Genomic DNA, 57671 nt, shown 5'->3' with positions numbered 1-57671 from the left:
GCCGCTCGATGCCCGAGAACGGCATCTGTGTCACCGCAGAGAAGGACCGCTTCGCCATCCTCCAGGAAGAGGCCGAAGCACGGAACTGCCGCCTCGTCTACGCCGACCCGGAGATGGTCACCGACGAGGAATTGCGCGGCTTCAGCTGGTTCACCTTCAAGGAGAACGTGGCCATCGCGCTCGTCGTCGCCGGACTCCTCGGCGTCGACCGCGAGACCGCGCTGCGGGGCATGTACGACGCCCCGCCGGACCCCGGAGTCCTCTCCGTGGAGCGGTACGTGACCCACGAGGACAAGAAGCTCCGCTTCGCCAACGTCTTCGCGGCCAACGACCCCGAGTCGACGCTGATGAACATCAACCAGCTGCTCGACCTCGGCGCCATCCACCGCCCCCTGAACGTGGTCATCAACTGCCGACCCGACCGCGTCGAACGCAACGGCCAGATGGGCGAGATCATCCCCGACCTCGACCCCGACCAGGTCTTCGTCATCGGCCACCCGGCCAAATCCGCCATCGACGCGATCCCGGCCGCCTACCGCGACCGCGCTGTCGACCTCGGCGGAGACCGGCGCGACCCCGAGGAGTTCATGCGGGAGCTGCTCGGCCGGCTCGGGCCCGACTCCTCGCTCGTCGCCATCGGCAACATCCACGGCCAGGGCGAACTCCTTCTCGAACACCTCGCGCACCTCCCGCCGGACGAATCCGCCGAGCCCGCCGCTCCTGCCACACCCGAGCGCACGAGCCAGGACGCCGAGACGACAGCGCGGTACGCACCCCACCTCGACCCCTACCAGCCCTACCCCCAGGCGTACGAGGACCGCTACGCGCCGCACCACGCGCAGCGCGCGGGGGAGCAGCACCCGCACCCGCACCCCCAGCAGAACCCGGCGCACCCCGCGCACCCGGAACAGGCCCGCACCCGCGGCCTGTTCGAGCCGCGCGTACCTCCCGCCGATGATTCCCCGCAGTGGCACAACCCAGGAGAGCAGCACCGTTGATCCCCTCCGTCCTGACCCCCGAGATCGCCGCCATCGGCATCGCGATCGGGCTGCTCTTCTCCCTGGTCTGCTACCTGACGACCAACCTCTCACCCGGCGGCATGATCACCCCGGGCTGGCTCGCGCTGACCCTCGTCGAGGACCTGCAGCGTGCCGCGATGGTCGCCGGTGTCACCGTCCTCACCTACGCCGGCACGCTGTTGATGCAGAAGTTCGTGATCCTCTACGGCAAGCGGCTCTTCGCCGCCGTCGTCCTGCTCGGCGTCACCCTCCAGGCCACCGTCATGATCGTGCTCTCCCTGGAGTTCCCCCTCATGTACGCCAATCAGACCCTCGGCTTCATCGTGCCCGGCCTGATCGCCTACCAGCTGGTCCGCCAGCCCAAGGGACCCACCCTCCTCGCCACGGGATCGGTGACGCTCATGGCCTATGTCGTCCTCACCGCCGGAATCCTCCTCGGCGTCATGCCGTCCGCCTGACCCGGGATCGGAGCCGAAACAGACATGCCCCCCATGAAGAAGCGCACCACTGTGCACGCCCTGACCGTGCTGGCCCTGCTGGCGTCCAGCGCGTACCTCACCGTGGAACTGCGCAGCGAGGAGCGGGACTCGGCGCCCGGTGTCCAGACCGTCAAGGACCGTCCTGTCGGGGAGGGCGACGCCGGCAAGGACAGCGGCACACAGCGCTGGGAGCGCCTGAACAACCCCGCGCGCACCGTGCTGCGCGGCGACCAGGGCCAGATCCTCGCCACGTTCACCGACAAGGCGCGCACGGCGACCCTCAGGGGCCCCTCGCGCACCTTCGCCGAACCGGCGAACACAGCGGTCCGCGTCGTCTCGGAGGACTGGGTACGCCTGATGCCCCAGGCCTGGCGCCAAGGAGCCGAGAAGGAGGCGTGGTTCAAGACCTGGTTCAAGGAGGCCTCGAGCACCAAGGAGGACGACCTCTTCGCGACCGCCTTCCAGTACGCCACCGGAGCGCCGGTCAAGAAGGACGCCAAGGGCCTCGTGTACGCGGGCGACGCCAAATTCGGCCCGGTCAACCCGGACCTCACCAAGAACCGCGGCACGCCGCTGCTCGAACAGTCCGACTTCTTCCACTACTTGGGCATCCCCTACACCTTCCGCGACGGCACCACCAAGCAGCCGGAACCCGCCCGTGCCGGCGCCATGGACTGCTCGGGGTTCGTGCGCATGGTGTTCGGCTACCGGGCCCGCTATCCGCTGGCGTCCGACGACAACAAGGGCGACGGCCTGCCCCGCACGGCCAACGGCATGGCCCGCTCACGCCTCGGCGCGGACATCATCCCGTTGTCGGGCCCGGCGCCCTGGTACGAACGCCCCAAGAACATCGACGTGCTCCAGCCCGGTGACCTCCTCTTCTTCAAGATGGACCACCACACCGGCGAGCGCCTCGACCACGTAGCGCTCTATTTGGGACCGGACACCGAGGGCCACAAGACGTTCATCTCCAGCCGCAAGGAGGTCAACGGCCCGACGATCGGCGACAAGGGCGGGGTCTCCCGCATCGACGGAGGCGGGTTCTACGCACAGTTGCTGCGCAACGCGAAGCGGCTTTGACCCGGGGCCCCCGGGGCCCCCGGGTCCCCCTCCCGTCCGACGCGGCTTCGGCCGCACCAGGCCCACCCGGCACGGCCCGATCTGATCAGGGTGACGCCGACGCACGATGCAACGTGCCGGGAGTGGCGCCCTTGGCGACCCGTCCTGCTTGACCAGCAGTCGATCGGGCGCATGCTTGCCAGAATCTGCAGACTGGAAAGCGGTGGCGGAAAGGGCGTCTGTCTCAACACAGTTGGCTACGGTGGTCAGGTGGGCGCCTGGGTGGGGGGGCCGGTTCCTCCACCGTATGGTGGGCGAGCTCAGCGACTTGCACGTGCGTCTTCGTGGGGTCGACCCCGCGGGAGACCATCACGAACGCGTACTGAACTGCTTGATCGGAGCGGAGAGCGAGATGCGGGCCGTGGAGGAAACGTAGCCCTCGGGGCCGTGTTCCCTGTCCGGGCGGGCTCGTTGCCCTCCAGGAGGGGCAGGGCTTCGAAACCGCGAAGGCCGCTGGTTCCGTGCCTCGTCGGTCTCGGCCAACGGTTCCCGGAGCCGAAACGCCGAGACCGAACAGCCTGGGCCCGAAGGGATGTACTGACTTGAACGTCCACCACGATGAAGCCCGACTCACCGCGCACCTGTCGGACCTCGGCGTACAGAAGGGCGGGGTCCTCCTGGTGCACGCGTCCGTACGCGCCATCGGTGCGACAACGGGAGGCCCCGCGACGGTGGTACGGGCCCTGCGCGGCGCGCTCGGACCGGCCGGCACCCTGGCCGTGCCCACCTTCACCCCTGCGAACTCCGACACCTCGCCCCAGTATCTGGAACGAGTACGCGGCCTCGACGAGAAGGAGGTGGCCGAACTCAGAGCGGCCATGGCGCCGTTCGACCCTGAGGTGACCCCTTCCACTACCGGCTTGCTCAGCGAGACCGTGCGCCAGATGCCAGGCGCGATCCGCAGCGAACACCCGCAGACGTCCTTCGCCGCACTTGGAGAAGAAGCGGCGAAGATCATTGAGAATCATCATCTGGACTGCCACCTGGGCGAGGACTCGCCACTGGCTCGCCTGTACGACCTGCACGCCCAAGTGCTGCTCCTGGGAGTCGGCTTCAACGTCTGCACGACCTTCCACCTCGCGGAGTACCGGGTGCCGCACCCGGTCCGGCGCCCCTACAACTGCGTGGTCACGCTCGACGGACAACGGCAGTGGTGGACGTATGAGGATGTCGCCCTGGACGACGGAGACTTCGCCGCCCTGGGAGCGGATTTCGAGCGCGCATCGCCGGTCGGCACCGTACGCACCGGCCGAGTCTGCTCCGCCACCGCCCGCCTATTCAGCCTCCGCAAGGCCGCGAATTTTGCCCAGCACTGGCTCCCCGACCATCGGCCCACCAGCTGACACGCCCTCGACTCGCGACCTGCGCTCCCTCGCTCCGGCGGACTGAGGCGGCTGCTGAATATGGCCCGTTTTCCGTTTCCCGCCTGAGCGCATGCGGACCACCAGGATGCGCCTCCCGTTCCATGGGTTGTTGTCGAGGCACGGGCATCCGGGATGGCCATGGGCGTCCAACCCGCGTTGTGACAGGCCTCGTGTGGCTGCGGCATCTGGGCGAGCAGGGGAGCGGCGCCTGACGATCGCAGCGATGGCCGGAGTCAATCAGAGCGAACCAAGCAATGCCATGTGCATGTGCCTCGCCCCGGGGACGATGCAGCTGAAGGCCCGGCGCGGCTGTCGTACGGGAGGCAGTGTCCTGCACGCGGCCCCTCAGCATCGCCCGGAGCCGACCTCTGGTCATTAGGCTGGGCATGTCGCCTGGCTGGCGGGCGACAGTGGGAAGCAACGGCGCCTCAGGTATGCCGAGACAGTACGGCAACGATCGCCATGTACGTGACGGCGGCGGTGGCGACGAACCAGAAGTACGGATCGCCGCTTCGCCCGGATGCCAGTTCACCGGCGCGCGATGATGCTGCCCTCCAGCATCGTGCGGAAGGTTGCCGGATCCAAGGGGCCGAACGGGACGCCTTCCACAGCCCGTTGGTGGGTGGCCGTACGGAGGTGTGGAAGCGGTGGGTGGTGCATTCATCGACCCTTGACGGCCTCGGTCTCCCAGACCCGGGTGCACAGCAGGCGTCTCGGCTGTCGGCGGGGGCGGCGGGCTGATCCGCTTGTCGGGAATCGGATCGCCATGAACGGGGTTGGTGGGGGATGAGCCGTTACTGGAGGGGTCATGCGAGCAATTCAGGTGTACGAAGTGGGCGGTCCCGAGGTGCTGCAGGAGACCGAGGTGGACCAGCCGCGGCCGGGTCCGGGCGAGGCGATCGTGGAGGTCGCGGCATCCGGGGTCAACTTCGTCGACGTCTACCACCGGGAAGGCCGGTACAGCCTCCCGCTGCCCTTCACTCCGGGCGCTGAGGGCGCCGGCACGGTCGTCGAAGTTGGCCCCGGCGTCGCTGACGTCGCAGTCGGGGACCGGGTCGGTTGGGTGGAGATTCCCGGCACGTACGCCGAGCGAGCCGTCGTGGACTCCGCCCGGCTGGTGCCGCTGCCCGACGACATCGACTTCGAGACAGCCGCCGCCGTGCTCCTCCAAGGCATGACCGCGCACTATCTCATCAAGGACGCCTACCCGGTTCAAGGGGGCGACACGGTGCTCGTGCATGCGGCTGCTGGTGGCATGGGACTGCTGTTGACCCAGCTCATCACCCATCTCGGCGGCAGGGTGATCGGCACGACGTCGACCACGGCGAAGGCCGATCTGACGAGGCGTGCCGGGGCCGCTGAGGTGATCCTTTCCTCCGCAGTCGACGATCTCGCAGCCGAGGTGAGGCGGCTCAACGGCGGTCAAGGACTGCCGGTTGTCTTCGACGGCGTCGGCGCGCACACCTTCGATGCGAGCCTCGCCAGCCTGCGAACCCGCGGCCATCTCGTGCTCTTCGGCGCGGCAAGTGGTGCCGTGCCGCCGTTTGATCCGATGCGGCTCGCCCACGGCGGTTCTCTGACCCTGATCCGGCCCAGCCTCGGAGACTTCATCGCCGTTCGGTCCGAACTGCTCCGGCGGGCCGCCGATGTGTTCGAGTGGGTGCGCTCCAAGGCGCTTGAGGTCACCGTAACTCGCCGCTACGCATTGTCCGAAGCCGCCCAAGCCCACAGCGATCTGGAGGCTCGGCGCACCACCGGCAAGCTGCTCCTCGTACCCGATACGGCCGCTATTGGACGCCGCGAGGAGACGCAGAGCTGATCACGGGTGACGAGGTCGGGGATCTTGGAGGCTGAGGTGTCGCGAGTGTGCATGGAGTTTCGCGGGGCGCCGGGACGACCATCTGTCCGATCCTCGCGACGTGGTCGCTGACGGCGTTGAGCCGGGGTGATGCCCGCTTGAACCCGAGGCACTTCGGCGATGGGGCGGCGTTGATGGTGCTTGGGTCGTGGACGCACGCGCATGCGGATGCGCTTCCCGGCCATGGGTCCGATGTGCGGCCGACGCTTGACTTGGTCCATGAACACACACAACAGGCACAGCGACAGCAGCAGTTGGGTGCTCGGAGCCGCGACGGTGACCACCGGGCTCGCTGCCGGGTCGTTCTTCGTCTTCTCGTGTGCGGTGATGCCGGCGCTGGCTCGCAGCGGAGACCGTACGTACGTCGAGGTAATGCGGAACATCAACGACGTGATCCAGAACCCGGCCTTCTTCGCGATCTTTGTCGGCGCCCTGGTGCTGACCGCCGTCGCGGCCTGGCAGCAGCGCCGGGTGCCAGGGGTGAGGATCTGGGTGTACGCCGCGCTCGGGGCGTACACCCTGGCCTTCCTGCTCACCAGTGGGGTGAACGTGCCGCTCAACAACGGCCTTGCCCAGACCGCCGATCCGGCGAACGCACGAGCGGCGTTCGAGGGTCCATGGGTCGTCTGGAACGACGTGCGTGCCGCACTGTGCACCGTGTCGCTGGCATTTCTGGTGCGCGCCTGCCTCGCACGGCGGGGCTCGGCGAAGCCGTCGGAGTACGTGGCACCGGCGGCCGGGGCCAGCGCGATGCGGTAGGCGGACTTGACCATCCTCTCGGTGCCCCTCGGGGTGCTCCGCCACAGCTGTAGGCGTCGTGGCCATCGCTGTCTCCATGGGCGCGTGCTCAACGGTGCGGCCCGGAGTACACCTCTCGGACGCTCTTGGCAGGTAGAACAGTGTTCTGGGCCCCAATGCTGGGAAAAGGAAGGCGAGTTGTGGCCCTCATCGGAGTACGGGACAGATACCGGTGCTGGCGGGGAGTGTCTGGCGGAAGTCCCTACTTGCGCCGTCACCCCTTTGAGGCTCGTAAACTGCTGCTTTGGCTGGTGAAGAGGAGCAGGGCGTGATCGAGTTTGGCCACCGGGTGAGTGGAATCCGCGATGGCGTCGACAGTCCTGCGCTGCGTCGAAGGCTGGCCGGAGCGGATCTGTACGAGCTGACATTCGAGTTGTTCTGGGGGGGAACTCGTCTTCCGGGCGGGAGGTACCGACTTCAGTCGTTCAGGTCCCGTTCTCGACTTCGCCTACTGCCTCCACGGTGTCGGTTTGGACTTGGAGCGCCAGCCCAAGCGGCAGTATTCCGTGGCTGAGGGCGCCGGTGAGTTCCTGTTCACGCGGAACAGAGATTCTCTCCTCATTCGCGAAGAAAAAGGGCCCACGGGCTCCGTCTCGTACAAGGAGTTCCGGACCGCGACGGAGGCCTTCCTCCGTGCCGTTGTCGCGGACTTGTGCACGCTGTACCCGGATCTCAACAAGAATCGGGAGATCTCGAAACTCAAGCGCGGTTGAAGATTGGGTGAAATCGTTAGGCTGCTCCGGAGCGCTTCGCGGTCACCGCAGGTCACCGCTCAGGGAGGTCGCTAAGGCCGGGGAGGCGTATACGCGCGACCAGCGCCCGACCGGCAGGCCAGTGCACGGTCCGAGCGTCGCAAGCAGAGGCCGGACCAGCCGGCGCCTGTCGTCACCGGGAGCAGTCATGGGCCACACCAGGATCGGTCAGCAGGTACCGCCCCGGCTTCTCACGCACAACGCTCACGCCTATGGTGCGGCTTACCAGCAAGCTTTCGCGGATTTGGCAGCCGCGCACCGAGGCGAGCCGTTGTCACGGATCGTCCCCTTGCTGCGCCGGGCCGCCGACCAGGCGCTGCTCGGGTTCACCGCGGCAGATCTGCGCGAGCAGGCCGAGGCCATCAGTACTGGCCAGCTCTACGAACTGCGCATCACGCTGCGCGGATAGGCCTGCACTCGGCGTCGTGCGATGGCTCATGCCCGCTTTCGGGAGATGAACCACGCGACCGCACCCAGCGCGGCGCCGGAGGCGACGGCCAAGGGCAGTTGGAGGGAGGGGAGCTGCATGGTGTGTTCGTCGGACCTGCTGATGCTCCACATGAGCGCCACGAGGATATAGGTGGTCGCGGTGGCCAGGCCGACCGAGAAGGCCCACAGGGGCCGGGTGGCGATGACAGGCAGTCTGGAACTGATGCCTGCGGCCGCGGCACCAGCGGTTTCGATGGCGAAGACCAGCGTGTACTGACCCACTGACGTGCCAGGTGAGCTATAGCGGTCGGCGGTGCCGTCGAGAGTGAAGTGAGTGGCTACTTTGTCGGGGAACGAGTCCCGGAGCAGCAGGAACGCGATGAGGGTGGCCAACGCGCCGCAGGCGAAAGGCGCGGCCAGGGTCGCTATGCGGCGGGCAAGTCGGCGGGAGGCTGGTTGGGGCGCGGGCATGGAGAGGCACTCTTCCTGTGAATGGAACCGCTGGAATCGACGTGCGTAAAAGCATGTGCCGTAGCCACCGAAAACGCGAGCAACAGCGCGCGGTGGGCGGGCAGTCAATGCTTCCTGTGTCACTGTTCGCCGCAGGATTCGCGCCACTCGTCCACCCCATCGCGGACCTCGTCCAGGGCGGGATCGCGAGTTGCGCCCCCGGCGGGCCCGCGCGTCGGTGCCTTGGCTCGAAATCGATGGGGCTTGTTGAAATTCCCGACCCTTCACGGCCCCATTCCCCGCCCAGCGCCTGCACGCTCGCCGGCGGCCACGCACCAAATGGCTCGTGCGCGCCATTGCCCGGATGATGAGGTGGGACGGTGACCAATCATCATGATGCAGTGAAGCTGCGGCCGCTGACACTGTCATGGGTGCGTCGGCACCTGGAGGCCGGCGAGCAGATTGTCGGAGCCGAGGCGTTGCACGGTGGTGCCACCGCCGACATGCGGAGGCTGGCCATCGGCACGCGGGACGGAGGCATCCGGCACCTGGTGCTGCGCTCCTTCGTCGACCCAACCCGGCAGGGGCCGTCCGAGGACCTCCTGCACAGGGAGGCTGATGCGCTGTCCACGCTCACCAGCACCGGTGTGCCGGCTCCCGGGCTCGTCGCCGTCGATCCGACCGCCGCGCAGTGCGAGTACCCCTCGCTCCTGATGACCCACCTGCCGGGGCGGACGGTCCTCGACGAGGAGGGGTTGGAGACGCGCCTGCCCCTGCTGGCCCGTCAACTCGTGGCCGTCCACGCGGTGCGGCCTGCCGTCCGGCCCCGGGAGTACGTGGCGCTGACGACCGCCGACACGGTTGTGACCCCCGACGGCGCCGACGCCGCGGTCTGGGCCGCCGCGATCGACGTGATCCGCGAGCCCGCGCCGCGCTACGAAGGACGGTTCCTGCACCGGGACTTCCAGCCCGGCAACGTGCTGTTCGATGTGCCGCACGAGGATCCGGCTGGTGACGCCGGTGCCCGGATCTCCGGCGTCGTCGACTGGGCTGCGGCCTCCTGGGGCCCGGCGGACCTCGACGTGGCGCACTGCTCGACCAATCTCGCGCTGCTGCACGGCCCGGTGTGGGGCCTGCGCTTCACCGAGGCGTACCAGGAAGCCGGCGGGATGCTGGCCGCGGACGCGGACGAGCGGTTGTACTGGCAGGTGCGCGAGCCACTGGCCTTCTCGGAGGAAGTGCAGTGGGTGGCGAAGCCGTGGCGAGAGGCAGGCCGCAGCGAGCTGACGACACAAGCCATGGAGGAGCGGCTGGATGCCTACGTCACCTGCCTGATGGACCTGCTGGGGTGAGCCGAGCCGGTCCGGGGCGCCGCCCCCCCCACTTCGCCCAGCCCAGGCAGATCTACGCTGACATGGACAAAACCCTGGTCCACTACGGCGCCACCCGCAGCCACATCGTCTCGCAGACCCTGTACGTGGTGAACCTGCGCTGCTCACTCTGGCGCAGGGCCCGGCACCCTGCCGCAGCAGAGGTGGCAGCGCGCTTCACACCAGTTTCACGCGAGGCCCCCATGGTCCTGAGGCCACAGCGCAGGGCCGCAAAGGGGACGGGCGCGCGTCGTCCTTCATCCCGGGCGGCGCACGCGCCCCCAGTGACCCTGCGCGCCTTTGATCGCTGTCACTGTGGGTCGTAGATTCATGACCGAGAGTGCACCTTCCGTCACGTCGGTCCCGAAAGGGAAGCCCATGGACCTCCAGCACAAAGGCCTGCGTCCCACCCGTCGCATCCTCCGCATCGTCATGACCACTGCGGTCCTGGCGGGCACCGCGCTCGCCATTACCGGCGCCGGCGCCGAAACTTCGCCCGCGCATCCGGCGCACGCCGCTCGGCCCACTTTCGACTGCGTGGCGATCGGCAGCACGGCTCAGCACGGCAACACCATCAGCGGCACCGCCGGGATCATTGCCCCGTGCAGTGGCGGGGCGACCGTGGTGATCCAGCGCTCGCGCTGGTACGGCTGGGAAGACATGGCCACCAAGAACATCTCCGGCCAGGGCTGGATCAACATCTCCTACAACTGCGCGGGCACCGGAGTCCACGACTTCCGTACCTACATCAACGCCCAGCGGGCCGACGGCAGTTACGAGTTTCATGAGTCGAACCACATCAACGCCAACTGCGGCGGCTGACACGGCGGGCGGCGGGCGCTGGACCTCATGCTCCGCCCTGTCTCGTGGCGCGCCGATCCGGCTCCGCCGTGACCCGCGAGCGCAGCCGCATGACGACGGACGGGTCATGGAGGGGAGGATCCGGCGGGAGATCATCCGGCTGCCCGAAGCGGTGTCGGGCCCGCGGGCTCCGCGCTCTCGCCCGCGGGAAGCGTCCGGATCCTGGGCGGGCCGCCCTGAACCCTGCTTGGTGCAGTTGGGGACTTCATCCCGGCCTCAACACCGCACCGGTATCGCCAGTAGGCAGATCGGTGCCGCGCTCGACACCGTGCCGACGAGCGGTCGCGGAAAGAGCGCGCTGCAATCGAACAAGGCCGTCACAGGCTGCGGGGGCTGTTCATTAGAGTGGCCCGCATGGACATGCGGAGGATCGTCGCTGTGCTGGCCGAGGAAGCGGAACAGCTGATCCGGGAACAGGTGTGGAAAGTGGCGCCGGGGGAGTGCGTACTCGCTCGGACAGCCGAGTCCGGCCTGCGGGACGCGGTCGGGCCACCGGACGTCCAGGGGGCGTTGGCACAGATCGAACGGCTTGAGCACCTGAGGGAAACGCTCGCCGTCCTGGCGATCTCTCTCGCGCGTACGCACGGTCGCCTGGCCTGGTTTCTCTCCGGCGCCCTGAATGCGCTGGAGCCGGTCCTGCGTTGGCGGGCTCTGCCCGCGGACAGTGGCGGCACTTTCGGCACCGTCGTGGCAAGTCCTGAGGAATACACGGAGGCGGAGGACGCCGTCCGGCGGCTCCAGGATGTTCTCGCGCAGATCAGCGGGGCCAGTCAGAAGAGCGACCCTCAGAGCTGATCCGCTCCGGGGCCGAGCGGCGTCCTCGGCCAGGCGCGTCCGAGCCATGACGGCGGTTGAAACGGCCTCGTTTGCACGGTCGAAATCAACTTGCCGCCCGCTCTGAAGGGCGGGCAAGGTCTGGATCATGCTTGAACTACGCACTGTGGAAGCAGACGACTGGCGCCTTTGGCGGGAGTTGCGACTGGCCGCGCTCTCTGAGGCGCCCTATGCGTTCGGATCGACCCTGGCCCAGTGGCAGGGTTCCGGTGACCGAGAGGAACGCTGGCGTGCCCGTCTGTCGATTCCTGGCGCGCACGATCTCGTCGTGCTCCTTGACGGCCGCCCCGTCGGCATGGCCAGCGGAGTGCCGGACGAGGAAGCAGCGACAGCGGAGTTGATCTCGATGTGGGTCAGCCCCACGGCGCGGGGCAAGGGCGTCGGCGACTACCTGATCCAGGCGGTCGAGCGGTGGGCGGTGGACCGCGGTGCCACGACGCTGCGGTTGTCCGTCATGCCGGACAACCACAAGGCGACCGCGCTCTACGAGCGGCACGGTTTCACGGACACGGGTGAGCCCGGCGATCTTCTGGTCGATGGCATGGGCAGGGAGCGGGTCATGGCGAAGAGCCTGGCCGCTGTCTGATCTCCACATCCGGGCCCGCCGGGGCCCCACCCCGGCGGACTGATGCGGCGAGGCGGCGTTCGGCCCGGCGAACGCCCTCGAAGGTGCTCTCCGCAGGGTGTCCAGTCCATTCGTCACATGACGATCGTGGACGTGTCGCGCGTGTCCTCCCCAGGCGATGAGTAGTGCTAACCCCCTTCACGGTGGGCGGGCTTGCTGGATGGGCCGCCGCTGCCGTGTGCAGCACGATCGAGGAGGAGTGACCGGCCGGGGCTTCCGGACGGGCTCCTTCATGATCAGGGGGCGGTATGCGGGCCTGGTGGGCTATGTGCCTGATCGCGGCGCTGGCAGCTGTAGCGACGGTATGCGGGTCGGCAATGGCGCGCCCTGCCCGGGCGGGGCAGGACATCGAACAGAGTGAGGTGGAGTTCCGCAGCGGGGACGTCACCCTGCACGGCACGGTCACAGCACCCGCCGGGACGGCGCGGCAGCGGCGGCCCGGGATCGTGCTGGTGCATGGTTCGGGTCCGGAGACCAGGGCGAAGTACCGGGCCGAGGCGGAGGCCATGACGCGGGCCGGGTTCGTGGTCCTCAGCTACGACAAGCGGACCGCGGGATACTCACTGACACAGCGGTCCTATGCCCAACTCGCTGACGATGCCCTGGCGGGGGTCCGGGTGTTGCACACGCGCGCCGATGTGGATCCCGGCAAGGTCGGGCTCTGGGGGTTCAGCGAGGGCGGCTGGGTCGCTCCGCTCGCGGCCTCGCGCTCGGCACAGGTCTCGTACGTGGTCCTGGTCGGCGCGTCCGGGGTGTCTCCGGCCCGGCAATCGGCATGGTCCGCCGAGAACAGACTTCGGCACGAAGGTGTCTCAGGATCGCTGCTGCGAACGGTGTCCGCCACCGGCACGCGGTTCCTCTCAGACGCCGGCCTGCTCGCCGAAGCGGACTACGACCCGTTGCCGGCACTGCGCCGCCTTCGCCAGCCGGTTCTCGCCCTGTGGGGTGATGACCAGCAGTCGCCCCCGGCGGAGAGTGCTGTGATGATCGAGAACGCGCTGAGGAGCGGCGGCGACACCGATGTGACCGTCCGCTTCTTCCCGCACGCCGACCACAAACTGCACGCCTCGACCGACGGGTTCCAGCGCGGTGAGCAACTGGTGCCCGGCTACGTCGACACCATGGCGTCCTGGGTCGCGGGACACGGACACGGGACCGACGATGCCTTGCCGCACCAGGCAAGGCAGAGCCATGCGCCGGCCTCTCTGCCTGCGTACGGGACATGCGCGGTGCAGAGCGCGGCATTCGTCCTCATGGTCGTCTCGTTCGCCGCGTATCTGGTGGGGGACCTGGTACGCCGCCTGCGCGGCCGCCCTGGTGCCCTCGGGGCCGGCCGGGCACCACGCTGGCTGGCCGCGACGGGACTTGCCACCCTGCTCGGTTTCCTGGGCTACTTCGGCTTCGTGGCGATGACGCTGAACGCCGGCCCGATGCTCGGCAACCGTCCGGTGTTCTGGCTCGGCCTGCACCTTCTGACAGCCGGGACAGCACTGATGGCCGTGGCCACAGCGGTGGGCTGGTGGCGAGCCAGGGCTTCCGTGTCACGCCGGACCATCGTCCGACTCGGGCTCCTCGGCCTGACCAGCGCGCTGTTCATTCCTTGGGCCATGTTCTGGGGCCTGGCGACGCTGTAGTGGAAGTACGTGCATGATGCGTGTGCGCTGTCCAAATTGAACAGTGATCGCATCGGGGCCGCCTTGGCCCGGAAAAACCGGAGGCCGCCCCCTCGTCCTCGAGGAAACTGCCTCCGGTTTGCGTAAAGCACTGGTCGGGACGACAGGATTTGAACCTGCGACCCCTTGACCCCCAGTCAAGTGCGCTACCAAGCTGCGCCACGTCCCGATGCCCGCTTGACCCGGTGCTCCCACCGGCCATTCGTGCGTGAGAACCATATCAGGGGGACCACGTACTCAGCCGATCGAAGCGGATGGCCGCAATCCAGCCGACGTGGGCGGGCCCTGCACGTCAAGGGGCACCTCGCGGGGCGTCACGTCTGGCTGGTGCATGGTCAGAACAGTGCGAGGCCCTCGCCGTTGGTGTCCGCGATGACGGGCCTCGGCTGCTCGGGGAGGCCGTCCACGCGGTCGGGGCCGGCCGCGGCGGCCACGGCAGGAGCTGTCTCGGCCAGCCAGGTGCGGAACCGTTCGGCGGCTTCGCGGTAGGGGACTTCTGCCAGAACACGATGCTCACCGGAGGGGCAGAAGTCGACGGCGACCGTGAGAAGGCAGGAGTGGGGTGCGTTGTGGCTGCCCGTCCAGTACACGCGGAGCGTGCCGCAGGGCTTGCGCCCGCCAGCGGCGCGGTGGGTCGGGCGCAGTGATCGGCAGGCGGTGTGGGCGGTCCATGCGGCCAGGTGCGGCAACGGGAGGGTGGTGCGGGCACGGCACCCGGGGCAGCGGTGCCAGTGGCGAAGCCAGGCGTCGGTGTCGGCGCCGAAGAGGCGGCTGTAGCGGCCGGCCACGCGGATGTCGTTGCTGTACAGGTGGTCGGGGCGTTCCTGCGTGTTGCAGGACTGGCAGAGAGGGGCGCGGGCGTAGCCGTGCTCGTGGCAGTGGTCGAGGACACTTGCGGCCGCGCTGCCACAGACGGCGCACAACCACGTGGCCACCTGGCGGGAGAAACCCGGTTTCCTGCTGAGCGCCGAGTAGAGCTGGCCTGACAGTTCCCCGTGGTACGGGCGCAGTGCGGTGGCGGGGCGCTCGGGGCTCGTCGCCTGCCTGGGGTGGGGAAACGGCTCGGTGCCGGCCCCGCGGCGGGTCCGTGCGGCGTGCACCCACTGCGTTTCGGCGTGCTCGGCGGCGTCCAACAGCCTGACCACAGCGCGCGGCAGCCACCAGGACCGCTGTGTTCCGCCGCGAGCCTGCTCCACGAGCAGCCGTCGCCAGTCGATCCCCGCCAGATGGCACGGCCCGTCGAACTCGTGGTGTGCTGCCCGCTCGGGGGCGCCGAATTCGTGCATCACCCCCGCGATGCGCCGCCGCCAGCGCAAGGCAGTTTCCTCGTCGCGCTCCTGCCGCGGTACTCCCCGAAACGGGCCGACGCGGACCAGGTCCTGCCGATCCATTGCAACCGCGTTCAGTGCCGCGGCCGCCCGACGCACCTCAGCCTCCGCAACGCTCCACTGACCGTCGCTCGTCCGCGCCGTCGCCACCAGGTGGCCACCGAGCAGTACGTACCCGGCCTCGGCACTGGAAGGAGAGCGGGTGAATGCCCCAGAAGCTGTCGGCACCATGCTGTCGGCCGTCACATCGGCCCACAGAGCATCCGCGACACCCAGGGTGATCAGGCCGTGCGTGCGACCGGGCGTGACGCGCTCAGACATACCGACAGGCTAGCGGCCCGCAGGGCGGCGACGGGTCGGCAGGCACGACCCGGCGGCAGCACGGCTGGCTGTCTCCCCCCGACGCGAACTCCTTCGATTCGAGCGCGATGGGACCGGCACATCCTGCCCCCCCCACGCGTGCCGCCAGCGGAACGGAATACGGGCAGGACCAGCCGCTCCCTCGCCTCCATCTGCGGGTCTGACGGATGTGCGGGGGCATGCTCCGTGAGCCGAGTGGAAGGAAAGAGCTGGCCACAGGCCCTCCCCGTAGGCCCGACCGAGACCGCGACGGCGAAACTTTGGTGCGCGGAACCGACGGAACCGGGTAACGTCTCGGTCATGTTCTTCCAGACGCCGATTTACGAGTGAGCGTGTGACGGGCTCCTGCTGACGTCCTTCGACGTCGCCGCGCCCGTCCCCCACCGCTGAATCCGAAGACCACTTCACCTCATTCCGGGAGAACCCGTGAGCAAGAACATCAACAACCCCGTGGGCATGGGCGGCGGCCAGCGCAAGAAGCTGTCCCGCGCCGAACGGCAGAACAACGGCCCGCACCGCAACCTTGACCGCCAGGGTGCCGCCGACCAGAAGGCGGAGCTGGTGCGCAAGATGCGCGAGAAGACGGGCGCTGCCGAGAGCGCCGAGCAGTCGGGCGACGACACCGCCCAGAGCTGACGCACCGCCGCCACGGGCGGCGCCGCATGGGGCAGGGCCCGGACCGCGACGCGCGGTCCGGGCCCTGCCGCCGTACCGTCGCGCCACCGGTGAACGCGCGGACAGCGCTCGTGAATTGCTCGCATCGTGCAGGCTCACCGATGTGGGCGCTTGCGGCGTCGTGATTCCCTTGCCCGTGTCGATGCCCTGGCTGGCAGCTGGGACGGCGGCGGATGTCATGACGTCCTGGGCGTGCAGTACGCCGCTCGGTTGTGCCGTCTCCCGCTGGCGCCACTGCGCCCCCCGCTCCGATCCGCGCCCAAAGTAGGGTGGGAACCCGTGTCGCGGACTCGTGCCAGGCGCAGGGAGGCGGAATGCTTGCTCACCCGTCGGTGCTGGCTGCCGGCAGGCGTCATTCGGTCGGGCGACGCTGGAATGGAACCGTTCTCGCCGTGGGTAACAGCGCTGCCGCTGAATGTCGTGTCGAGGGATGGGAAGACGTCGTCGCGGTGGCAGCCGGCAATGTCCATACCGCGACAAACACCGGCAGGTCTCATACGGTGGGGCTCCAGCCGGACGGCACGGTGCTGGCAACGGGGTGGAACGGCGACGGGCAATGCGATGTCGCGGGATGGCGAGGAGTCACGGCCGTGGCCGCAGGCTGGCGCCGTACGCTCGGGCTGCTCACGAACGGCCTCGTGCTGGCAGTTGGCCGGAGCTCACAAGGGCAGAGCGACGTGCGGTCCTGGCGCGAGATGGTCGACCTCTCGTGCGGTGACTGGCACTCGGTCGGCGTCCGGTCGGACGGTTCCGCACTGGCCGCAGGGAACAACCGGCGAGGCCAGTGTGCCGTGGAAGGGTGGTTTGACCTGACCGCCATTTCGGCCGGGTATCTCCACACGGTCGGCCTCAGAAGCGACGGGCGCGCAGTGGCGACTGGAGACCGGGTAAGCGGGGCGTGCGAGGTTGATGAGTGGGAAGAGGTTGTGGCGCTCGGCGCGGGCAGCTATCACACCGTCGGGACGACTGCCTCCGGACGGGTCCTTGCGACGGGAGACAACAGCTACGGGCAGTGCGAAGTGGGGGATTGGCGCGACATGGTGGCCGTGGCGGCCGGTTCGACCCACACCCTTGGCCTGCGTGCCGACGGCACAGTCGTGGCCGCAGGGAACAATGCGGACGGGCAGTGCGCCGTCGATGCGTGGTCCGGAGTCCGGCTTCCCTAGCCCCTGGCCCGTGCCAACGTGAGCTGGAATGTCGTCACGTCCGGGCGGCAGAAGCCTCCTGCTCTCGGCCCTCGGGCCAGCAGCGGTCGAGGGCGCTGGATGACCGCCCAGGTCCGGCCGACCGGATCCATGATCGCGGCGGACACGGGCGGTCCTGGCGCGATGAGTGGATCGACCACGCCTGGGCGTTCTGAGCGCGATCGCCAACGGGGCCATCGCGGTATCGCGATGGCCCCGCGGGGCGGGATGGCAGCGGCCGCTACGGGTGGAAGCTGATCTCCGGGTTCTCGGGGGTCGGACCGTTGAGGATCGGCTGGTCGATCCCTTTGAGGTGCAGATCGAAGAAGGCCCTCACGTACGTGTCGGTGAGATGGATCCCGCGCTCGGCGCTGATCGTGGTGCCAGGGGGCTCGGGAAGGCCGAGCTTCTCGAAGAAGAGGGGGTTGTCGGTGAAGGTGCCGTGGTTGGAACCCGCGACGGTCAGCCAGCGCTTCCAGCCGTCGAGGTTGGCCCAGGCCTTCGTCCAGGTGGGATCCTCCTGCTGGTCGCCCAACGGGTGACCGATCATCAGGAACGGCTTGCCTTTGAGTCCGGTGGCGGGCACCGGGAAGTCCATGGTGCCGTCCAGGTTCACGCCGGCCCGAAGGCGCTGGTCGGTGAGGAGTGATGGGACTGTCGCGGCGCCGCCGGCCGAGTGCCCTGCCATGCCGATCCGCTCGCGATCGATCATGCGGGCGTAGCGCCAGGCCGGATGCCGGTGGGTGGTCAACTGGTCGATGACGAAGGAGACGTCCTTCGCGCGGCTCTCGTTGAGCGCCGCCCATTGCTCCTCGGTCGTCAACTTGCCGCAGATCACGCAGGGGAGTGTCCGGCCGTCGGGGAAGGTCGTTCCGGTGTTCTCGTAGGTGTGATCGACGAGTGCGACGACGTACCCGTGGCTGGTCAGATCCTCGGCGAGGCTGGTCAGTTCGGTGCGCGGCATGGTGAAGCCGGGGGAGAGCACGACCAGCGGATACCGGCCGGGTTTCGGGCGGGCGTGGGACTCGGACCAGGTCCGGGTGCCGGTGACGACTTCAGTGGGAATGGTGTTGCCTGGCAACTTCGTGTCCAGCATGAGTCTGGCGGCCTGGGGAGTCATGTACGGAGCGGGGCCGCCCGTCCCCGCCTTGGCGGGGTAGTACATCGACACCATCAGCTGGCGCGGGCCCGCGGACGGGACCCACGGGTCGGGTCGGCTCTGGTCGACGAGGTGCAGGAACTCCCGGCCGGGTGTGTACGGTCCAGTCGGGCGCGGGAGATCGACATGTACGCCCGCGGGCGCGGCGGGCGAGGTGGCTGTGAAGGGAACGGCAGGGGCGGCGAGCGCGGGAGCGGTGGCGGCGACGGACAACGGCACGGCGAGCAGAAGCGCCGCTGTGGTGGCAGTGCGACGAATACCGGTCATAGGGACGACCGTAGGCTGGCCGCACGGTAGTTGACCTCCCCTCAGCGATGTAGGGGATTCACCTGAGGCTCGGCGAGAATCGGGGGAGGCCCCCTTAAGGGGTTGCAAGAATCAACACATTGCTCCTCCGCTCTGTTAGGGGTGCTCGTCCAAGCGGGTGCGGATGGCTTCGGCGTCGCGGTGCTGGAGGTCGTCGAGGATGGCGAGGCTCGCCGTCCACGAGGCGCGGGCCGCGTGGGTGTCGCCGAGTGCGAAGTGGGTGTCTCCGATGTGGGTGTGGATCTCGGCCTGGAGGAAGTAGTCACCGATCGACTGCCGAAGGTCGAGGGACTCCTGGTAGGCGGGGAGTGCCTTCTCGTACTCACCCAGTTGGTGGTGGATGAAGCCGATGCTGTCCAGGGTGGACGACTGGGCGGGCAGGTTTCCGTGGGCGCGGGCGAGTTCCAGGGCCCTGCGGCAGTACGGGAGGGCATCGCCTGGTTCGCCGCGCAGGGCCAGGTACCAGCCGATGCTGTTGAGTGCGGTGGCTTGTCCGGTGGGGTCATCGACGGCCTCGAACAGCTCCAGCGCCGAGCGCGACTCGGCGATGGCCATGGCGTGGTCGTGTTGCTCGCCGTACGCGATGGCGATGTCGATCTGAGTCCTGCCCTGGCGGGTGCGGTCGCCGACCTGGCCGAAGAGGTCGAAGGCGCGGCGGAGTTGGGTGTGGGCCTCGATCTGGCGGCCCTGGGAGCGGTGGACCTGGCCGAGCCATCGGTGGGCGTGGGCCTGCCGGCCGGGATCCCTGGTTTGTTCGGCGGCGGCCAGAGCGATGTCGCCGACCTGCTGCCACTGCTGCCACAGTCCCGACTTGAGCAGGTACGAGACCTGTGACCCCGCGAGTTGCCAGGCGTAATTCGGGAATCCGTCATGCAGGGCGCGGACGGCCATGTGAACGAGTACGGTCCGCTCCTCCTCGTACCACGCCAGCGCCTGTTGACGGCCCGACAGGTCTTCCGGGGTGACACCGGCGACCGGCTCCGTGAGATCGAGCGGGGGCCATGAGGCTTCGTCCGCGTAGGCGAGAGAACCCGCACGGTGCGAGGAGTGGAGGTAGTGGTCGAACATCCGCAGTGTCGCCTCCGCCCGCTCGGTACAGTCATGCCCCTCGACCAGTTCGATCGCGTATGCGCGCAGCAGATCGTGGAAGGTGTACCGCGCGCCTCCCTGCCTGGTGACCAGATGCGCACGGTGGAGTTCGTCCAGCAGGGTCTTGGTCATGGACAGTGGCAGACCGGCGAGGCTTGCCGCCGCGGCGGTGCTGATGTCCGGCCCGGGGTGCAGGCCGAGCAGTCGGAATAGGCGCGCGCTCTGCGGAGGAAGGGCGCGGTAGGACCAGGACAGTACGGCCCGCACATCGGCGTAGCCGTCATCGGCCGCGAGCAGGTCCAGACGCGCGCGGGTGTCGCGCAACTCGTCCACCCACGTGTCCAACGGGACACCGGGGCGGTCGGCCGCGCGTGCGGCAGCGATGTTGAGGGCGAGTGGCAGCCGGGCGCACAACTCGATCAGCTCGTCGGTGGCTTCGGGATGGTTCAGAACGGGCTCTGGGCCGAGTCGGTGAAGGAGGAGTTCGTGCGCCTCCTCGCGGGAGAGCACGTCGAGCGGCAGGGGAACCGCGCCGTCCAGGGCGATCAGGCTGGAGAGCCGGTTCCTACTGGTCACGAGCACCAGGCAGCCGTCCGAACCCGGCAGGAGCGGGCGTACCTGCTCCACCTCGCGGGCATTGTCCAGAACGATCAGAGTGCGGGATCCGGCGAGTCGGCTGCGGTAGACCGCGAGCTGTCCCTCGGGGTCGGCGGGGATGCGGTGGCCCGGTACGCCGAGTGCGTCCAGAAAGCCGCGCGCGACGTCGGCGGCGTCGACGGGGTCGGCCGCGGGGTCGAAGCCGCGCAGGTTGGCGAAGAGCTGGCCATCGGGGAAGCGTTCGGCCACCTGGTGCGCGAAATGCAGGGCCAAGGTGGTCTTGCCCACTCCCGCGGTGCCCGCGATCGCCGAGATGACGACGGCGCCGCAGCTCGTCCGCCGATCGGCCATGAGCTCGTCGAGACGCTTGAGCTCGCGTGCCCGCCCGGTGAAATGGCGTACGGCGTAGGGGAGTTGCCGTGGCGCGACCCTCGTATGGACAGTGGGGGCCGCATCACCCGCCGCTGGCGCCGAGCGCCCCGCGTCGCGGGCCTCGGCGATCCGCTGCCACCGCTCCCGCCACCGCGCCTCTTCCTGCGCCCTGACGCCGCACGCACGAACCAGGGCGAGGCAGACCTCCAGCCGCGGGAGCTCACGGCGCCGGGGGCTGAGCGCGTCCGACAGCGTGCTGCGTGCGATACCGCTGCGGCGTTGCAGCTCCTGCAGGGACGGCTGGCCCGCCCTCGCCTTGAGCGCCCGCAGGTCGCGAATGTAGTCGCCCACGCTCTGCGTCGGCTCGTCCGGTCTCGGGCGCAATGGCTCCATGGTGCGGCTCCCCCTGTGAGACGCGTTGCCCGTCGGGGCAACCGGATCCGTCCGGACCTGACCGAGAACATTGTCACGGGTAGGTCGGCGTCTGCAGACTCAATCTCGGACGAAAGAGGGGGCGGCGCATAGTTTTGCCGGGCCTTGGCTCTGCGCGGCGCATCACCTCGAAAGGTAAAGGAGCAACCGGCAATCCGGACATATTCGGGGCGGGCAAGTATGGCAACAGGGGAGCAAGGGGGATGACGACTCGACCGAAAGGGTCCAGGTCGTTGCCCAAGGGCGGTCCAGTCGAGGGGAATTGACCGTACCGGATGCTGCCGCGCAGTTGAGCAGCCCACTGTGATGTCCGGAACAGACGCCCGGCAGAGCCCTGCGCCGCGAGAAGTATCGGTGACAGGGCTCTCAGCACTCCGGCAGGCGGGTGGTCAGCGCGACGTCAAGAACGTCGTCCGCGAGACCATCTCCTGGGCCTTGACGGGCTGCGTCAAGCTTCAGCCGGGCTATCGGGCGGACGTCGGGGCTGCCGTGCGCGCGGGATTGCTCGGCTCCAGCCCTACGCCAGCCAGATCCTGACCGAATCCCGGCGGAACCGCCTGCCCCGGATCCGGATAGCGCGCGGGCGGACAGCCCTCGATGTCCTCACCGCCGCACCGCCCAGCACCAGATCCTCAACCCCAGACAAGGATGGTCCATGAAACCCATCAGACGAATCGTAGGCACGCTCAGCGCCGGCGCAGCCCTGTTCGCGCTCGCGTTCGCCGCTTCCCCGGCGCAAGCGGTCACCGTAAGTCCGGGGGCCCTGGGCGCGACCCCCTTGAGCGTCGCATCCCCTTCCACAACAACCACGTTGCCCCGGGCCGCGCAGCGCATAACTCCCGCCACCACCTACGGGCCCTACCTCGTCAAGAACGTCGTCACCGGCAAATGCATCGACATTCCCGGCTACGGTGCCGGGACGGTCAACGGGCCCGTCAACGAGTACACGTGCAACGGGACATCCGGCGACAACCAGCTGTTCTACTGGGACTACCTCGGTCAGAGCGCCAACGACTATCCGCTCTACAGTCTCCGCAACGTCAAGGACAACCTGTGCCTCGACGTGCCGAACTACGGCAGTGTGAGCGCCGGTACCAAGGTCAGTGAGTACTACTGCAACGAAACGACCGGCGACAACCAGATCTACGGTCAGGTGGCTCGTTCCGACGGAAGCTTCTGGCTCGTGAACCTCGCCAGCGGTCTGTGCCTCGACGTCGACGGCGTACGCACCGGAGGTGACAACGCCCGACTCACGCTGTATTACTGCAGCGACAACGACGACCACCACTGGACGATCCCGTAAACGGACATATTCGACCGTGGTGCGGCGCCAACTGCCGCACCACGGTCATTCGCGTGCGCCCACCTCGTGGTCTCCGCCGGTGCCGGACCTGAGGCCCCGACGATGGCCGGGGCGCCAGAGGCAGCGGGCCGGCTGTCGCTCATGACGCCTCCCGGCCCGTTTCGTTGCCGCGCAGCGACGCCTTCGCCAGCCGTTCGCGCAGCGCCCCGTACCCGAGGAAGTAGGCCGGCAACCGGCTGAGCCACCGCGAGTCGGTGACGCGCTGTGTGCACTTCTTGGCCCGCTGCGGGTCCTGCACGGCGAGGTTGATTCCGATGCCGAGGACCGGCGACACGGCAGGGGCGGCGTCGCCGATGCACAGCAGCCCCGCTCGGTGCCAGCGGCGCAGCCGGTCCAGCCGTACGTCGAGCAGCTTGACCTCGTCCCAGGACGTGACGGAGTGAGCCCGGTCGGCCAGCCACGGGACCGCGTTCGTGAACCGAGCCATGAACCGGTCCAGTCCTTCGGTGCGGCGTTCGGCATCGGTCCCCTTGGTGATCAGCCCCGCGCACTGCCAGTGGTCGCCGCGATCGATGAGCGCGTTGAAGCAGTTGCAGCGAGGTCACCCGCCGGTGCGGCAACCGGGCGAACCGTTCGGCGAGGCCGATGTCGTCCAGCAGCGACAGGGCGGACGGGTGCACGGTGTCCCCCCGGAAATCACGCCGAGGCGGTCCCGGCCTGCCGGCGGCCGATGCCATGGGCCCGGCCGACGACTCCAGCGCACTCCTGTGGGAAGCGGAAAGTGCCGGGCCGTTTGCCGTGCGGAACATTCCTCGTTCGGTGGCCAATCCGCAGCGTGCCTGGCGCCGAATCACGGACAGATGCGGTGCTGGACGGACGGCACCCGCGACTGGACCGGCTGGAGGAGGACGAGGCCGTGCGGCGACAGATAGCCGTGGTGGGCGGCGGCGTGGCGGGACTGACCGCGGCCTATGTGCTGCAGCGCGCCTGTGACGTGACGTTGTACGAGGCCGAGGATCGGCTGGGCGGACATGCCCACACGCACAGCGTGGCGCCGGCCGCGGGCACGGTGTTGCGGGTCGACAGCGGGTTCATCGTCCACAACGACCGGACCTATCCGCTCCTGCTGCGCCTGTTCCGGGAGCTCGGGGTGTCCACCCAGGACGCGGAGATGAGCATGTCGGTGCGGTGCGACGGCTGTGGACTGCAGTATGCCGGGGCCCGGGGTGCGGTGGGACTGTTCGCCCAGCCCCGCAGCCTGCTGCGGGGCCGCTATCTGCGGATGCTCGGCCAGGTGCCCGCCTTTCACCGTGCCGCGCGCGCCGCCCTCGCATCAGACCGTGCGGCCGCGTTGACGCTGGGTGAGTTCCTGGCCGCCGGGCGTTTCACGCCGTACTTCGTGAACCACTTCATGATTCCGCTGGTGTCCGCGGTGTGGTCGTGCGATCCCGAGACCGCCCTGCAGTACCCCGCCGTCTATCTGTTCCGGTTCCTGGAGCACCACGGGATGCTCTCGGTCCGCGGCGCGCCGCAGTGGAAGACCGTGCGGGGAGGGTCCGTCGAATACGTCACCCGGGTCGCCAAGCAGCTGACCGCCGTCCACACCGCCACACCTGTGCGGACGGTACGGCGCGCATCGGGGCGGGCCGAGGTGATCACCGGCGATGGCGAGGAGCGGACGTACGACGCCGTGGTCATCGCCGTCCACCCTGATCAGGCGCTGCGGCTCCTGGCCGACCCCACCGCGCGCGAATCCCGAGTCCTCGGTGCCTTCCGGTATGCGCGCAACCACACGGTGCTGCACACCGACGCGGCGCTGCTGCCCAGCGCCCGCGGGGCCCGGGCGTCCTGGAACTACCTGCTGCCGTCCTGCCAGTCACCGGCCGATGCGGTCCAGGTCAGCTACGACATGAACCGGCTGCAACGCCTCGAAGCCACTGATCCCTACGTCGTCACGCTCAATGCCGCCAGCCGGATCGACCCGGGCCTGGTGCTGGCCCGCATGACGTATGAACATCCCGTCTACGACCGGGAGTCCGTGGCCGCGCAGCGGCATCTGCCTCAGCTCAACACGGCCGTGACCGTCTATGCGGGGGCCTACCACGGCTGGGGTTTCCACGAGGACGGCTGCCGCTCCGGCGTGCTGGCCGCCGCGGCGCTGGGGGTGGCGTGGTGACCCGGCCCTCCGTCCGACCGGCTCCCGCGCTCTACGAGTGCGTCATCTCCCACGCCCGGACCCGGCCGCTGCGGTACGCCTTTCGCCACCGTACCTACCTGTGGCTGGTCGACCTCGACGATGTGCCCGTCCCGCCGCGCGTGCTGCGCCCGTTGGCCCGTTTCGAGGCCCGTGATCACTTCGGCGGGACGGACACCTCGCTGCGCGCGGGTCTCGAACGCTTCCTCACGGCGCGGGGCGTACGCCTCGAAGGCGGCCGTGTCCTGATGCTCACCCAAGCGCGCGTGCTGGGGTACGTGTTCAACCCGCTCACGCTGTACTGGTGTTACTGCCGGCAGGGCGACCTGAAGGCGGTGGTGGCCGAGGTGCACAACACCTACGGCGAACGCCACTGCTACCTGCTGCGCACCGATTCCCAGGGGCGGGCCGAGACGCCCAAGGAGTTCTATGTCTCGCCGTTCTTCCCCGTGGACGGCTCGTATCGCATGCGTTTGCCCGAACCGTCCGACCGCCTTGAGTTGTGCGTGCAGCTGCGCCGGGGTGGTGAGCGGCCGTTCACCGCGACCGTCCGCGGCGCGCGCAGGCCGGCGACGACCGGCCGGCTGCTGTCGGCGGTGTTGCGGCATCCGTGGCCGACGCTCGCCGTCGCCGCCGGGATCCGCCGACACGGGCTGTGGCTCTACCTGCGTCGTCTGCCCGTCCAACCCCGTCCCCGCCACTGCCTCCAGGAGGGCATGAAGTGAAGGCCGCAGTCTTCTGTCCCGACAACCATCGCGAGCCCGCCGTGCCGCGCGCGCACGTTGACGCGTCCCGGTGGCCAGACGTGGCCACGGTTCCGCACAGTTCCCCCCTCCGCGCCGGGGTGGCCGCATGGGTGGTGAGGCGGGCGCTGGGCCGGTTGCCGCTGCGGGTCCAACTGGGAGGTGCACCGCTGACCGGAGACGAGGGGTTCGTGGTCAGGGTGCGTGACCCGCACGCGTTCTTCCGCCGGCTGGGTGCGGACGGCCTGATCGGTTTCGGCGAGTCCTACATGGCCCGGGAATGGGAGACCGACGATCTGGTCGGCGTCCTGACGGTCCTGGCCGCGCATGTCTCCTCGCTCGTGCCACGTCCGCTCCAGGTGCTGCGCGGGCTGTGGGCGCACCGCCACCCGGCCGGAGAACGGAACAGCCCGAGTGGCGCGCGGGCCAACATCCAGCGCCACTACGACCTGTCGAACGACCTGTTCGGGCTGTTTCTCGACGAGACCATGACGTACTCCGCCGCTGTCTTCCGGGGCTTTCCCGCCTCCTGGCCGGTGCTGGCCGACGCCCAGCGCCGCAAGATCGACCGGCTCCTCGACCTCGCCGAGGTCACCCACGGCACCCGGCTGCTGGAGATCGGCACCGGCTGGGGGGAACTCGCGCTGCGCGCCGCGGACCGTGGCGCGCACGTCACGACGGTGACCCTGTCGCGGGAGCAGCGCGACTTCGCCGCCGCACGCATCGAGGAAGCCGGTCACACGGGTCACGTGTCGGTTGAGCTGTGTGACTACCGCGAGGTCAGGGGCGAGTTCGACGCGATCGTGAGCGTGGAGATGATCGAAGCGGTAGGGGAGGAGTACTGGCCCGTCTACTTCGACACCCTGGCTCGCCTGCTGGCTCCGGGCGGGCGGGTCGCGCTGCAGGCGATCACCATGGCTCACGAGCGCATGCAGGCCACCCGCGACACCTACACCTGGATCCACAAGTACATCTTCCCCGGAGGCCTCATTCCCTCCGCCGAAGCCATGAGCCAGGCTGCCGCGCCGGCCGGGCTCGCGATCGTGCGCGACGACGCGTTCGGTCCGCACTACGCCGAGACCCTGCGGCTGTGGCGCGAGCGCTTCATCGCCCGGGCCGACGACGTCGAACGCCTCGGGTTCGACGCGACGTTCATCAGGATGTGGGAGTTCTACCTGGCCTATTGCGAGGCCGGGTTCAGTGCCCGCTACCTCGACGTGCACCACATGGTGCTGGCCCAGGCAGGTGCCCGGTGAAGGGCGTGGCGCCGCGCCTGGCGGAGGCAGCCCAGACGTATCTCGCGGGCACGCTGCCGGTACGGCTGCGCGCGTGGGACGGGAGCGAGGCCGGGCCGGCCGGCGCCCCGGTCGTGGTGCTGCCCTCGCCGCGCGCCGTACGCCGCCTGCTGTGGCAGCCTGGTGAACTTGGCCTGGCCCAGGCCTACATCAGCAATGACCTCGACGTCGAGGGCGATGTGGCCACCGCGCTGAGTACGGTGTGGCGCTCTGTCAGCGAACGCGGAACACAGCCGCGCCGCCCGGGACCACGCCGGCGCCTGAGCGCCGTCCTGACCGCGCTGCGCTGCGGTGCCCTTGGCCCACGCCCGCCCGCACCCGACGCCTCCCGGGCCCGGCTGCGCGGCCAACTCCACAGCACCGACCGGGACCGGGCCGCGATCAGCCACCACTACGACCTCTCCAACGACTGGTATGCGCTGCTTCTGGACCAGTCCATGGCCTACTCCTGCGGCTACTGGACCCGCCCCGACGATCCGGGCTACGGCCTGGCCGAGGCGCAGCGCGACAAACTCGAACTCGTCTGCCGCAAACTGGCCCTGGCCCCCGGAGACCGCCTGCTGGATGTGGGATGCGGCTGGGGAAGCCTGTCCCTGTACGCGGCACGCCACTTCAAGGCCCGCGTCACCGCCGTCACCCTTTCGCGAAAGCAGTGCGACTTCGTCGCCGCGCGCGTCCAGGAACAAGGCCTGGACGATCTCGTCGAGGTCCAACTGCGGCACTACCGGCACATCACCGGCGCCGACTACGACGCCGTCTGCGCCATCGAAATGGGCGAACACGTCGGCGACGCCCACTACCCCGGCTTCGCCGCCCGCCTGCATCACCTGCTGCGCCCGGGCGGCCGCCTGCTGATCCAGCAGATGTCGCGCACCAAAAGCGCTCCCGGAGGCGGGGCGTTCATCGAGTCCTACATCGCCCCGGACATGCACATGCGGCCCCTGAGTGAAACCGTTGCGCTCCTGGAGAACGCGGGTCTGGAGATCTGGGCCACCGAATCGCTGCGCGAGCAGTACGTCCGCACCATCGCCGCTTGGCACGCCACGCTGGAGGGACGGTGGGCGGACTTCGTGGCCCTGGCCGGGCCCGAGACCGCCCGGGTCTGGCGGCTCTACCTGGCCGGCGGCTGCCTCGCGTTCGCCGAGCGCCGCATGGGAGTCGACCAGATTCTCGCTGTGCGCCCCGGCACGGACCGGGCGGCGACCATGCCCGCCACGCTGTCCGACTGGTACCGGCAGGAGGATTCGTGATGACAGGCTTCCCCTGGCACGGCTTCGCCATCAGCCTCGCTCTCACGGCCGCCGCAGTGCTCGCGGTCCTCCTCATCACCTTCGCCGTCGCAGTGGCCAGCGGCATGCATCGCGTGGTCGACATCGCATGGGGCCTCGGATTCACCGCCGTGGCTTTCGTCGCGTATGCCGTTTCAGCCGGCCGAGGTGATGATGCGCGGCGGTTGCTGGTGACCTTGGCGACGGCAGTCTGGGGGCTGCGCCTGGCCGCCCACATCGCCTGGCGCGGCCGTGGACACGGTGAGGATCCGCGCTACGACCGCATGCTGGCGAAGGCTCCCGGCAGCCGCAACGCCTATGCCCTGCGGATGATCTACTTGCTGCAGGGCGGCCTCATCTGGCTGATCTCGCTGCCCGTCCAGGCAGCCCAGTTCACCTCCGGCCCGCTGAGCGTCACCGACCTGGCCGGCGGTGCGCTGTGGGCGGCGGGCCTGGCCTTCGAAGCGGTGGGTGATTTCCAGCTTGCCCGGTTCAAGGCCGATCCCGCACACCACGGCCAGATCATGGACCGCGGCCTGTGGGGATGGACCCGTCATCCCAACTACTTCGGTGACTTCCTCGTCTGGTGGGGCCTGTTCACCCTGGCCTGTGGCACCTGGCAGTCAGCCGCGCTCTGTCTGCTGTCGCCCCTGCTGATGTCGTTCCTCCTCACACGGGGCAGCGGAAAGCGCCTTCTGGAGCAGCACATGCACCACCGCCCCGGCTATGCCGCCTACGCGTCGCGCACCAGCGGCTTCATCCCCCTGCCGCCTCGCCGTCACCCGTCCTCGCCGGCGGCACGACCATGACGGCCCCGGCGAAACCAGCGACGCTGTTCGCCGGGACCGAGGGTGACTTAGTCCGCCCGGACGGTGGCCTGCTTGGGGAGGCAGAACATCAGAGCCCACATCAGGGCGAGGAGGCCGCCGACCCACCACAGCACGGTGATGAACGCCGCGCGGTTGAGCCCGGCGTCGGGTGAACCACCCGTGGTGGCGAAGAACACCAGGGCGGTCAGCGTGGTGCCCATAGCGATGCCCAGGTGCATGGCGGTGTTGAACAGGCCCGATGCGGACCCGGCGTCCTCGTGCGGCACCCTGGCCAGCGTCATGTCGGCGAGAGGTCCGCTCACCATGCCGAGGCCGAAGCCGATCAAGAGCACCGGCGCGGTCATCGCCACCAGTGCCAGGTCCCCCTGGCCTCGACCGGCCTGGAGCCCATAGACGGCCATCGCGGCCGACGCGATGAGGGCTCCGGCTTGGGGGAGGCGGCGGGCGAAGCGCCCACTGCTCTTCGCCGCGATGGTCGCGCCCGCCAGTTCTCCCAGGGAGAGCAGGACAAAGGCGATGGCCGCGTGGAACGGGCTCATGCCCAGTCCGTGCTGGAGGTAGAGGGTCCAGGTCATGAAGAACAGCCCACACAGCAGGCCATGCACCAGCTGCGCGGAGAGTCCGCCCGAGAACTGCCCGCCCCGGAAGAGGGACAGGGGCACGAGAGGCGCACTGTCCTGCTTGCGCTGCTGATGGCGCAGGAAGAAGCCGAGCAGGAAGAGGCCGGCGGCGAGCAAGGCGAAGCACCACAGGGGCCAGCGGTGGATGTGGCCTTCGGTGAGGGGAAAGACGACCAGGACCATGGCCGAGGCGGACAGCACCATGCCCGTCAGGTCGAGCCGGTCGGCCTTGCCGGCAGTCGACTCGGGGATGAAGCGGCGTCCCAGAAGGATCACTGCGAGGCCGACGGGCACGTTGACCAGGAAGACCGGCCGCCAGGACAGACCGAACAGGTCGGCCTCGGTGAGCAGGCCGCCCATCACCGGACCCAGGACGTTGGCGAGGGAGAGGACGGCCCCGTAGAGCCCGAAGGCCCTGCTGCGGTTCTGCCCTTCGAAGGTGACGTGGAGGGTGGCCAGGACCTGCGGGATCATCAGGGCGACCCCCACGCCCTGGAGTCCCCGGGCACCGATCAGGACACCGGGGCCGTTGGCGAGCCCGCACAGCAGGGAGGCCGTGGTGAACACGACGGTGCCGATGAGGAGGATCCTGCGTCGGCCGTAGAGGTCGCCGAGGCGCCCGCCGGTGATCAACCCGATCGCGACGGGCAGGGAATAGCCGGTGGCCAGCCACTGCACGGTGGTCGGCCCTGCGGACGTCGACTCCTGGATGGCGGGCAGGGCGGTCAGCACGACCGACTGGTCGAGAATGTCCATGAGTTCAGCGACCAGCAGTACCACGAGCGCGATCCGCGCTGCCAACGCCATTTTCGGGTGGGGAGGTGCTGCGCGCTCTGGGAGGTTGGTGGTGTGCTGCTGCTCGTTGTCGAGCGCGGAGAAAGACACGACGGAACTCCTGATCCAAAGGAATCGGGGAGCCGCTGCCGCGAGCCTCACCGGGGCCGCGCAACACGAAACCCGGGGCAGACGGCAGAGCTGCACCCGGGGGAAACAGAGGGGGAGGGTGACGCAACTCAGGCCAGCGCGACGTCCGCCCCCCCGGCACGTGCGACGACTCAGCACGTGGGGAACACGGACGGCTACATGGCCTGGTTAATAGGAAGTCACCTCAAGATCGACGCAGAAGGAACAGGGAAACGGGTCCCTGCGACCGGCATCTCGGCACAGGAACCCTTTCACGGTACGACACCCCAGGGCTTTGACGCACACCAAATACCCGCGAGCTCCCCTGACGGGACCGACCGGCGCTGCGGTTCCTCCGAGGACGGTTGCTTCGCCATGTCCGAGGGCACCACAGACGCGCTCACGAAGGGGCAGCGACTGGACGACTGGCGCACGACAGGGGCGACCGGGGCGGGCTCCGGCGCTGCGAAACAGCCAATTTCCACGGTCGCCCCGCTCCCGGCCCATGCCGCGGACCGGGAGTGGGGCGTGGTTGTGCCGCTCATGGCGCTCGACGCTGGAGGGGCTACGCGGTCCGAATGTCCCACCACTGCTGGGACTGGAAGTTCTTGGCCCACAACTGCGCCCGGGCGCCGTTGCCGGTATTGGTGGCGTCGCGGTCCAATACGGTGTTGTCGTTGTTATTGAAGCGGACGTTGTAGATCGCGAGGTCCCCCGAGGGGTGGTACCACTGCTGCTGGGTCGAGCCATTGCACTGCCACAGCTGAACGCGGGTACCGTTCGCGCCGCCGCCATTGAGGTCGGCGTCCAGGCACATCCCCCGGAACCGCACACTCTCGATACTGCCGTTGGTCCACACGATCCACTCCTGCTGCGTTGAACCGTTGCAGCCCCACGCCTGCACCCGGGTACCGTTGCCGCCGGCTGTGGCGTCAGCGTCCAGGCACTGGTTCGGTGTCGTCCGGAAAAGACTGTAGATCCTGGCGTACACACCGGTGGCAGCCGGCGCACCCGTTATGCCCTGGGCCATGTGTACCGAGTCCGGGGCGGCCACTGTCTGGCCCTTGCTCCAGTTCAGCTGATGAACGGTCGGCTCGGCAGCCTGGACGGTACCGGGTGCCAAAGCACCAACTGCCATGGCAGCAGCGGTGGTCGCGAGTGCGGCAGCCAGTTTCTTGTGAATGAACACGGTTCCTGGGTTCCTTTCACGACGGGTCTGTGCGGGGTTTCCACCGGCCGATGTCCGGCCGATCGGTCTTGCGGCCCCCTCTGTCCGCGACTCAGTCTGGGAGTCCCGCACCGCACTCGACCACCCTCTCGGTCGAGCCCGGACAGATCCGGTTGCCTTCCACGGGCCGGATGTTTCCAGCGCCGGTGTTTCCCGGACCGGGTTACCCGTCTACTGGGCGCCGCCTCTGTCGAGACCGCGCCGTCCGGCTATTCCTGGAACGTCGTCTGCGGCGGGGCTTGCTTCACTTCTCGGGAGGGGCTGGCCGCATCTTCGTCGGCCGTTCCGGGCTGGTCACGCCAACGGGCCCCGCGCATGGCTAGATGATCGGAGGACGGCCCAGATGCGTCATGCGCCATACCGTCGCCCACCGCATCGGCCGACGCGGCCCGCACGGCTCCCGCACGCCCTCGACGAACCCCGCGGCCCAAGCGCGCAGACCGCCCACGGAACGGGTGCGGGCCAGCGTGAGCAACGTCCATGTGCCGAGGTAGACCGGCATCAGCGGGGCGGGCAGGTGGCGGCGGGCCAGCCACACCCGGTTGCGGGCGGTCATCCGGTAGTAGACCGCATGCCGTTCCAGGGCGACATTGCGGCCCCCGGACTCTCCCAGATTCTCCGGCAACTCCACCCCGCTCACCTCATCGGGGAGGTCGGGCAGCGGCGTGCCGTTGCCGACTACGACGATTCGGGCCGCCTTCTCGTCCTGCTTGGCCACTGAGTTCAGCAGGGCCCGCAGCTCGGCGGGGCGATTGCCCATGGTCAGTACGGCGACACCGACGCGTGGTCGCTCCACGCCCAACTCCGCTCCCTTGTAGGCCCTGGCCCTGCGATGCTAGCGGCCCCAGGCGCCTGCCCTTCACCGAGAAGGAACCGCGGCTATGCCCACCATCCATCTGTTCGACAACCTCGGGGCGCCCGCCCAGCACTGAGGTGACCTCGTCCAGCTGGGCACGGGCACCACCACCAGCCCTGGCATCCTCATCGGCAAGCACGGCGAGTTGCACAGCGGCCCGACCGTTCCGCCGTCGCGCGCATCGTCGCAAGCAGGGCAGATCCACGGCGGATCCGAGTACGGCGACGACGCCGCGAGGGAAACGAGCCCGTGGGTGGGGGAGGCGTCGCTGAGAGCCTCGGTATGCCGATCCCACGGGTTCTGGCTGTGCGCACGATGAGGCCAGGCCGTCTCAGTGCGGTCCGTCTGCGCGCCCGGCATGTGATCGAGGCGGAGGCGGGCGCGATGGAGAGGTGGGGACTGCGGACCGGGGGTCAGGTCCAGGTCGTCGCGGACGGCGGCTGACCGCCCGCGTCCCGGGACAGACCACCCAGCACCTGACGGCTGTAGGGCACGTCCTGCCCCGTCCGCTCCAAGAAGGCCCGCGCCGCCTCGACCGCCATCCCACGACGCGCGAACTCGCCCGCCAGCTCCATCGCCCAGGGCGCCAGCGAAGCCGCATCCGGGCCACGGCCCAGCGCCTCGAAGAGGTCACCCACCAGCCAGCTGGCAAGACGAACCCTCCACACCGCCGCGAAGTCCCCCTCACCCCCGTCGAGCCCGAGCAGCCCACACTCACGCTCCGCCTCCGCCATCCGCTCCCGCGTCACCCGCCACGGATCCGGCATCAACTCCCGCACCAACAACCGCACTTCAACCCAGTCCGGACGCCGCTCACCCTCCTCATCGACATCGTCCCACCCCGCCCCCCACTCAGGCGGAGGCTCCGTCACAGCAAGCGGCCCCTCCGGCAACAACGCCTCCAACGCCGCCCTGGCCAACGCGGCATCAACCGGCACACCCACACCACCCCCCACCCCCACCGGCAACGCACACACCGCAGCCGGAAACAGATGCTCCTCACCCACCGGCACCCGCTCACCACGCGCACGATAACCACCCCGCCGCAACGCGAACAGCCGCTCACGAGCCCACAACACATCCCCCTCACCCAGCCCCGGCCCCCGCCCCGCGACCAGGCCAAGCAACGCCCGCTCCCCATGCGGGACCCCCAGGTCATACAGCAGGTTCACCGCCTCATGCGCACCCACCCCAGCCCGCACCAGCCGCACCGCCACCGCAGCCACCTCGCCAGGCGCACCAAACCCACACCCCCTGCCCCGCTCCCGCAAACCCCCCAACAACCCATGAACCCTCCCGGACAACTCCTGACGACGCCACTGCGCCTCGAACCGCGCCGCCAGCCCGGCATCGAGCTCCGGCACCGGCCCCCGCCTCGTCCGGCCCTCCTCGTACACCTCGTACAGATCCCAGAGCTCGTCGCTCCAGCCCCCCTCGGCCGGCGGCAGCTCATCGAGCACCGCCACCAGCGCATCCACATCCGCCCGCTCGGTCACCGCAGCACCCACCCCATTCCTCAGGAGACACCCAGGAACACGAACAGGGCGCCCAGGAGGGTGAATCCGCCGGAGACCAGGATGCCGAAGAGGCTTCCGAACAACGGCGACCAGTGTCCTCCGCGCCCCATGATGGTCGCGGTCCGAGCCGGGTCGTCGGGCCGGTACCGGACGGTCACGGCGTCGCCCTGCGCGAGCAGCATCGCGTCCTCCTCGAACTCGAGGTACTGGCCATCGAGCGTGGTGAAGCCATGGACATGGTGCCAGTGGGTGTCGCCCTCGTTGCCCTCGCTTGAGTACCGGCGTACGCAGCGGCCTTCCACCGCGATGCCGCTCACGACCGTGCGCAGGCGGCCGATCAGCTGCCGCGTCAGGAAGAAGCAGAGGGTGCCAAAGGCTGCCAGGATGCCGAGCCCCACCCAAAATATCGTCATCCCGGCAGGATAGGAGCACACGCGCTGCCTCCCGACGAGTATGTCCGGTCGAGGACTTGGTCTGGTTCTGCCTCAACGCTGGTGCCGCATCCGGACGTTCGTCCTGTCGACGACCTGGCGGAGGTTGGGATCGGTGGCGTGACGGTTCCGGAGATCGAGGAAGCAAGGGCGGAGTCCGGTTCCGGGACCGGAAAGCTCAGGCAAGGGAGAAAACCGGTGCCGGTCGTGCCGAGTCCTGGCAGGATCCCCCCATGGATATCCGCCGCATCACTCGGGTTGAGGCTGTCCAGGACGCCGGGCATCTCTTCGATGTGTCCCCCCTGCCGGAAGCCACTGCGAGGTTTCTGGCCGACGAGCGCCACCATCTCCTGATCGCCTATGTCGATGACGCCCCAGCAGGGATGGTCACCGGCGTCGAGATGACACACCCGGACAAGGGCACCGAGATGTTCCTGTACGAGCTGGGCGTGGACGAGTCGTTCCGCGGGCGCGGCGTCGGCCGGGCGCTGGTGTCGGCGCTTGCGGACCTGGCGCGCCAGCGGAACTGCTACGGCATGTGGACGATCACGGACGAGGACAATGCGGCGGCACGGGCCACTTACGGTCGCGCCGGAGGCGTCGCGGAAGAGGAGCAGGTGGTGCTCGTCTGGACCTTCGGTCAGGCGTAGATCCACAGCGCCGAGTGACCAGGCAGACAAGGCAGTTGTGACGCGCTTCCCCGGTCTCATGCCGGGACCGTGGTCCCGCCAGACCGTCCGGGCGGCTGAACGAGTACGCGTCCGCGGGATCGATGACGATGAAGATGGGAAAGGCGGCTGCTGCGCGGATCAGCCGCCGGGGCACCGGGATCGGTGGTGACCTGGCGGCGGACCCGGATGGTGCTGCTGTCCGCTCGGCGGCTCAGCGTGGCGGAGATCGTCGAGGTGACGTTCACCAGCACCGACCGGGTCCGGGGCCGTGATCCACGACGTCAACGCGGACGGCTCCGACTCGCTCCACCCGGCGTACAAGGGCGGGCCACGGCGGCAACAGGGAGCGGTGGCGAATCGGCGCGTGCCTGACCGTGCGGACGGCAAATGGCCAGACGGATCGTCCCTTTCCCGGGCACGCCACTACGAGGCGACAGCCTTGAGCACCCAGCCCTCTTCCTTCTCCCGAGCGGCTGTGTCGTTGGTCTGTCTTGCCGCGGAGCCTCGCATCCCAGGTCTACGATGCCCCTCGTAGAGCCCAGGCCTTGAATGCCCGCTCATGGGGAGGCTGTTGTGGCAGTACCGCCGCCGCAGGAAGCCGACGCCGAGGAGGGGCACCGCCCGGACCATCCACCGAGGACGCCGACTCCTCCCAAGAAGCCCGCCGAGCAACCACGCCCCGGAGTCGCCACGCCCGGCTCCGTTCTGGTGCGGCCGCGGCTTGCGGCCAGAATCGCGAATCGACGTGCGGCGAGCTGGGGACTGGAGAACGCTCCCTGGTCTCCCGCCAAGGCAGGTCGGCATGTCTTCGGGAAGCTCGCCGAGTGGGGCTATCGGCTGGACAGCGAGCGAGAAGCGGACCTCGCCGCGATGACGGCCCTGCTGACCCGGGCAGCGCTCACTGACGGTGGCCGCAGAATCAGCCTGCACTTGGCCGACCAGGACCACCAAGCCCTCATTCTCATCCTCTCCCACCAACAGGGTCAGGCGCCCGAGGACGAGGGCCTGCTCCGCGAGGTATCCACCCTGGGGGTCCTCTCCTGTGGCACGGACACCGACCAGGAGGACGGTGGCCGCCGACGCTGGGTCCTTACCGATCTTGCCGGGTAGTTCCGTGTGGTTCTGATGGCCGGGCCGGTTACATCCCACGGCTTTTCGCCCACAGTGGGGGACCGGTCCGGGTGGAAGTGGGCCTCGGGCTGGGGCTGGGGTGGTCGGCGGGGCCTCTGGATTGGTCGCTCCGGCGGCGCGCCCTCCTTCGATTGGAGGGTCCTTCGAGCCCGCTGCCCTCATCACCACAGGCGTCAAATGCTTACAAAGAGCGATATTCAGGCGTATTGGTCGTGAGGCGGCCCACAGGACCTACGTCACATACGAGCGGGCCTAGTGGCCATCGGGGAGTCCGGGCAGTGCCTCGTCACCTGGGCAGGCCCTGCGCATATGGGGCCGCGCGCGAGGCGGCCGGTCTGTCTGCTGCGAAGGCCCTTAGGAGAAGTGGGGCATTGCCAGGCCGTGCGGGGGTCGGTAGAACTGGATGAGTCGCCAGGCGGCACGGGTGCTCCACCCGCCGCGGACGAACCCCTCCCCACCGTGTGAGTGGCTCACGCATGCCCCGGCATGCCGCGACCGTCCTTGTTCCCTTCGGAAGGCCTCTTCGTGTCCAACGCAGTCATCCGCCGCATTGCCACCTCCAAGAAGACCCTCGCGGGTGCCGTCGTCGCCGTCGGCGCCGCCGGTTCCCTGTTCGCCACGGTTCCCGCCCAGGCGGCCCCGGTGAACGCCAAGGCGATCGCTCAGCAGATGATCAAGGACCCGGCGCAGTTCGCGGCCTTCAGCAAGATCGTCTCCCAGGAGAGCGGCTGGAACCACACCGCCACGAACGCCTCCTCTGGCGCGTACGGTCTGGTCCAGGCTCTGCCGGCGTCGAAGATGGCGTCCGCCGGCGCGGACTGGAAGACCAACCCGGCCACCCAGATCAAGTGGGGCCTGGACTACATGAACTCCCGCTACGGCAGCCCGGTCGGCGCCTGGAACTTCTGGCAGGCCCACCACTGGTACTGAGCCACCAGCTGACTCACCCAGACCATCCGATATGCCCGTCGCTGAAGCGGCGGGCATATCGGCGTTTCACCCCCAGACTCAACGGTGGGGGCGGGCAGACCGGCCGCCACGCCGCGGCACGCTGTGTAGTCAGACTGCCACCGTGCGCATACCCCGCGACCCAGGCGCGCGTGCCGCGAGCACTCACACCCGCCGACCCCGAGCCGGAAGGCCCCATAGCCCAGCCCCGGCCGACCTTCCCCGGCCCAGGATGCGCGCCAGGCTGGCCACCCCGCCCCTTCCTGGCCGCCTGGATCCGGGGTAGAGCAGTGCAGGGGAAGCTCCCCCACGGGGAGGGGTCGGCTTGGGCGTCCTGAGCGTGGCTCTGGGCTTCCAGGGCGCGCGCCACGCCCGTACTGGGCGTCGCTCGTGTCGTCGGCCCAGGTCAGGCAGGCCGTGCCAGGAGCGGTGAAGGATGTCATGTTGTTCACATGGTTGCGCGTCGCATCGTCGATCGAGCCCCACTCGATCCACAACGTGCGGGTCACGCCGAGGTAGGCCACAAGGAGATGTTTCATGGCGGCGCGTGAGGAGGCGTCGCGAGACCTGGGACGGTGCTGGCTCCGGGACGTCATTCGCACCGATTCCGCCGAACTACCTGAACTGGCCCAGGAGTTGTTCTGAAGGTCCACGCTCCACCTTCCGCGGCAGTCGCGATCCTCGGAGCACCCGGCTGAGAGGGGCGCGGGCCGGATCGACGGCCGGTCGGCAGAATTCGGCGAGCGCTCGGGCTCTGAGCGAATGCCATGCGAGAGTTCCACCCATGACGACCCGACCCACCCTGACGCAACGCCGCTCCCCATGGGTCGTGTTCACCTCCCCAACCGACCCATGGCTGGCGTCGGAAACGGCCGCGCTTGTGCAGCGAAACGGTCTGGTCCTGCGGCTGGACGCTCGGGAAATGCGGGATCCGGCGGCCGTCTTCCGCACCTTCGCCCGGGAGCTGTCGTTCCTCGGCTACTTCGGCACAACTGGGACGCGCTCGTGGAGTGCCTCCACGACTGGCACGGTCCCGGCCAAGGGAGCCAGGACCTCGCGATTCTGATCGAGCACGCGGACGGCCTGCTGAAGTCGGACTTCCTCGGGACGTTCGTATCGGTCCTCGCCCAAGCAGCCTGGAACTCCAACTTCCGCCTGGACAGCGACGGCGAGGTCGATGAGTGGCGGCAGCGTATGGCTCAGCACTTCGTCTTCGTACTGGACCAAACCGCACCCGCTGCCTTCACCGAGCTGGCGGCCCGCGGCACGGACGTGGCGGTGGCGCTCTCGGACGGCCGTCTGCTCGCCACCCTGACCGACGCCGACTGGCCAGGCGGAGACCCTGCGTGCGCCCCCTGGACAGCCGGACCACTCACCTTCGCAGACAAAGCGATCGTCGACGGCATGAACGTCAAAGCCATCCAGCTGTTCTGCGACCGCCTCGGCTGCTCGATCCACGAGGCTCTGGACATCCTCCAGTCCCGCTCTGAGTACCTGCGCGGCGAGCATCGGGATGCCGAATGACGGTCCGCGCCGGCCACTTGGCCGGATTCGCCGAATAGATGCCTCGACAGGGCGAGAAGGGACGCCCCCCACATCCCGCGCCATGTCTTTCCCCGCCCACTCCTCAAGATCTGCGCCGGGCTCGAGAACAGCGGTGGCTGTAAAGGCCTGTCGCCGACAGCGGGTGGGGCTCAGCTCTCTCGTCGGCGAATGACGAACATGGGTGACGAGGGCGAGGGAATCGCAAAGGGCTCTGCGCGCCTGGCGGCCGCCGCATCAGTCGCAAGACGGGGGCAACCCTCCTTGTAGCAGGCACTGAAGCCGACGGCAGGGGACACGGGGCTGAGGGGGGTGTTTCACCATCGGGGGCAAACCCCCGGATCAAGCCGATCTCGTCCACTCATTTCCGGGGCGCGTCCGTCGTCGTGATCATGCGGTGGGCCCAAGCCGTCGGCTCCGTTGAGCGCCCCCGGACGATGCGGTGTGCCGGTCTTGCGCTACCGCCCAGGGCCGGATTGCACCGTGTCGGGGGCCGTAACTCCCGCCCCTGTTCTGCGGATTCAAAAAGACACCTATAGGGTGGAAGCCCTGACGCCCGTCAACTGCTGCGGAAACAGGAGCCACTGCTGAAGGGGCCGACTCGGAATCGCCGCCAACCGCGGCGCAACCGGCGCAGTCCGGGACAGTGCTCCATGCCACCCGCCGCACGGTCCGCAGCAAGCTGAGAGGACTTGATGTACGCCAACGAAAAGGCCGAGGCCTCCACGAGCAAGAAGCCCCGCCGGGATGCTGTCAGGAACCGAGCCCGGGGAGACGGAGCGTCGGCCGGCCTTCTGGGCCTTCAGAGTGCCGCGGGCAACGCGGCCGTCCTCCAGATGCTCCGCCAGTCGGGACACGCCTGGACCCAGGATCAGCATCAACACACCGCGGGCTGCGGCGCCCACCGACACAGCGGCCCTTCGGCACCCGAGACCGTGCAGCGGTCCGCCGTACCCGACGTGCTGCGCGCACCCGGACGTCCGCTCGACGACGCCACCCGCACAGACATGGAGGCCCGGCTCGGCGCCGACTTCTCCACTGTGCGCATCCACGACGATTCCGACGCCAAGGCATCCGCGGCCGAGGTCGGCGCCCGCGCTTACACGAGCGGCGACCACGTCGTCATCGGCGACGGCGGAGCCGACCAGCACACGCTCGCACATGAGTTGACGCATGTGATCCAGCAACGCCAGGGGCCGGTCTCCGGTACCGATCGTGGGGACGGACTGAGCGTCTCGGACCCAGCGGACCGGTTCGAGCGCGAGGCCGAAGCCAACGCGCGGCGGGCCATGTCCGGAGAGGCGCCAGTTCAGCGCGCCATGGCGTCCGACGGAGCGCGGGCTCAGCACGGTTCGCCCGTGGTGGCGCGGATGCCGGCCGAGGGAACCGAAGGCGAAGTCGCCAAGCCTTGGCTCGTTTTCGGAGTCGACGGACGCAGCAAGGAGCAGCTGGCCTCCGCCGTCGAAGCCGGGTACCGGCGCTTCGACACGGCGGAGAGCTACCGGAACATCGACACCGTCGCCGAGGTCCTCCGAGCCCGGCCCCGTGAGGACTACGAGATCCTCTACAAGTTCGACGTCCGCTCGGGAGAGCAGGAGGCCGAACTGCGTGGCCGGCTGCAACGCGTCGCCGCGCTGTTCGGCGGCAGGCTCGACTCTCTGGTGATCCACAACCTGGACGTCGAGAAGGGTGCGCTCACGCAGGCCTGGAAGGTCCTCAACGAGCTGAAGAGCGAGCACGTCACAGGCCAGGTCGGGCTCGGAAACGTCGGCGAGAACCACACAGACCTGCTGGGCGAGCTCGGTGGGGTCGATGTCGTGGAGAACTCAGTGGAGAGCGTGCTGCTCAGCGAGAACGTCAAGGAGGCGATCAAGAAGTCCGGCGCGCACCTGTACTACTACGACGTCATCCGGACAGCCCGGCAGATGGACCTCGATCTGTCCTCGCCCGACGACCTGAACGGTCTCATCTACACCATGGCGGCCATGTTCCCCCGGGCGGACGGTACGTCGAATTCCACCATGATCAGCAGCAGTGGAACGTCCGGTACCCAGGCGGCCAACCTGGAGAACTTCGGTGGCGGCCCCGACCACGGGGACTTCACCGGAGACGAGCAGTACGAAGCCATGGGCAAGATTGACCAGTGGCGCAAGCAGCAGAGTTCCGGCCAGACGAACGACACGTCGTTCGCGCTGCGCCCCGAGCTGAGCAAGTGGCTGGTCGGCCTCTGCCAGGGAGACACCGCCGACAACTTGCGCCAATCCATTGTGGACGCGGCGAAGGAGCAGGGCCAACCGATGAACCAGGCGTTCATCGAGAAGTGGCTGGTGGACGAGCGCCACGTGACGGCCGAGGACCTCTCGTCGGTGCGGGTCCCGTCCCGGGTCGGACTGAAACGCCGTTACATCGGAATGCCCCTGCGGGACGCTCTGGGCGCGCTGTTCGGCGTGAAGAACTGCGACTGGAAGTGGTCCATCCAGCTCGTGCAGCTCCTGTTCAGCGACGCGGAGACCTGGGACTGCGCACTGCGGTTCGGAGCGGACGAGATCGTCCAGGCGTGACACCGGCTCCGGTTGGTGGTGAGCGGTCCGTCGCTTCCGAGCGCGGACCGCTCCGGCACGCGATCGCCCGCGCCCAACACGGCCAACCCCCGGGCCTTCTGGCAATGCTTCCTGCATGGTGAGTTGGCGGTCACCAGCCTCGTGGCGGAGTGGGGGTGGTGGCCTTGGCACCGGACAGGCTGAGGGCTTGGCGTCCAATTCCGAGCCGTTCGACTTCGTCGAGCGGGTGCTGATCGGCCCCCCCCATAACCACAGTGAACGGTTCGGCGCGCTATCGAAGTGGCGCTCGCGCGGCCCCGGTAGTACGGCTGACTCCGGGGACTCCCGGCGTGAGATGCTGCGGACGCGCCGGGGGACCGGGGAGTTGCAGGGCGGGGAGCGGAGGAGAGGCGTGGACGTCCGGCAGTTGGAGTACTTCCTGGCTGTCGTGGACCGTGGCGGGTTCAACCGGGCTGCCTCGGCGCTCTACGTGTCGCAGCCCTCTCTGTCCCAGGCCGTCCGGGCTCTCGAACGTGACCTGGGCGCGGAGTTGTTCCACCGGATCGGGCGTCGGGTCGTGCTGACGGAGGCGGGCGAGGCGTTGATCGACCCGGCCCGCGAGGCCGTGCGAAGCCTGGAGACAGCCCGCGCCACGGTGGCATCCGTGCGCGAGCTGCGCTCGGGACGGTTGGACATCGCGGCGATGCCGTCCCAGGCGGTCGAACCGCTGACGACCCTGATCCGTTCCTACACCGAGCGGTACCCGGGCGTGGCGGTGGCGGTCGCAGCGGCCTTCACAGCCCGCGATGTCATCGCCGCCGTGCGGACGGGAGCGGTGGAGCTGGGCCTGCTGGCGTCGGTCGGCAGCGTGGCGGACAAGGAGGTCCGTTCGCACGTGCTGGGCGAGCAGCGATTCGTGCTGATCGTCCCGCCGACCGGGCCCTTCGCGGGCCGGAAGGCAGTGAACTGCGAGGAGTTGGCGGGCCAGCGGCTGATCGTGGGGCAGCCGGGGACGGGGATGCGGGCGTACGTCGACGCCCTGCGGGACCGAGGCATCGACTTCACCGTGGCGGTCGAGACCGAGCACCGGGTGGCGCTGCTCCCGCTGGTGCTGGCCGGGGTGGGGCTCGCCGTCGTGACCGAGTCCTGGCGGGGCATCGCCCGACGGACGGGGGCCGATGTGTTGGACATCGAGCCCGCGACCGCGCTGCAGATCTGTCTCGTCAGCCGGAGCGGTGCCCTCTCCCCGGCCGCGGCAGCGTTCTGGACGAACGCAACGTCTCCTACCGCCAACACATAGGCGGTGCCTATAAGGCACATCCGGTTTGCGTCTTGGACGCGCCGCGGTGCCCATTGCTGGAATCGACGGCATGACGACCCATCGCATTGCCCTGATCCCCGGCGACGGCATCGGAGCCGAGGTGCTGCCCTGCGCTCAGCAGGTCCTCGACGTCCTGGGCCGCCGCCACGGCTTCAGCCTGGCCTACACCTCGTACGAGGACTGGTCCTGTAAGCGGTACCTGCGCGAAGGCTCGATGATGCCCGCCGACGGCATCGACCAGCTCCGTGACAAGGACGCGATCCTGCTGGGCGCCGTCGGATACCCCGGGGTGCCCGACCACGTGTCGCTGTGGGGCCTGCTGATCCCGATCCGGCGCAGCTTCCGCCAGTACGTGAACCTGCGGCCCATCCGTGTCTTCGACGGCATCGACAGCCCCGTGCGCGGAGCCCGGGCCGGCGACGTCGACTTCGTCGTGGTGCGGGAGAACGTGGAAGGCGAGTACAGCGAGGTCGGCGGACGGCTCAACAGGGGCTTCGCCGACGAGATGGCCGTCCAGGAAGCGGTGTTCACCCGGGCCGGCGTCACCCGCGTGTTGGACTACGCCTTCGAACTCGCCACCCGGCGCGGCGGCCGGCTGACCTCCGCGACGAAGTCCAACGGCATCGTGCACACCATGCCGTTCTGGGACCAGCTCGTCACGGAGCGGGCCACCTGCTTCCCGCAGGTCACCTGGGACCAGGAGCACATCGACGCACTCGCGGCGAAGGTCGTCCTCGATCCCGGCCGCTTCGACGTCGTGGTCGCTTCCAACCTCTTCGGTGACATCCTCAGCGACCTCGCGGCGGCGGTCGCCGGATCCATCGGCATCGCTCCGGCGGCCAACCTCAACCCCGAGCGGGAGTTCCCCTCGATGTTCGAGCCGGTGCACGGCTCCGCGCCCGACATCGCCGGGCAGGGCATCGCCAACCCGCTGGGTGCGATCTGGTCGGCCGCCATGATGCTTGACCACCTCGGCCATCCGGCCGCGGCCAACGACGTCACCGATGCCATCGCCGAGGTCCTGGCCAAGACCGACGTCCGTACCCGCGACCTGGGCGGCGGAGCGACCACCTCCGAGTTTACCGACACTCTGCTCGGGCTCCTCTGAACCATCCGCCGCGTGCTGGTGGCGAGCGCCATGGACGACGCCGCTCACAGCCAAGCCGGCACTCCGCGCCTCCCCTTCCTCCGAGCCGCGTCCCCCCCACCGGTACTCCCTCCGGGAGGCCCGTTTCGCGACCTGCTGCGCCCGTTCCGCAACGAGGAGAAACGCCATGGCAGCACCCGTGCCACAAGCCCCCGCCCCGGCTGAAACCGCCAGACGGCCCTGGTACCGGCAGTTCTACTTCTGGGTCCTGACCGCCATCGTCACCGGCATCCTCACCGGCTGGCTCTGGCCCTCGGTCGGCACCGCGATGGAACCCGTCGGCACCACCTTCATCGCAGCGATCAAGATGCTCATCACTCCGATCGTCTTCCTCACCATTGTGGGAGGCATCGGGAGCGTCGACAGCCTCGGCCGCGTGGGCCGGGTAGGGCTCAAATCCCTGCTCTACTTCCAGGCGGGCACCCTCGCCGCGCTGCTCGTGGGCCTGATTGCCGTCAACGTCTTCCAGCCCGGCGTCGGTGTGCACGCCCACCCCGAGGACCTCCACCTCACGGGAGACGCCGGGCAGTACGTGAAGGAAGGGGAGAACCAGGGCTGGTGGCACTTCCTGACCGACCTCGTGCCTCCCAGCGCCGTCGGCGCCTTCGCCGCAGGCAACATCCTCCAGGTCATCTTTTTCTCCGTGCTGTTCGGCATCGCGCTGAAGGCCGTGGGACCCATCGGCGAGCCGCTCGTCGACGGCGTCCACCGGCTCACCACAGTTGTCTTCAAGATCCTGCACTACGTCATGCTGGCCGCTCCGGTGGGCGCGTTCGGCGCCATGGCCTTCACCATCGGCAAGTACGGCATCTCCACCCTCACCAGCCTCGGCAGACTCATCGCGCTGACCTACGGCACATCCGTGTTCTTCGTCATCGTCGTCCTCGGAGCCGTCACCGCTGCTCTTCAGGTCAACATCTTCCGGCTCCTGCGCTACCTGCGGGAGGAGTTCATCCTCGTCCTGGGCACCTCCTCCTCCGAAAGTGCCCTGCCCCGGCTGATGATGAAGCTCGAAGGACTCGGCATACGCCGCGACATCGTCGGCCTGACCATCCCCACCGGCTACTCATTCAACCTCGACGGCAGCTCCATCTACCTCTCACTGGCCGCCGTCTACATCGCCCAGGCGACCGACACACCCCTGAGCATCGGCCAGCAACTCGGCCTGCTGGCCGTCATGATCCTCACCTCGAAGGGATCCGGCGGCGTCACGGGCGCCGGCTTCATCGCCCTGGCCGCCACACTCTCCACCGTGGGCACCGTCCCAGCCGCCGGCATCATGCTCATCTTCGGCATCGACAAGTTCATGTCCGAGTGCCGCGCCCTGACCAACCTCGCCGGCAACAGCGTCGCCACCCTCGTCGTCGCCCGGTGGGAAAACGCCCTCGACACCGCACACGTCAACGATGTCCTGCACAGCCGCACACCCCCACCGGAGCGGAACCAGGATGCCGGTCTCCCGGTTCAACTGCCCGAGCCCGACCAGCTTCTGTAGCAGCCGGGGCGACCCACCGCGCCAGAACCGGGCAGCCTCGTATGCCGGACGCTGTACTGCGACGCTTCGGCCCCGGAGGGGCCCCGAGTTCACCCAGCAGCGCCCGTGCAGCCGACACCACGGACCTCCCTCGGTCTCCACCGTGAAGCGGCGAGCGCGGTGGCGACCGACGTGCCGACCGGCGGCAGATGCCGGTAGGCACAGCAACTGGTCGGAACGTCGAACATCAAGTCACGTGCGACAAACTCACATGTTGCTTGGTGCGGCCGATCTGGCGGCCTGCTCAATCTTCGCGCAGTAGGCTGCACGGGCTTGCTCGTCGATCTGCGTCTCGTGTTCGGCTCGCAATCCGGTCCGGCCGTCGAGGCCCTCGCGCAGGATGTCGGCGTGCCCGGCATGCCGGATGGACTCGCCCAGGACGTGGACCATGATGGCGAACAGGTTTGTGCTGGAGTATGGCTCCGGCCACCACGGCACGTGGCCAGGGGCGTCAAGGGGAAGCTCGTTGATCGTCGAGTCCGAGTGCTCCCACGTGCGGCGGTAGAACCCGACGACTTCATCGCGAGTCTCGTCCTCGGCCGCCCAGAGGTCGCTGCCGTCGTGGTCCTGCCATCGGGGCAACGGTTCCGGGGAAGGGCGATCAAAGACCTCACCGAAGTACCTCGCTTCGATGCTGGCGACGTGTTTCACCAGGCCCAGCAGGTTGGTCCCGCTCGCCGTCAACGGTCGCCGGGCGTCGTATTCGGACAGGCCATCGAGCTTCCACAGCAGCGCCTCGCGGTCCCGCCGCAGTCTCCCGTGCAGGGTGTCCTTCGCAAATTCATCGATCACGCGGCTTGAGCCTGCCAGGGGCTGTTCGCGGTCTCAAGTTCCCGCACATGTACGCCCCGACTGGCAGAGCCGAGACCGGGCCATGGCCGCGCCGCCGGGCTGATCGGTTGAGACAAGCTCACAAGACGTGCCGTGTAGACCACCTCCAAACCCAAGTTCGCGATAGCGGGGGCCGCAGGGCAGTGCTGTCGGCTCCCGACTCCGGGTCGAGAGATCCGTCGGCCATTCACGGGGCGCCCCCGGCCTTGGAATGCTTCTGCCCCCAATGGCGATACAGGCGTGCAGGCTCCTGTCCCCACGTCCCTTCAGGCTGTGGATTCCCGAAGGTCCGGGGCCACCGCTTGCCTCCCTGTGAGGCACTCAGCGCATCACGCACCGGAGGGTTCGCTCGGCATACCCGTCAAGGCCTGCGCTGGGAGGACCGACCGGCACAGAACACTGCCCCACAGCTACGCGGCGCGCACGGAGGACGCCCCGGCAGAATGGCCTCGTTGACAGTGCCGAGCCCCCAGGCTCGGCCATGTTGGCCGCCAGGAGTTGGGTGGAGCAGGGTGGAGAAATATCTCCACCCTGAACTACTCCCGACGTCTCAGGACACGCGGCCGGGGCCGCCCTAACGTCTTCCCCAGATGGTCCTGAACGTCAACTTCCTCCCGTCCCTTCGCAACTGGGGGTCCCCATGTCTTCCCACCCGTCAAGCCCCGCCGACCGCGGCGATAGCAGCAGCCGAGCCTCGCGGTCCCGTGCTGTGAAGCGTGCGATGGTCGCCACGCTCTTCTACGACATCGGCCTCTCGGTCATGGCGTACTTCGCCGCCGAGTTGCTCGGCGCGACCACCTATGTCGCCTTACTGGCCGGCACTCTCGTCGCCGGCGCACGCATGCTCTGGGTGGCGGTCCGTCAGCGCCGGGTCGACCCGTTCGCGCTGTTCCTGCTCTTCCTGTTCGGCGCGAGTCTGGCACTGAGCTTCACCAACGGTGGAGCCAGGTTCATCCTTGCCAAGGACTCTGCGCAGTCCGCCGTAGCCGGTCTGTTGCTCGTCGGCAGTTGCGCCGTCCGGCGTCCCCTCGCCTACTATGCCGCGCTGCGATTCGCCCGCCAGGCCGGGACGCGGCAGGCGGCAGAGTTCCATGCCATGGCGGACACGGCCGCCATGCGGGCCCGCTGGCGCCGCGTCACCCTGGTCTGGGGTACCACGCTCCTCATCGACGCTTCGCTGCGCATCGCTGCCGTCTACCTGCTCCCGATCAAGGTCGCCTCCAACGTGTCGCAACTGCTCATGTTCACTTTCGTGGGCGGACTGGTCCTGTGGACCGTCCGCTCGATGAAGAAGGAGCACACCGAACCCCAGGGCGCCACGCCGAAACATGCGGCAGCCTGACCCTGGTGTGGGCCCCTCGGGGTCCACACCAGGCCCATGTGGTGGGGCCAGACCCGGCGGAGTCTTCGATTCATGGCCGGGTCTGCGGTGGTGGGTGTCGGCCGCCTTGCCCAACTACCGGCCATGGGAACGGCATTGAGGGAATCGGCGCCGCCGAGATTGCGGGGGCGTGCACGCGGACGGCTTGCGCACCGGACAGGTTCTGGGGACGGCGACACATATGGCGCCGTCCCCACTGTCCCAGAGGTGTGCTGTGTCGGTCTCGACGTGGGCCAGGCGGTGGCACGCAACATCAGGGCTGCCGAAGGCTACGCTCCCTCTTCCCGCCGCCCGGGCGAGCCGCGGATGCGAACCCTCATCGAGTACGCGTACGAGGGAGAGGAATGCGTGGTGGACCAGTACCTCTTGGCGTTGCTGCCGCCCATGAACTGCCGCAGATCTCGCGGCGTTTGGTGAGGAGGTGGTTACCGTCGCCGCATAGCGCTGCGCCGGCGGCCCGCTCGACGAGGACCGGGAGCGGTTCGTCCATGTCCAGACGTTGGGCGAGAACCTGCTCCAAGGCAAACAGGGAGTGCGTGACGGCGTTGGTGGCGAACTGGTACTGGTAGTAGGAGTGTCGGATGAGTTCGCGTGAGGTTTCCATCGCACTCATGGCGCTCATCGATGTGTGGCCGGGCACAACCAGTTCGGTAACCAGGCCATGCATGTCTGCGTAGTCGAGATCGAAATCGCTGACGTGTGGGTCCCGCAGCGGCATGAAGCGCGGATCGGGCCGCGGTGACAGGGCATGCACCAGTGCAGTCTTGTCGCCGGAAGGGTATCGGCGCCATCGGATGGGGTCCGGAGGGCTGGTGGCGTGCTGCCGTACGTCGTCGGTGGCCCGGACCTTGGACACGCTGAGCTTGACGCTGCAGCTTGCGGGGTGTGAAGAGGCTGAATGACGGTGTCCGGGCATCTTCACTGACATCAATGGGCACCGCGTTCGCGCACGCGAAGAGCCGCCTGCGGCCCACCGGTCAGGCTGGGATCATGCTTGACAGAAGCATAGGCAGGGTTATCTCAAGGAGTTCATCGTGGCGTTGGCGAAGAAGGGCACGAGGTGCCTCACGGTCGACGGTTGCCGCTACCGGTGGGTGGTGGCGCCGGACGACGAACCCGGCCTTGCGATCGTGGTGGAGGAGGCCGACGCCGGAGGACAGCGCTTGGTGACCTGGGTGGAGCATGGCACTGTGATCACCCCCGCGCTGGTAGTGCGCACGATTCGCCAGGCGCAGGAATCGGGCTGGGTGCCCGGGCGACGAGGCTCGCAGCTCAACCGTCGTTACGCCCCCGATGACGGGTTCGATACGCCTACGCGCGGATCAGGTGCTCGTTTCCTCGACGCGCCGGAGGGGCCATGACCGTTCGCCTGAGACCGCCGACGTCAAGCCTGGTGCAGCACCTGATAACACTCGCCTCACTCACTTGGGATCGTCCATGCGCGGGTGCCTTCCTGGAGGCAGGGCAGGTGGAGGATGTCACCGTGGCAGGAAACTGATACGGACTGCGGGCATCAGCTCTTGGCGGGCGCCCCGGACTGGGAATGCGTCCGCCAGTCACGTTTCTTCCTTCCCTTTTGCCTGACCGACACCAGCGGCTCGGGGCAGGACGGCCGGCTGGGCGATGAGTTCGAGCGGAAGGCCGGCAGTTCGGCGAGAGCGATCATGTGCAGTGGGTGCTCGCTGCATGGAGGATCGGTTCCGTGGCCCTTGCCATCGCCCAGAGCGAGGAGTTCACCTTCTACGGCGAACTCGACATGGCAGCAGTGAGGGTTGTGGCACAGCCGACCGACCGCGACTGGCCGACTCTGCCCGACCTCTACCACTGGCTGCTGGGTGAGAGCTGCACCGCGGCTACCTAAGGGGATCTGATGTCGCAGATGGCGGTGCGGAAGTTGGCGCTGCCGTAGGAGATTTCGGGGTATGTCGGTGTCTGTCCGGGCGAGGCCAGTCGGTCGTACCTGGTCTGTTGGCGTTAAGGCGAAGGGTGCCGCATCGGTGCCGGGGCCATGGGTGAAGACTTGGCAAGCTCGGCATCCGGCGCGCCGAGTGCCGCTCGGCCGCGCTGTCCCAGCCCGCGACCGCACGAGCCCGGGACAGCGCAGCAGGTCGAACTCGTCCCCCCGGTGCACCGAGGACGACCTTCGGCAGGCTGAACCATGACTATTGACGCCTATTGTGCCGTTCGTTCCGGTGCACGGCGGCCTTGTCCAACGGAATCTTCTGCTGTCTCGTTCGATCTGGACCGTCCGCTGTTTCAAGAACCCGGCGGCGCCTCGTCGGCTCGGGCCAGTTCGAGATCACCAGGGGACGATGCCGTCATCCTCGAAGAACGCACCGCTCGGGCCGTCGTCGGGCAGCGTGGCGAGCCGGATGGCTGTTGCCGCGCCCTGTGCAGGAGTGCGGGGGCCGTGGAAGCCGGTGAAGTCGGTCGCGACCAGGCCCGGACAGGCCGCGTTGATCAGGATGTTCGTGCCCGTGAACTGCCGGGCGTACTGCACGGTGAGGGCGTTGAGGAACGACTTCGACGGGGCATAGGCCGCCATGATCGGGCCGATCTCGGTGTCCGGGTCCGCCTGACGGGTAAGGGAGCCCACGCTGCTGGACATGTTGACGACGCGGGGCGAGGCCGAGCGCCGCAGCAGCGGCAGCATCGCGTTGGTCACCCGGACGACACCGAGGACGTTGGTATCCACGACCGTACGGAGCACCTCCAGGTCGAGCGCGGTCGGGTCCTGCTCCCATCCCGGGCCCGTGTCGCCGGAGATGCCGGCGTTATTGACCAGGACGTCCAGGCGCCCGGCCAACCGTTCGACCAGCTCCGCGGCATCAGTGACGCTTTGGTCGTCGGTCACGTCCAGCGGCACCCCGAACGCGTCCACGCCGAGGGCGCGCAGCTTGGTGACGGCGGCTTCGCGTCGGGCCTCGTCACGAGCTCCCACGCCCACGCGGTATCCGAGGTCGCCCAGTCCGGCCGCGATCTCGTACCCAATGCCCTTGTTCGCGCCGGTCACCAGCGCGGTCTTTGTTTCGCTCATGTGGATGATGGTGGCTTTGGGACGAACAGCGCGGCCAACACCGATGCGGTGCTCTGTCATACCTGCCAGGTATCACCACGTAAGCTGCGGCCGTGGACACCCTGGAAACCCGCGAGTTGAGGTACTTCGTGGCCGTCGCCGAGGAACTGCACTTCGGGCGTGCCGCCGAGCGCCTCGGCATGGCTCAGCCGCCGCTGTCACGGGCGATCCAGCAGCTCGAGCGACGCCTCGGGGTCTGTCTGCTGCAGCGCAACCGACGCGGCGTGAGCCTGACCGGTGCCGGAGAGGTGCTGCTGCACGAGGGCCGGGCGGCACTCGACGCGACCACCGCCGCCGCTCGCCGCACCCGGCGCGCCGGCGGCGCCGACAGCCCCCGTAACCGGCTGGTCCTCGCGGTGAAGGCCGCCGCGTCCCATGAACTGCTGCAAAAGCTTCTCGACGCCTACGCGGCCGAGCCCGACAGTGCCGAGATCGAAGTACTGCCGTGCGGCCTGTGCGAGCAGGAAGAACTGCTGCGCGACGGACGCGCCGATGCCGCGCTCATGCACACACCGTGGAACTCCCTCGCCGGGTTCGACAGCGAGGCACTGGTGACGGAGGGGCAGGTCGCCGTGCTGCCTGCCGGACACCCTCTCGCCGCCCACGAGACCTTGTCCCTGGCCGATGTGAGCGACGTCCCCGGTCTGCCGCTCGCCCGCTGGCCCACCCGGGGCACCTACGCCCCCGGCCCCGGCCCCGAGATCCACAACCAGACACAACTGGCCCAGCTGATCGCGCTCGGGCGCACCGTAGCGGTCGTGCCCGACTCCGCCCGCTCCTGGCTGTGGGCCCAGCACGCGGCTGTTCCCCTGGCTGACGCACCTCCCGTCGTGACCCACATCGTGTGGCCTGCGCACAGCCGCTCCCTCACCCTGGCCGGCCTGGTCCGTACGGCTGTACGGCTATGAACAGGTGCTGCCGCCACCAGTCAGCATCACGGTTGGGTAAGTGCTGTCCGATGGGCATCATCGCCACGTCCTCGCCCCCGACTGCGTGGTGGCGCGGGGTGAGGTGTCAGGTGGCTCGGTGGCAGGCCCGGAGCGCGGCGAGCGTGGTCTCCCCAGGATTCCTCGCCGGGCTCCCAGACCATCCCGGCCTCCGGCAAATGGAGGGGCTGCCGGAGCAGGGACGGGGAAGTCTTCATGGCTCGATGCCGGCAGACCAGGCGAGGGCCGCGGCGAGTTCGCCCGGCCGGGCTGCGAACGGGCTGTGGCTGCCGGGGAGGGTCTGCACGGTGAACGGCCTGTCGGGGAAGGCCCGGTCGGCTTCGGCGATCATCAGCTCCTGCGCGGCCGGTGCCAGCGCCCGGTCCTCGGCGCAGCGCAGGAAAGTTCGTGGAATTCGTCCCCACCGTGCTGCGGTCAGGGTGACTGGTGTCGTCGGGATCGCGAGGGGCAGGTCAGGGCTCAGCGCGGACCGCCACCGGTCAAAGCGGTCCAAGGGGGTGTCGTGGTAGTGAGTTTCCCGCAGTTCGTCGAGGTAGGCGGGATCTGATGAGAGCGGATTGATCCGTACGGCGCCCAGGGCCTCGGGGTCGCCGAGGGTCAGGTTCTGGCCCAGTGCGGTGGCGTTTTCGGGCGATCCCAGATAGTCGAAGAACCGCGGCCGCCCGCCCGGTACGAAAGCGGACAGGTAGACGATCCGGTCCACCAACTCCGGGGCCCGCTCCGCGGCCAGGGACGCGGGACCGCCGCCCGCGCTGTGCGCGACGAGCACGACAGTGCGATGGTGACGCAGCTGGTGCAGGACGCTCAGTACTGCCTCGGCGCAGTCGTCCATTGTCAGGGTGGCGAGCTGTGACTTCTCGATCAGCAGGCCCGGTTGGCCGGGCAGCAGGTATCCGCTGGGCAGGGGTGCGTCGAAGCCGTGCCCGGGCATGTCGACGGCGACGCTTGCGGCGCCCAGTCCGGCCAGTGCGCGCTGCGTTGCTGCCCACTGTCCGGAGCTGTGCCAGGCCCCGTGGACGAAGACGAAGATGGTGTCGCTCAAAGATGCGTACTTCATGCCCCCATTCCAGACAGGAACCTCAGCGCCATCCCTTCATAGATCTCGTAAGTGGCATGGCGATATCTTTGAGGTATTGCCAGCGGCGATCGGGCCGATGAGACCGATGGAACGGAGCGCGGACCGTGGAAGCGCGACACCTGCGGTACGCGGTTGCTCTCGCCGAGCACGAACACTTCGGCCGGGCGGCCGGCGCGCTGGGCATTGCGCAACCGCCGCTGTCCAAGCAGATCGGCGACCTTGAGCGCGAGGTCGGGACCCGACTGTTCGACCGCACACGTCAGGGGGTGTTTCCCACCGCTGCCGGCCAGGCGTTCCTCGCGCGGGCGCGCCGGGCGCTCGACGAGATTGCAGCGGCAGCGGTCGACGCGGGCCGGGCTGCGCGCGGCGAGACGGGACGGCTGCGCCTGGGTTTCATCGCCTCCGCACTGCTCGACCCGCTGCCCGGCGTCCTGAGCCGGTTCCGCGGTGAACGGCCCGACGTGAGACTGGAACTGCACGAGATGGCCACCAGCCGCAGCGGCCCTGCTCTCGTCGCCGGGGAGCTCGACGCGGCCATCACCCTCGGCCCACCACGGGGTGCCGGAGCCGAGCATCTCGTGTCCGTCCCGATCGGACACGACCACGTGATCGCCGTGGTGAGTACGGCGCACCCGTACGCGGGGCAACTCTCGGTAAGTGCCGATCAGTTGCGGCGTCAGTCGCTGATCGTGTCGGCGGGGGAGGACGAGCCCGCTGTAGTCGCCGGACTGCGCACCCTGCTGGGCAGCGACTCATCGGCTCTCGGCGACGCGACCGTCGCGAGGGACGTGCACACGATCATCGGCCTCGCTGCCTCAGGCGTGGGCGTCGGCCTGGGGCCATCCCGCATGAGAACGGTCCCGCGTCCGGGAGTGCGGTTCTGTGAGGTGACGCCGCGCACGCCCCTGCCCGACCTGGTTCTGTCCTTCGCGGCCCGCGACCATTCCCCGGTGCTGCGTGCCTTCCTCGACACCATCCGGAAGAACTGCCCCGACGTGGGTGCCGCGCTCAACGACCGTCTCCGACCCCGTACTTGACTCGGGGCGGTCATCGCTTCGCATGCACATGTCCGGCCTTCCGGTGCGGGAGGGCCTCGGCGTGAGGCGCACGGCCTGCGCGAGCGAGTCCCAGAACCTTGTCGGTGGCCCACCGAGCGGTCAAGCAGTGCGAGCCCAGGGGATTGGTTGGTGCTCAGTGCCGGGACGGCGTGCCCGGTCATCCATGCCAGGGGCAGCCACGCGCGGCGACGGACCCGCGCTGTTCTGCCCAGAACAGTGCGGTGCATGAACATCATCGGGCGGGGTAGTCGGTGCCTGCTGGGTGAGGGGAGGGCCAGGATGCCTGGGGAGGTCGAGAGGCCCTCCCTTGCCCGCAACGCGATCGCCCCCGACGTAGAGAGCGCCGTCGGGCGCGCCGTTCCCAGTTTTCGGGGGACTTCCCCTTGGCCCTGTGCCCCCCGAGGCTCGGGTGTCGGTTCGTTGCGCCAGCGCTCCGGTTGCAGCCGGAGCGCCTGTCCGTCGGTCGGTACGGGTTTCTGAAGGGGGCGGCGTCGTGTGCTGGCGCGTGCGGGTGAAGCAGGCGCAGGCCCGGGGGCGGCTGAAGATTCTGTCGATCACCAGTCGTACTTGAACGCGTTCAGAAAATCTGGGAGGCTGGGCTGCGATCGGGGCGGGAAGGGGCGTCATGGTGAGCAGGCTGCTGATGCCGGGTGGGCGTTCTCGACAGGTGGTGGTCGATGGCCGTGGTGCGTGCGGGGGAACGGCGCCGACGCGGATTCTCGATTGGGGACACTCACGAGTCCGGTCCGCCGTGGGGAGTATCGGCACGGCTCCGGACCAAGGGGAGGGGCCCGCGGTGGAAGCGGCGGCTCTCCGTCACGCACATCAATGGATCTCCGCAGAGGTTCGCCCCGTGTATTCCGTACAGGAGGCCCGGCCGGTGTCCCAGGTGCTGCGGCTCGGCCGCGGCTCGTGCAGCCAGCGGATGGCCGTACTGGAAGCGGTTGCGCGGGCGTGGGGGATTCCCTCACGGGTGCGTGGCCTGGTCGTGGACGGCACCTTCTGGTACCCGCGCTTCCCCCGGCTCCGTCGCCTTGTTCCCAGCCAAGTGGTGCTGGCCTGGCCGGAGTTCCGCATCGGCGGGCTGGTGGGGGCCGATCAGGCCGCCGCCTGGTTGTCGGTGTCCGAACTCTTCGACGGTGCCGGCGTTGGACGGACCAGCGGCGGCGGTTTCACGAACGCGGGTGCGGAGACGCTCTTCGAGGCGCTGGCCAGGACGAGCATCGACTGGGACGGGGCTACGGCCTGCCCTGCATCTGACGGTTCCTGCGATCTGTCGGCGTACTTGCTCACGGATCTCGGGAGCTTCGACTCCCGGGACGAGCTCTTCGCACGATATGGCCAGACATTGTGTGGCCCGGCCAGACTCCTGGCCGAGCCCGTCCTGGGTCGACGAGCCGCCGGGTTCTAGCGTCGAGGCTCGTCGTTCAACCCGATGGGCGGGGGTGACATCACCCGCAGGTCACCGACGAGTGACGGTGACCGAGCCCGGCGAGTGTCGAGGGCGTCTCGTGTGACGTGCAAGGGCTGCTCGGTGGGCCAAGGTGTGTCCTCGGCGCGCGGGCCGCCCCGGTCTCGATCCTGCGGTACGTGAAGTGAACGAGCCGCACAGGGAGTTCGCGTCGCTGCTGTGTCAGCTGGCGCGTGCGGAGGTCAGGTCCGCTTGTGATCCTCCTCGACCGGTCAGGCCGTGCGGGGTCGGCCGCCGTGGCGTGTGCTGACGGTGAAGCGTAGGCATCTGCCCCACGGGCAGCGGGAGGGTACCGAGTTGTGAGCCCGGCCGCGAGGACGCGGAGAAGGCGGGCTGTGCGCGGGGTGTGCGGAAGCCTGCTGTCTGTCGCCCGGCGTCTGCGCACGGAGTGCAACGGCACTGGTCCGGCGCGGCCGGTCCGGAGTCAGAAGCCCCAGCACGCTCGACCGCGCCGGGCTTCGTGTTGCGCGAGCCCTGCGTCGCACAGCCCTGTCGTCCTCCTGGGTCGGGAGTCAGCCGCGTTGCCAGAGCGCCGGAACGTTCGGCGGCTCCCACCCGACGATGGCCGTATGGGACTGGAGGCAGCGGTACGAGGCCCCGCCGTAGGTGACGATGTCGCCGGCGGCATAGGCCCGACCTGCGGTCCACGTGCCTGATGGGGGTGGGGTGGGCGGTGTGGTGGGATCTTGGGGAGCGTCCACCACGAAGTCGAAGGTGCCCTCGCGCGCCGGGCCTACCTGGCGGATGTTCATGAGCAGGCGCGCGTCGAATATCGTGTCGGTGCTGTTGCGCGGTTCTCCAGGGAAGTACAGCTGGGTGGTGATGATCGGCTGTCCGGGAGACTGCACCTTCACATGGATGTGCCGCGTCCGGCCCGGGTACAGGCCGGGCACGATGGTGGTCAGGCTGAAGGCCCCCTGGTCCGTGCTGAATTGGTGGCCGCGGAACGCGTAGCCGACGTTGTCGTAGTCGCCGTTGTCGTCGGCTTGCCAGAGGTCGAGGAGTGCCCCGGCGATCGGGCGGCAGGTTCGGCTGAAGACGTATCCGGTGACCGTCAGAGGCGTGCCCGGGGTGGTGGCGGTCACCAGGGAGGTACGCAAGGGGGAGTTGGGCTTGAAGTAGGGGCCCTCGATCTGCTCGACGGTCGGCTCGTCCCCGTCGTGGCATTGGGGAGTGGTCTCCAGCGGCTTGGCCGCGGTCTTTCGGTCGCGGGCCAGCGCAACACCGCCGCGGGCGAGCAGGGGGACCGCGCCGAGCGCGGCAGCGGCGCGCAGGACCGCCTTTCGGCTGACCCCGGGGGGCCCGGCGCTTTCGGCAGGCGTTTGTCTCGGCTCTTCGGGAGCGGGCATCGCAGACCTCCTGTGGGTGGGGGCGCGGGTCGGGGGAAGTGGGGTGCGTGTCGGCCGGGGCTCGTTACGGGGAGCGGCGATACGTGGCTGGAACGGCCGACCGGGGTGTTGTGGGGTTGCTGACCGCGCCCTGTTGGCTGCAGTCAAGCTATGCGCTGTCCGGGCAGGCGGCGATGGACTCGATCCGGGGATCATGGTGATTTCCTCCGGCGCCGGCCCGGAACTCGCCAGGCGACATGCCGGTTTCCCGCCGGAAGAAGCGGCAGAAGTACGCGGGGTCCCCCATGCTGACCGCCGCCGCGACCTGACGTATCGTCAGCTCTGTTCCGATCAGGAGGCGTTTGGCCTCCAGCAGGCGTTGCAGCCGAATCAACCCGCCTGGTGTCAGTCCGGTGGCCTGACGCACCAGGGTCTGAAGGTGGCCCGGGGAGAGGCCGAGATCCTGCGCGTACGACTCGACCGAGCGCAGGGTGGCACCGGGCAGGCTGATGAGCCGGGTGAAGTCCGCCGCAACCTCCGCGGCCCTGTTGCGGGTCGCGGATTCCGTGGCGGGTGGACAGGTCCGCAGCGCTCTGACGATGAGGATCTGCAGGCTGGCGCGGAGCAGCTTGTGATAGCCGGGCCGCAGCGCCCGGTATTCGGCCTCCATGTCGGCCAAGAGTGCCTCGATGGGACCGGACTGGTTTCCGGAAGCGTGACCGGGTCCGGCGGACAGCGTGTGCAGCGCGGTCACATCGTGCGACCGCGAGAGCAGGAAGTCCTCGTTGAACAGGACCACGTGCCCGGTGAGGTCTTCCGCGTCCACCCAGTGATGAACCTGACCGGGGGTGATGACGCACACCTGCGGCGGGCTCAGTGGTTGGTGGGCCGAGTCCAGCACGTGGGCACCATGGCCACCGGTGACATAGACGATCTCGTAGAAGGTGTGGCGGTGCGGAAAGTTCGCCCGCGAAAGGGCCCCGATGGTGTCAAAGGTGCCGATGGCGAAGGGCAGTAGATGTGGCAGAGGGACGTCCAGACGATGCAGCGGGATGTCGAAGCGCCGGGTGTTCCGTGGCTCGTCCATCACCGCAGTTTGAGACAGCGCTCGGTCGCAGGTCCAGGCCAATCGATGCAATCGGGCCATGCCGGTGACCACGCACGGGCGTCGGTGACCACGCCCTCGGGGCGGCCGGTGTCGGGGCTCCGCGCATCGGCGGCAATGCGTGCAGCCAGTTGACGAGGCCCTTCGGCGTTCAGAGGTGTCCCGGTGGCGCGTCGATGAGGGGCGCCGGCGGCGGGCTCAGAACGACCGGGGGAGTGGTCGCTGACGCCCTCCCGGGCGC

52 protein-coding genes, 1 tRNA gene and 1 pseudogene (1 of these 54 only partly in view) are annotated in these 57671 nt (G+C 68.8%); 36 read left to right on the top strand and 18 right to left on the bottom strand.

The genetic code is table 11. The annotated features are described in order from the left end of the window. From pgsB to DT019_RS39575, 8 genes are all read left to right on the top strand, one after another. A protein-coding gene (pgsB, locus tag DT019_RS15435) for a poly-gamma-glutamate synthase PgsB (protein ID WP_114037366.1) crosses the window boundary here: on the top strand, positions 1-998 show its 3' portion. It extends 481 nt beyond the left edge of the window; 998 of the gene's 1479 nt are visible here — the last part of the coding sequence; its start codon lies off the left edge, out of view; the stop codon is at positions 996-998. Beyond that, entirely contained in the window at positions 995-1477 is a 483-nt protein-coding gene (locus DT019_RS15430) for a poly-gamma-glutamate biosynthesis protein PgsC/CapC (RefSeq protein ID WP_114037365.1), read from the top strand. The genes pgsB and DT019_RS15430 overlap by 4 nt, the downstream gene beginning before the upstream one ends. A gap of 24 nt (positions 1478-1501) precedes the next feature. Further along, a complete protein-coding gene (locus DT019_RS15425) occupies positions 1502-2578 on the top strand; it encodes a C40 family peptidase (RefSeq protein ID WP_114037364.1) in 1077 nt (358 codons plus the stop codon). Positions 2579-3159: 581 nt separating this feature from the next. Then, entirely contained in the window at positions 3160-3960 is an 801-nt protein-coding gene (locus DT019_RS15420) for an aminoglycoside N(3)-acetyltransferase (protein WP_223279553.1), read from the top strand. Between the two features lie 829 nt (positions 3961-4789). Then, complete coding sequence (locus DT019_RS15415; RefSeq protein ID WP_114037363.1) at positions 4790-5800, top strand: quinone oxidoreductase family protein; 1011 nt, start codon at positions 4790-4792, stop codon at positions 5798-5800. Positions 5801-6058: 258 nt separating this feature from the next. After that, positions 6059-6598 carry a DUF1772 domain-containing protein gene (locus DT019_RS15410; protein ID WP_223279552.1) on the top strand — a complete coding sequence of 180 codons (540 nt, stop codon included), beginning with the start codon at positions 6059-6061 and terminating at the stop codon, positions 6596-6598. 509 nt (positions 6599-7107) lie between these two features. Next, on the top strand, positions 7108-7350 hold the full coding sequence (locus tag DT019_RS15405; RefSeq protein WP_114037361.1) for a hypothetical protein: 243 nt from the start codon (positions 7108-7110) through the stop codon (positions 7348-7350). Positions 7351-7660: 310 nt separating this feature from the next. After that, positions 7661-7798, top strand: coding sequence for a hypothetical protein (locus tag DT019_RS39575; protein ID WP_189389595.1), 138 nt, complete (start codon positions 7661-7663; stop codon positions 7796-7798). 26 nt (positions 7799-7824) lie between these two features. Here the strand turns inward: DT019_RS39575 and DT019_RS39570 are convergent, their stop codons facing one another. Continuing rightward, positions 7825-8211 carry a DUF1648 domain-containing protein gene (locus tag DT019_RS39570; protein ID WP_189389593.1) on the bottom strand — a complete coding sequence of 129 codons (387 nt, stop codon included), beginning with the start codon at positions 8209-8211 and terminating at the stop codon, positions 7825-7827. A gap of 488 nt (positions 8212-8699) precedes the next feature. Here DT019_RS39570 and DT019_RS15390 point away from each other — a divergent pair, with 488 nt between their 5' ends. The 5 genes from DT019_RS15390 to DT019_RS15370 all read left to right on the top strand — a co-directional run bounded on the left by DT019_RS15390 (position 8700) and on the right by DT019_RS15370 (position 13592). Continuing rightward, on the top strand, positions 8700-9620 hold the full coding sequence (locus DT019_RS15390; RefSeq protein WP_223279551.1) for a phosphotransferase family protein: 921 nt from the start codon (positions 8700-8702) through the stop codon (positions 9618-9620). Positions 9621-10016: 396 nt separating this feature from the next. Next, the gene (locus tag DT019_RS15385; protein ID WP_114037358.1) at positions 10017-10460 is read left to right on the top strand and encodes a hypothetical protein; all 444 of its coding nucleotides are present in this window, start codon (positions 10017-10019) and stop codon (positions 10458-10460) included. A 393-nt stretch (positions 10461-10853) separates the two neighbouring features. Further along, positions 10854-11294 (top strand): hypothetical protein, encoded by a 441-nt coding sequence (locus DT019_RS15380; RefSeq protein ID WP_223279549.1) that lies wholly within the window; start codon positions 10854-10856, stop codon positions 11292-11294. A gap of 127 nt (positions 11295-11421) precedes the next feature. Then, positions 11422-11919: a GNAT family N-acetyltransferase gene (locus tag DT019_RS15375; protein ID WP_114037356.1), complete on the top strand. Its 498-nt coding sequence runs from the start codon at positions 11422-11424 to the stop codon at positions 11917-11919. A 305-nt stretch (positions 11920-12224) separates the two neighbouring features. Further along, on the top strand, positions 12225-13592 hold the full coding sequence (locus tag DT019_RS15370; RefSeq protein WP_223279547.1) for a serine aminopeptidase domain-containing protein: 1368 nt from the start codon (positions 12225-12227) through the stop codon (positions 13590-13592). A 131-nt stretch (positions 13593-13723) separates the two neighbouring features. On the opposite strand, the gene DT019_RS15365 is transcribed toward DT019_RS15370, so the two are convergent. Both DT019_RS15365 and DT019_RS15360 read right to left on the bottom strand, forming a co-directional pair. Further along, positions 13724-13800 (bottom strand) — tRNA-Pro (locus tag DT019_RS15365). Between the two features lie 166 nt (positions 13801-13966). Further along, the gene (locus DT019_RS15360) at positions 13967-15280 is read right to left on the bottom strand and encodes an endonuclease domain-containing protein (protein ID WP_114037355.1); all 1314 of its coding nucleotides are present in this window, start codon (positions 15278-15280) and stop codon (positions 13967-13969) included. A 465-nt stretch (positions 15281-15745) separates the two neighbouring features. Here DT019_RS15360 and DT019_RS15355 point away from each other — a divergent pair, with 465 nt between their 5' ends. After that, positions 15746-15955, top strand: coding sequence for a DUF6243 family protein (locus tag DT019_RS15355; protein WP_114037354.1), 210 nt, complete (start codon positions 15746-15748; stop codon positions 15953-15955). A gap of 353 nt (positions 15956-16308) precedes the next feature. Then, positions 16309-17160, top strand: a complete 852-nt coding sequence (locus tag DT019_RS15350) for an RCC1 domain-containing protein (protein ID WP_114037353.1) — start codon at positions 16309-16311, stop codon at positions 17158-17160. Between the two features lie 259 nt (positions 17161-17419). On the opposite strand, the gene DT019_RS15345 is transcribed toward DT019_RS15350, so the two are convergent. Together DT019_RS15345 and DT019_RS15340 are read right to left on the bottom strand one after the other, a co-directional pair. Continuing rightward, positions 17420-18604, bottom strand: coding sequence for an alpha/beta hydrolase family protein (locus DT019_RS15345; RefSeq protein WP_114037352.1), 1185 nt, complete (start codon positions 18602-18604; stop codon positions 17420-17422). A 135-nt stretch (positions 18605-18739) separates the two neighbouring features. Beyond that, a complete protein-coding gene (locus DT019_RS15340) occupies positions 18740-21094 on the bottom strand; it encodes an ATP-binding protein (RefSeq protein ID WP_114037351.1) in 2355 nt (784 codons plus the stop codon). Between the two features lie 850 nt (positions 21095-21944). Between DT019_RS15340 and DT019_RS15335 the strand changes: the two genes are divergently transcribed. Continuing rightward, positions 21945-22436: an RICIN domain-containing protein gene (locus tag DT019_RS15335; RefSeq protein ID WP_189389591.1), complete on the top strand. Its 492-nt coding sequence runs from the start codon at positions 21945-21947 to the stop codon at positions 22434-22436. Between the two features lie 139 nt (positions 22437-22575). On the opposite strand, the gene DT019_RS40215 is transcribed toward DT019_RS15335, so the two are convergent. Continuing rightward, positions 22576-22923, bottom strand: a complete 348-nt coding sequence (locus DT019_RS40215; protein ID WP_262985324.1) for an FAD-dependent monooxygenase — start codon at positions 22921-22923, stop codon at positions 22576-22578. Positions 22924-23301: 378 nt separating this feature from the next. Between DT019_RS40215 and DT019_RS15325 the strand changes: the two genes are divergently transcribed. From DT019_RS15325 to DT019_RS15305, 5 genes are read left to right on the top strand one after another with little or no spacing between them, the layout of a single operon-like run. Beyond that, a complete protein-coding gene (locus DT019_RS15325) occupies positions 23302-24612 on the top strand; it encodes an NAD(P)/FAD-dependent oxidoreductase (RefSeq protein ID WP_223279545.1) in 1311 nt (436 codons plus the stop codon). Continuing rightward, the gene (locus DT019_RS15320; protein WP_223279543.1) at positions 24609-25355 is read left to right on the top strand and encodes a DUF1365 domain-containing protein; all 747 of its coding nucleotides are present in this window, start codon (positions 24609-24611) and stop codon (positions 25353-25355) included. Before DT019_RS15325 ends, DT019_RS15320 begins: the two co-directional genes overlap by 4 nt. Next, positions 25352-26629, top strand: a complete 1278-nt coding sequence (locus DT019_RS15315) for an SAM-dependent methyltransferase (protein WP_189389589.1) — start codon at positions 25352-25354, stop codon at positions 26627-26629. Before DT019_RS15320 ends, DT019_RS15315 begins: the two co-directional genes overlap by 4 nt. Beyond that, complete coding sequence (locus DT019_RS15310) at positions 26626-27918, top strand: SAM-dependent methyltransferase (protein ID WP_114037346.1); 1293 nt, start codon at positions 26626-26628, stop codon at positions 27916-27918. Before DT019_RS15315 ends, DT019_RS15310 begins: the two co-directional genes overlap by 4 nt. Continuing rightward, the gene (locus DT019_RS15305) at positions 27918-28745 is read left to right on the top strand and encodes a DUF1295 domain-containing protein (RefSeq protein ID WP_114037345.1); all 828 of its coding nucleotides are present in this window, start codon (positions 27918-27920) and stop codon (positions 28743-28745) included. The genes DT019_RS15310 and DT019_RS15305 overlap by 1 nt, the downstream gene beginning before the upstream one ends. A gap of 47 nt (positions 28746-28792) precedes the next feature. Here the strand turns inward: DT019_RS15305 and DT019_RS15300 are convergent, their stop codons facing one another. The 3 genes from DT019_RS15300 to DT019_RS15290 all read right to left on the bottom strand — a co-directional run bounded on the left by DT019_RS15300 (position 28793) and on the right by DT019_RS15290 (position 32313). Continuing rightward, positions 28793-30271 carry an MFS transporter gene (locus DT019_RS15300; protein WP_114037344.1) on the bottom strand — a complete coding sequence of 493 codons (1479 nt, stop codon included), beginning with the start codon at positions 30269-30271 and terminating at the stop codon, positions 28793-28795. A gap of 583 nt (positions 30272-30854) precedes the next feature. After that, on the bottom strand, positions 30855-31478 hold the full coding sequence (locus tag DT019_RS15295) for an RICIN domain-containing protein (protein WP_114037343.1): 624 nt from the start codon (positions 31476-31478) through the stop codon (positions 30855-30857). 358 nt (positions 31479-31836) lie between these two features. Next, a complete protein-coding gene (locus DT019_RS15290; protein WP_114037342.1) occupies positions 31837-32313 on the bottom strand; it encodes a glycosyltransferase family 2 protein in 477 nt (158 codons plus the stop codon). A gap of 357 nt (positions 32314-32670) precedes the next feature. On the opposite strand from DT019_RS15290, the pseudogene DT019_RS40210 reads away from it, so the two are divergent. Continuing rightward, a pseudogene (locus DT019_RS40210) lies at positions 32671-32817 on the top strand (DUF192 domain-containing protein); the annotation flags it as partial. On the opposite strand, the gene DT019_RS15280 reads toward DT019_RS40210, so the two are convergent. Both DT019_RS15280 and DT019_RS15275 read right to left on the bottom strand, forming a co-directional pair. Continuing rightward, positions 32787-33869, bottom strand: a complete 1083-nt coding sequence (locus DT019_RS15280) for a hypothetical protein (RefSeq protein WP_114037341.1) — start codon at positions 33867-33869, stop codon at positions 32787-32789. The pseudogene DT019_RS40210 and the gene DT019_RS15280 sit on opposite strands and share 31 nt — an antisense overlap. 20 nt (positions 33870-33889) lie before the next feature. Then, positions 33890-34303, bottom strand: coding sequence for a DUF3592 domain-containing protein (locus tag DT019_RS15275; RefSeq protein ID WP_114037340.1), 414 nt, complete (start codon positions 34301-34303; stop codon positions 33890-33892). Between the two features lie 251 nt (positions 34304-34554). Here DT019_RS15275 and DT019_RS15270 point away from each other — a divergent pair, with 251 nt between their 5' ends. From DT019_RS15270 to DT019_RS15255, 3 genes are all read left to right on the top strand, one after another. Beyond that, positions 34555-34971, top strand: coding sequence for a GNAT family N-acetyltransferase (locus tag DT019_RS15270; protein ID WP_114037339.1), 417 nt, complete (start codon positions 34555-34557; stop codon positions 34969-34971). Positions 34972-35565: 594 nt separating this feature from the next. After that, the gene (locus tag DT019_RS15260) at positions 35566-36102 is read left to right on the top strand and encodes a hypothetical protein (RefSeq protein WP_223279542.1); all 537 of its coding nucleotides are present in this window, start codon (positions 35566-35568) and stop codon (positions 36100-36102) included. A 507-nt stretch (positions 36103-36609) separates the two neighbouring features. Further along, on the top strand, positions 36610-37053 hold the full coding sequence (locus tag DT019_RS15255) for a transglycosylase SLT domain-containing protein (protein ID WP_114037337.1): 444 nt from the start codon (positions 36610-36612) through the stop codon (positions 37051-37053). Here DT019_RS15255 and DT019_RS41065 read toward each other — a convergent pair. Then, the gene (locus DT019_RS41065) at positions 36999-37667 is read right to left on the bottom strand and encodes an agmatine deiminase family protein (RefSeq protein WP_223279592.1); all 669 of its coding nucleotides are present in this window, start codon (positions 37665-37667) and stop codon (positions 36999-37001) included. The two genes, DT019_RS15255 and DT019_RS41065, sit on opposite strands and share 55 nt — an antisense overlap. A gap of 166 nt (positions 37668-37833) precedes the next feature. Between DT019_RS41065 and DT019_RS15245 the strand changes: the two genes are divergently transcribed. The 5 genes from DT019_RS15245 (at position 37834) to dctA (ending at position 45116) form a co-directional block, all read left to right on the top strand. Then, complete coding sequence (locus DT019_RS15245) at positions 37834-38595, top strand: barstar family protein (protein ID WP_114037336.1); 762 nt, start codon at positions 37834-37836, stop codon at positions 38593-38595. Positions 38596-39572: 977 nt separating this feature from the next. Continuing rightward, complete coding sequence (locus DT019_RS15240; RefSeq protein ID WP_411292710.1) at positions 39573-41174, top strand: aldo/keto reductase; 1602 nt, start codon at positions 39573-39575, stop codon at positions 41172-41174. A gap of 391 nt (positions 41175-41565) precedes the next feature. Beyond that, positions 41566-42453 (top strand): LysR family transcriptional regulator, encoded by an 888-nt coding sequence (locus DT019_RS15235; protein WP_114037585.1) that lies wholly within the window; start codon positions 41566-41568, stop codon positions 42451-42453. Positions 42454-42523: 70 nt separating this feature from the next. Further along, positions 42524-43582, top strand: a complete 1059-nt coding sequence (locus DT019_RS15230; RefSeq protein WP_114037334.1) for a tartrate dehydrogenase — start codon at positions 42524-42526, stop codon at positions 43580-43582. Positions 43583-43748: 166 nt separating this feature from the next. Beyond that, positions 43749-45116, top strand: coding sequence for a C4-dicarboxylate transporter DctA (dctA, locus tag DT019_RS15225; protein ID WP_114037333.1), 1368 nt, complete (start codon positions 43749-43751; stop codon positions 45114-45116). Between the two features lie 246 nt (positions 45117-45362). On the opposite strand, the gene DT019_RS15220 is transcribed toward dctA, so the two are convergent. Next, a complete protein-coding gene (locus tag DT019_RS15220) occupies positions 45363-45947 on the bottom strand; it encodes a DinB family protein (RefSeq protein WP_114037332.1) in 585 nt (194 codons plus the stop codon). A gap of 760 nt (positions 45948-46707) precedes the next feature. On the opposite strand from DT019_RS15220, the gene DT019_RS15215 reads away from it, so the two are divergent. After that, positions 46708-47328, top strand: coding sequence for a VC0807 family protein (locus DT019_RS15215; RefSeq protein WP_114037331.1), 621 nt, complete (start codon positions 46708-46710; stop codon positions 47326-47328). A gap of 355 nt (positions 47329-47683) precedes the next feature. Here the strand turns inward: DT019_RS15215 and DT019_RS39145 are convergent, their stop codons facing one another. Then, positions 47684-48223, bottom strand: coding sequence for a hypothetical protein (locus tag DT019_RS39145; protein WP_189389576.1), 540 nt, complete (start codon positions 48221-48223; stop codon positions 47684-47686). A gap of 178 nt (positions 48224-48401) precedes the next feature. Between DT019_RS39145 and DT019_RS15210 the strand changes: the two genes are divergently transcribed. Both DT019_RS15210 and DT019_RS39560 read left to right on the top strand, forming a co-directional pair. Continuing rightward, entirely contained in the window at positions 48402-48728 is a 327-nt protein-coding gene (locus DT019_RS15210; protein ID WP_189389574.1) for a hypothetical protein, read from the top strand. 341 nt (positions 48729-49069) lie between these two features. Continuing rightward, the gene (locus DT019_RS39560) at positions 49070-49228 is read left to right on the top strand and encodes a hypothetical protein (RefSeq protein ID WP_189389572.1); all 159 of its coding nucleotides are present in this window, start codon (positions 49070-49072) and stop codon (positions 49226-49228) included. A gap of 438 nt (positions 49229-49666) precedes the next feature. On the opposite strand, the gene DT019_RS15205 is transcribed toward DT019_RS39560, so the two are convergent. Then, positions 49667-50404, bottom strand: a complete 738-nt coding sequence (locus DT019_RS15205) for an SDR family oxidoreductase (protein WP_114037330.1) — start codon at positions 50402-50404, stop codon at positions 49667-49669. Between the two features lie 92 nt (positions 50405-50496). Between DT019_RS15205 and DT019_RS15200 the strand changes: the two genes are divergently transcribed. After that, positions 50497-51351, top strand: coding sequence for a LysR family transcriptional regulator (locus tag DT019_RS15200; protein ID WP_114037329.1), 855 nt, complete (start codon positions 50497-50499; stop codon positions 51349-51351). A gap of 232 nt (positions 51352-51583) precedes the next feature. On the opposite strand, the gene DT019_RS15195 is transcribed toward DT019_RS15200, so the two are convergent. Next, positions 51584-52447, bottom strand: coding sequence for an alpha/beta fold hydrolase (locus DT019_RS15195; protein WP_114037328.1), 864 nt, complete (start codon positions 52445-52447; stop codon positions 51584-51586). A 125-nt stretch (positions 52448-52572) separates the two neighbouring features. Here DT019_RS15195 and DT019_RS15190 point away from each other — a divergent pair, with 125 nt between their 5' ends. Together DT019_RS15190 and DT019_RS15185 are read left to right on the top strand one after the other, a co-directional pair. Then, positions 52573-53505 (top strand): LysR family transcriptional regulator, encoded by a 933-nt coding sequence (locus tag DT019_RS15190; RefSeq protein ID WP_114037327.1) that lies wholly within the window; start codon positions 52573-52575, stop codon positions 53503-53505. Positions 53506-54151: 646 nt separating this feature from the next. Next, positions 54152-54937, top strand: coding sequence for a transglutaminase domain-containing protein (locus DT019_RS15185; RefSeq protein WP_114037326.1), 786 nt, complete (start codon positions 54152-54154; stop codon positions 54935-54937). 572 nt (positions 54938-55509) lie between these two features. Here the strand turns inward: DT019_RS15185 and DT019_RS15180 are convergent. Then, positions 55510-56346, bottom strand: coding sequence for a carbohydrate-binding protein (locus tag DT019_RS15180; protein WP_114037325.1), 837 nt, complete (start codon positions 56344-56346; stop codon positions 55510-55512). A 148-nt stretch (positions 56347-56494) separates the two neighbouring features. Beyond that, positions 56495-57412 carry a helix-turn-helix domain-containing protein gene (locus DT019_RS15175; protein WP_114037324.1) on the bottom strand — a complete coding sequence of 306 codons (918 nt, stop codon included), beginning with the start codon at positions 57410-57412 and terminating at the stop codon, positions 56495-56497. Positions 57413-57671 lie beyond the last annotated feature (259 nt).

It is taken from the genome of Streptomyces sp. SDr-06 (assembly GCF_003324565.1).
Lineage (GTDB): Bacteria > Actinomycetota > Actinomycetes > Streptomycetales > Streptomycetaceae > Streptomyces.
Note: the sequence above shows the minus strand (reverse complement) of the source record. Positions and strands in the feature narration are given on the sequence as shown.

Coding starts and splice junctions, on each gene's coding strand:
- DT019_RS15415 (WP_114037363.1), top strand. CDS start 4,790: ATGCGAGCAATTCAGGTGTACGAAGTGGGCGGTCCCGAGGTGCTGCAG.
- DT019_RS41065 (WP_223279592.1), bottom strand. CDS start 37,667: ATGACGTCCCGGAGCCAGCACCGTCCCAGGTCTCGCGACGCCTCCTCA.
- DT019_RS15360 (WP_114037355.1), bottom strand. CDS start 15,280: ATGTCTGAGCGCGTCACGCCCGGTCGCACGCACGGCCTGATCACCCTG.
- DT019_RS15425 (WP_114037364.1), top strand. CDS start 1,502: ATGCCCCCCATGAAGAAGCGCACCACTGTGCACGCCCTGACCGTGCTG.
- DT019_RS15175 (WP_114037324.1), bottom strand. CDS start 57,412: ATGGACGAGCCACGGAACACCCGGCGCTTCGACATCCCGCTGCATCGT.
- DT019_RS15215 (WP_114037331.1), top strand. CDS start 46,708: ATGGTCGCCACGCTCTTCTACGACATCGGCCTCTCGGTCATGGCGTAC.
- DT019_RS15195 (WP_114037328.1), bottom strand. CDS start 52,447: ATGAAGTACGCATCTTTGAGCGACACCATCTTCGTCTTCGTCCACGGG.
- DT019_RS15185 (WP_114037326.1), top strand. CDS start 54,152: ATGGTGAGCAGGCTGCTGATGCCGGGTGGGCGTTCTCGACAGGTGGTG.
- DT019_RS15380 (WP_223279549.1), top strand. CDS start 10,854: ATGGACATGCGGAGGATCGTCGCTGTGCTGGCCGAGGAAGCGGAACAG.
- dctA (WP_114037333.1), top strand. CDS start 43,749: ATGGCAGCACCCGTGCCACAAGCCCCCGCCCCGGCTGAAACCGCCAGA.
- DT019_RS15245 (WP_114037336.1), top strand. CDS start 37,834: ATGCCATGCGAGAGTTCCACCCATGACGACCCGACCCACCCTGACGCA.
- DT019_RS15345 (WP_114037352.1), bottom strand. CDS start 18,604: ATGACCGGTATTCGTCGCACTGCCACCACAGCGGCGCTTCTGCTCGCC.
- DT019_RS15410 (WP_223279552.1), top strand. CDS start 6,059: ATGAACACACACAACAGGCACAGCGACAGCAGCAGTTGGGTGCTCGGA.
- DT019_RS15230 (WP_114037334.1), top strand. CDS start 42,524: ATGACGACCCATCGCATTGCCCTGATCCCCGGCGACGGCATCGGAGCC.
- DT019_RS15375 (WP_114037356.1), top strand. CDS start 11,422: ATGCTTGAACTACGCACTGTGGAAGCAGACGACTGGCGCCTTTGGCGG.
- DT019_RS15205 (WP_114037330.1), bottom strand. CDS start 50,404: ATGAGCGAAACAAAGACCGCGCTGGTGACCGGCGCGAACAAGGGCATT.
- DT019_RS15270 (WP_114037339.1), top strand. CDS start 34,555: ATGGATATCCGCCGCATCACTCGGGTTGAGGCTGTCCAGGACGCCGGG.
- DT019_RS15305 (WP_114037345.1), top strand. CDS start 27,918: ATGACAGGCTTCCCCTGGCACGGCTTCGCCATCAGCCTCGCTCTCACG.
- DT019_RS15255 (WP_114037337.1), top strand. CDS start 36,610: ATGCCGCGACCGTCCTTGTTCCCTTCGGAAGGCCTCTTCGTGTCCAAC.
- DT019_RS15370 (WP_223279547.1), top strand. CDS start 12,225: ATGTGCCTGATCGCGGCGCTGGCAGCTGTAGCGACGGTATGCGGGTCG.
- DT019_RS40215 (WP_262985324.1), bottom strand. CDS start 22,923: ATGGCTCGGTTCACGAACGCGGTCCCGTGGCTGGCCGACCGGGCTCAC.
- DT019_RS15275 (WP_114037340.1), bottom strand. CDS start 34,303: ATGACGATATTTTGGGTGGGGCTCGGCATCCTGGCAGCCTTTGGCACC.
- DT019_RS15340 (WP_114037351.1), bottom strand. CDS start 21,094: ATGGAGCCATTGCGCCCGAGACCGGACGAGCCGACGCAGAGCGTGGGC.
- DT019_RS15350 (WP_114037353.1), top strand. CDS start 16,309: ATGCTTGCTCACCCGTCGGTGCTGGCTGCCGGCAGGCGTCATTCGGTC.
- DT019_RS15385 (WP_114037358.1), top strand. CDS start 10,017: ATGGACCTCCAGCACAAAGGCCTGCGTCCCACCCGTCGCATCCTCCGC.
- DT019_RS15180 (WP_114037325.1), bottom strand. CDS start 56,346: ATGCCCGCTCCCGAAGAGCCGAGACAAACGCCTGCCGAAAGCGCCGGG.